The organism is Leptospira bourretii (assembly GCF_004770145.1).
In the GTDB taxonomy this organism is placed as follows: domain Bacteria; phylum Spirochaetota; class Leptospiria; order Leptospirales; family Leptospiraceae; genus Leptospira_A; species Leptospira_A bourretii.
Window position 1 is genome coordinate 172205 of record NZ_RQFW01000012.1, and the last position, 57671, is coordinate 229875.

Below are 57671 nucleotides of genomic sequence, written 5' to 3' on the forward strand. Positions count from 1 at the left end.
AAAAATCGTGCAAGTGGTTTCTTTACCAAATTCTTGGCACCCAAAACCTCTAGAAACTTACTCATACTCTATTCCCTCATAGCAATTCCCTTTTTCATTTACCATGAATCTCATTTGCCTTGGCATTACATCTTTGTCCTTTGCCTAATTTCACTGATTGTCGGACTTTTTATTACTTACGGAAGTTTATACGTGATTCAGCGATATTGGGCTGATACATTTCACCCCTTAATTGAGTTAGGTGTCGTTGTATTATTTATTTTTTCTCTTTGGTTTGCGGAGGTTTTGGTTTTTGAAGCCGGAACGGTATTTTTATTTTTATTAGTAGCTCTTGCTTTCCTCATTCGTGTGTTACGTCTCGAAGAATATGCACGACTATTGGTGGCAGCATGCCTCATCGCAAGCAATGCACTCATCGCCTTCAAAGCTTTACAAGGTGCGGAAGTTTTATCAGCTTATCTTCTTTTTAAGAACAAATACCAAATTGAAGAAAAAGATCTAAATGATTGGGTCGTCACAGACAACAATCAATATTGGAATGAAGAACTTCAGTTTGGATTCACTCTACCCCAAGGTTTTTATTTTTTTAAACCAGAAGACTTATCAATGGAAAATAAAACAGGAGCTGGGCAAATTGCGGGACTACTTGCTTTTAGTGACCAAGATGCGGAAAGATATCCTTTTGTAAGAATCTTTTATTTTCCTGACTACTTAGGTTTTCAAGAAAATCAAGCCATTGCCGAATTCTCTGAATTTCTCAAAATACAGGTGAGCAAAGGGGATATTGAAGACATTCAAGAAATCCAACAAAAAGAATTAGAACCTTCGATTGTCACTTCCAAGTTTTGGACTTTTTTTGATCTCTTAAGACCTCGTTATGCGAAAACAGGTTTCATCCTAGTGGAAACATCCAATCATGATAAACTATTGTTTCACATCACAGAAAATTTAGAAAAAGGTGAAATTCACGAACAAGGCATTCGTGAATTTTTATCTTCAATGCGATTCGGAAATCGACTGCAAAGCAATTAAAGAAAGTGGATCCACTAAGGTATCATTTACCTTAGCACCCAAGTGAAGATGAGGGCCCGTAGACATTCCTGTGGATCCAACAGTTCCAATTTCTTGTCCCTGCTTCACAACATCTCCCACCTTCACCTTAATTTCATCTTGGTGCATATAAAATGAGAATATTTTATTACCATGGTCAACGATTGTGAAATTTCCTTCATAATAAGTTTTTCTAGCAAGTACAACAATCCCATCTTGGATCGCAAAAATTGGAGTACCTGTTTTTCCACGAAAGTCTACACCACCATGAGGTCTGCCTTGTTTGTTATTATAATCTCGCCTAACATAAAATTTACTGGTAATAAATATTTTATCCAAAGGATTTTTGAAATTATTGATAAATTGTAATTGGCTTTGTTTGGCAAATGCTGCTTCTTTTGCTGTTTTACATTCTTGAATAAAATCTAAAGTTTCTTTCGGCAATTCTTTCGTAACAAATTTTTCATCCACTTTGATCTGCTGATTTTTTTTGATCACTTGGAATTTGGTGGGTTCTAAAATGATTTGGTATTGTTTTTGTCCACGTTTGACAAAAAATATTTTTGATACAATTTCCAAGGTCATTGCGCCGGCAGGGGTGTCGGGAGAGACCGGTAAAAAAGCAATCATACTCTTTTCTTTTTTGGTAAGGATCACATCCTTTCCCAACCAACTAACCTTATACGATTCGTTGATCCACTTTTTATCTTTAGGAGTCAAACGAAGGAAGATAACTTCTCCTCTTCCAAATCGTCTCGCTTCCATTAGCAGCGAAAAATTTTTTTCTTCTTTTTTTACAAAGTAATTGGTAGGAATTGCACGAGAGGCTGGTTTTTTTTTGACCTCGCGAGATTCGGCTGGAACAGCACGCACAAAAGATAAAATAAGAACTAATAAAGACAAAACACGTATCATCACTTACAATTTCGGCTATTTTGTTTGAGCAGATTCGTTAAATTTTTTAACGAATTCCACAAATTCAAGAGCAGGCAGCGGTTTGCTATATAGATATCCTTGGATCATATGACAGCCTAAATCATGGAGTAAATCCCTTTGCGCATGATTTTCAACACCTTCCGCAATCACTTCCATCCCCAAGGAATGCGCCATATTGATAATTGCCTTACAGATGGCTCGGTCGTCTTCATTGAGTTCCAAATCGATCACAAAAGACCTATCAATTTTTAAAACATCTGCATTGATTTTTTTAAGATAACTTAAAGAGCTATAACCAGTTCCAAAATCATCAATTGAAACTTTAATCCCAAGTCCGGATAAATATTCAAATGCTTCTATACTTTTTTCAGGATTTTCCATGATAGAACTTTCTGTTAATTCTAACTCGATTTCTTCTGGATTGATATCGTATTGTAGGATGGTTGATTGTACACGATGAGACCAATTAGCGCGCGCTAGTTGTTTTCCGCTAACATTAATACTAACCGGAAATGTTGGAAGATTTTCTTCTTTCCAGGCTTTTTTTAGTCGGCAAGCTTCTTCTAATACCCAATCTCCAATCCTTTCGATAATGCCTGAATCCTCCGCGACAGGAATAAATTCTACTGGAGGAACCCATCCTCGCTCTGGATGTTTCCAACGAATGAGTGCCTCTGCCCCACAAACTTGATTTGTCATAGTAGAAATTTTCGGTTGGAAAAAAAGTAATAACTCTTCGTTTTGAATGGCCTTTCGCAAAGAATTTTCAATGTACAAACGTTTTTCAGAACGAAGGATGAGTTCGTTTGTGTAGAATTTATAATTGTTTCGGCCCAATTCTTTGGCTTTGTACATTGCCATATCAGAATTTTTTAAAAGTTCAGAAGAAGAAATTCCATCATTGGGAGAAAGTGCAATTCCCATACTGATCGTTGTAAATAAATCTCGACCCATAATATGAAATGGTTGGCTGAGAATATCTAAAATCTTTTGTGCAAATTCAGCGGCCGCACTTTTATTGGGAACATCAACCTTTAAAATGGCAAATTCATCTCCACCAAATCGTGCAACAGTATCAACTTCAGTCATAACTCGTTTGAGTCTTGCGCCGACCATTTGCAAAAGAATATCTCCTTTTGTATGACCCAAACTATCGTTGATAAACTTAAAATTGTCTATGTCGAAAAAATAGAAGGCCAGTAAAGTTTCTGTAGATTTATGATTTTTTAAAGCTTGGTTTGCATGATCAATGAATAATGTACGATTTGAAAGACCTGTAAGTGCGTCATAATAAGCTAAGTAAGTAATTCGTTCTTCGGATAATTTTCGTTCGGTGATATCAACACCAAAACTAATGATTCTTTTTTGATCCGTCTCTGTATCATCAATAGGGATGTATTTTCTTAAAAGATATGTGACCTTATCGTTACTATCTTGAATGAGTTCTTCAAATTGAACAATTTCGTTTTCTTTAGTAGCAATTTCTAAATACTTTTTTCGTTTTTCATGAAAATCATTTGGTAAATCCAATCGTGCAGCCAGTTCTTCATCTGTTTTTTTGAAGATCCATTTGCGAATATCTTTGTTGGACAAAAATACGGGATTTGTATATTCATATTGAAAATTTGAATTCAACACAGCAATATCAGAATCAAGATTGTCTAGAATGAATTCATAAAATGCTTTTTGATTTTTGACTTGTTCTTGTGAACGTTTTCGTTCCGTGATATCGCGAAACGTTGCCCAAATCGCCATTTTACCATTCACGGGAAACAATCGGAACGAAGATTCTGTAGGAATCAAATGCCCTGATTTTGTTTTTAAAGCAGTACTTTCTATCAAATTCCCTTGAAACTCTTCATCTTCATCCACCTCCACAGGAGGCATAAAGAAAGAAAATTCTTTCCCTACGATTTCTTCCAAGGGATATTCCAAAACTACAACAGCTTGTTTGTTTGCATTGATGATCTGTTTCGTGCCTGGATCAATTTGCATTAGAATGTCCAATGACTCTTCGAAAACATTCTGAAGGACAATTACCTTTTCTCTAATTTTGTCATAAGCAATTGATCGATTCATATCTTCTATCAATCGCTCCGCAAAATTTAGTACTAAATCTAAGATACTCACTGTATACGATGGCTCGGATAAATGTAAAAACGTTGGATGTGCTGCTCTTGCTAATTCAGAAGGGGATAAAGGTGCAATGGAAAGTAAGATGTAAGGTGATTCGGGAAATTGTTCAAAAATAAATTTTTGTTTTTCTAAAACTGTTGCATCGTTCCAAAAAAGAAAAACAGCCGATTCTTGGATTGTACCTGGTTTGATATCTAAAATCGAATGAAAGCTATGTACATTGCAGGTTTCAATGTTTGTTATGTCGCGTAGTATGCGATTATAAAAATCATGATCAAACTCTTCTATATAGATGGTAATTTGTTTGAGTGACATGACCTTGGCATAGTAGACGAAAAATCGTTTTCCTTACAATTGATTTTTTTGAAGGTAGGTTTCTATCGTTTACTCTCATGCGAACGATTAGAATGAAAGTAAAAAGACCAGAATTCTTCCCTTTCCCGGACATCTGTCACCATTTTGTCAGAGTTCGAAAAAAAAGGGAAAACTATAAAATGAATTTGATTCTCATTTCCAGTACATAAGTTTGGATAAAAAAGACCGAGGTTCTATGAAATCCTTTCAAAATAAGACAAAATTACTGATCGTTTTGAGTTTAGTAGCTGGATTTAGCTTCCAGTGTGAGAAGAAAGAAGAGGACAACTCTGACCTTCTTGCTTTAGCCGCTGTTGGTTCTCTATTTAGTTCAGCAGGTGACTGTAACGTTTCAGCACCTCCAAGATCAAGCATCAATACTTGGAGTAGCTCCATAACTGCAAACGGAACTGCCACTGTTAGTAAAATTGGCTCTGTACCGGTTGTTGGTCATCAAACAGCAGCTCTCAAAATCACTGCAAAAAACGGAACAAACGTCGCTATTAGTGGAAATACTTTTGTTATTGTATACCAAACTTCAGCTTGCCCACTTGCAAGTTCTACACGAACTGGTTTTACAACGACAAGTCTATCTGATACTACTGCTGAGTTTACTAACTCTTATACAGTTTCTGGATCTGGAAGTATAAATTTTACAGTAGCTAATGATTATTATATTTTCCTTTATGCAATTCCATCTCGTGGACAAGCCGCTAGCGTTACATATACTGTCACAGGGTTATAAAGAAATTTGAAGTTTTTTATCTTTGGGATTTTACTCCTATTGAGTTTCTGTGCAAGGCAGGAATCTGCCTTGTCAGATCAGGAACTTTTTGTAAACCAGTTGGTCACGAATTTGATCAATGCCGGGAATCCCAATGCCTTGGATAAAATTGTTTATACACGAGCCAATGGTGATGGAAGTTACACAACTAGGTTCAATGCGACAAATTTAGATTTTTACATTTATTTTCAATTCGAAGGGAGTAAACAAATTCCCTTTTCAGAAAAAGATTCACTTACTTGGGACATTGCATTTAACAGATACAAGGTGGCTACAAATTCAGGTGAAACTAACCGGTTTGGACTCGGGGGTGCTTGTAAAAGTAACACAACCGATTTTGGAGTTGCGTCATCTACCTCTGCTTCTTCCCAAGGATGTAACTCATTCACAATCGATGCAGCCACCACCACTCAAGGCATTGGCGGAGCTGGTGCCGTTTACGTGGGGAACCCAACCGTTACTGAGTGGTATTTTTATACGATTGGATATTTGACCCCAAAACCGGATATCTATCTTATCCGTTCTGGAACGGGTCTTGTTACTTACGCCATTCATTTCGAAAATTATTATAGTGATGCAGGAACTTCTGGTTATCCGACCATCCGATGGAAAAAACTTCCCTAATGTATTTTTTTTATCCGTTTCTATTGCCAATCCTTTGCTTATTTTTATTATTCATTGGCGAGGTCCATTCTCAAACACGTCCACGCGAAAACGGAAAAAATTCAAAAACCGTAGAAAAAACACCTAACACACCAACGGTGCCTGTACCAACAGAAACAACTCCCACTGATCCAAACCAAACAACACAAAATCCTGCTCCCGTTCCAGAAGAGGGAAACAAAGAAGAAACTCCAACGGAAGAAGCTGACCGTTTCAAAGATTTGGACAATAAAAATGGGATTGTGGTTACAGGATCACGCGGAGAACGAAGACTCAAAGATTCTGCTGTGGCTACAGAAGTTATTTCTAGAAAACGAATTGAACAAACTGGTGCGCGTAACCTAGGTGAGGTGCTAGATACTCAAACGGGAATCAATGTAACGCCGTTTTTTGGTGGGTCACAGGTCCAAATGTTGGGCCTTGATTCCAAGTATGTATTGTTTCTTGTAGATGGACAACGGATTGCTGGCCGATTGAACAATACAATTGACCTCACTCGATTCAAAGTTCAAAATATCGAACGAGTTGAAATTGTAAAAGGCAGTTCTTCTTCTTTGTATGGGGCCGATGCCATTGGCGGTGTCATCAATATCATTACCAAACAAGCAGAAAAACCAGAACACTACCAATTCCGAACTACTTATGGAAACGGAAGACAAACTAACTTTGGAACCCAAGGTGAAAAAAACTTAATCGCTGATGTCGGATTTAAAAATGAATTTGTGGCTTCCAATTTTTTTGGAGGATTCAACCAATCAGCTGCTTACGATTTAGATCCAAAAACCCCAGCCACAACTGGAAACGCATTTCAAGATAACAACGTCGGTGGGAATATGACCTTCAATCCCGATGGAAAATTCAAGGTCAAAACTGGAATCAATTATCTAAACCGTAATCAGGCCGGTGTCGACTCCAGAAGCAATGGTGGTGTTTTTGATAGAACCAATCTCACGAACGACTTTCTTGGTTTAGGTGCCCTTGAGTATGCTTATGGAAAACGAAATATGGTTTCCTTACGCGGAAATTTCTCTCGTTGGGAAAACCACTATAAATTAGACCAAAGAAATTCGAACGAATTGGACGTAAAAGAACTCACAAATGAGTTCTCATCGCAAGGTGTCGCCCAAATTGATCATGAAATTAACAATGATCATATGATCACTGCTGGGGTTGAATCTTACTCAGAAGAATTACAATCGGACAGACTACAAAGAAGAAATGCCTTCCGAACTAGAAGAGCAGCCTTCATTCAAGATGAATGGGTAGTTTGGCGACAAGGTTTTGTTTGGCGACTAGTTCCAGGGGTTCGCCATGATGTGGATTCCCAATTTGGTGGACAAACAACTCCGAAAATTGCAACCAAAGTAGATATTACAAGCAATCTAGTGTTCCGAGCCAGTTACGGAAAAGGATTCCGGCCTCCTTCGTTCCGAGAACTTTATTTACGATTCGAAAATCCAGGTGTGGGTTATGTGGTTGATGGAAATGACAAACTAAGACCTGAAAGATCCACAACTGTAAATGCTGATATTGAATATACCCCCTTTAAATTTTGGACCTTGTCTCTCAGTGTATTTCGCAATGACATTACCGATCTCATCCAATATAGTTTTGGAACGAGAACCAGTGAATTTGCCAACTTCCAACTAAAAAATATCCAACGTGCCTATACACGAGGGGTGGAAGCTGGATCTCGGGTTCGATTTCTCAAATACTTTGCATTGGAGCTGGGTTACAACCAAACCGACACGAGGGACCTAACAACAGATAGACCCCTAGAAGGAAGGGCTCTCCACCAAGGAACAATGAACTTTTTTGTAAATGCTCCTGGCGGTTGGGAATTTGCCCTCCGTGCCAAACGTCTAGACAAACGGCCGTTTTATAGTACAACCAATGAATTCACTGCCGGTTCTAGCACTGCCCTCATCGACCAACAAACCAAAAGCGTTGAAGAAAATAACAAAGTTGTCTATGGGAAACCGTTTACGTTACTGAACGTACGGATGGAGAAAAAATTCTTCGATGGAAGGATGTCTTTATTTTTAGGAGTAGACAACGTCCTGGACCAATACGAGCTTACTTACAATCCTATTCGGCCCAGGTTTTACTATGGTGGACTCCAAGCCACTTTTTGAACTCAATTCGTATAAAGCAGTTTTTATTGTTTTTGTTCTTTATTGGTTATCGGGGTATCCTTTGTACTCCGACGAATCAAAGTTAAATGCAAAACAATCTAAAATTTTAAAAGAATCTTATTCTTATTTAGAGTCTCTCGAACCTAAACGAATCAAAATCGATAAATCTACTTACAATCATTTTACACAATTCGAATCTATTTTTAAATTTGGATTCTCAGGAAAAAAACTTTCTCGTTGGATCCAATCAAGGATCAAAAAATATTCTTATGGATCCACAGGTGACTATGTTGCCATGTACCATGACGGTGATGTTTTGCTTGGCCGTAGTTTCTTTAATTTAAATCGATTGGATCGAGTTCTTGTATTATTACATGAAGCAAGACATGCTGATGGAAAAAATTATAGTCATGTGGTTTGCCCAGAAAATTTCCAATTTTTGAACCCTCGTGATTGGAAGATTCATCCTGCGGGAAAAAAAGGCTGTGACTCTGTCTCTGATGGTGGTTACGGAATCACTGCTGCATTTTTATTTGAATTAGGTGCATATGGTTATCTCAACCAAACAGAAGCTGCTCATCGTTACAATTCCGAAATATCTCGGGTGTTACGCGATTAGTACAAACAAGCTTGTTTTAATCCAGAATCTTCTGCAATTTTTGCCTTTAATCTAGATAAAATAATTTTGGATCGAACACTCGATTCTGTGTCTTTTGAATGATCAAAAATAAAGGAATGTTTTTCTTTCATTAACTTCCCTAACTCATTGCTATGAGTCGGACAACCTAACAAAGAAGCGATGGCCTGAATCCTTTCCCCATTTCCACGAGTAGTTTCTAATTCCAAAGGACCTTCATTATAAGTAACAAAAACTTCTTGGGCACGGTCAGCCCTTACAATTCCATCAGTTGTACAATTGGATGTACCGGAAGTAATTCCAAATGTTTGCGACGAAAGACTCCCGTTCGTTGTAGCAGCAAGAACTTGCCCAATATCATTTTTCCAAACTGGGACCATGGACCCAAGCCCACAACCAGCCATCCCATACGGTTCTGAGAAAAGGCCTACAGGCGCTGAAATCAGCAAACCAAACAAACTAACAACTACAAGTTGGACTTTAAAAAAGGAATGGAAACTTCGGGTGAACATAGAACCCTCCGTAATTAAATTGAAAATAAAGAATCTGAATTGCGATCTACTTGTGGCAACCGATGGCCCTGTGCTAAAATTTCTCCGGACATCGAAAGAACGGCCCAAGATCTTTCCTCTTTCGATTTAGTCTGTAGAGATTGGATCATCGTATTTGTGAATGATTCCAATTTATGATGAAGAACGGTATTTGGAAATGAAGATGGTTTCTTTTCTTGTGCTTCAGTCGATCTCATGCAGTTTGTTTTCCCGGTTGTCTTTAGGATCGGCGAGGGGGCCGGAATGACTAAAGTTTAAAAACTCCAAAAAAGGAGTCAAGAAGAGACATAATTCCGAGGAGGAAAAATGAAAACTCTAACTTCTCCTTTTCCCGAACCATCGGAATGCCAAACTTGACCAAAAACCACCTGTTACGAGGACGACCTTGCTTACCCCTCAAATCAATCTTTTTAAAAAATCCAATCCCATCCTAGCCCAAGTCATTGCCAACTCCCGTTTGACCCCCGAACCAGGAAAAGGAAAACGCCCGGCAAAGGAAGGAGATTCTGCCGTACACCGAATCACCATTGCCGTCGATCACAATACTTATCCCTATATGATTGGGCAAAGTGCAGGGATCATTCCCCCAGGAGTGGATCCAGAAAAACAAGCGAAAGGCTCGGCTGATCCTTCGTATACGATCCGTTTGTATTCCATCGCCTCACCATCGTTCAGTTTTGGACAAACAAAGGACAATATTGAATTCGTTGTAAAAAGGGACAATGTGTACGATGAAAATGGAAATCTCCTCCACAAAGGAGTCTGTTCCAATTATCTTTGTGATTTGAAACCAGGCGATACAGTAACAATGACTGGACCTGCCGGGAAAAAATTCTTACTTCCCCAAACTGACTTTTCTGGTGATATTTTCTTTTTTGCAACAGGGACAGGAATCAGTCCTTTTTTTGGAATGGTGGAAGAACTCCTCGTTCAGAAGTTAATTTCCTTCCAAGGAAATGTTTGGTTGGTTTACGGAGCACCTTATTCTGACGAAATTGTACTCCGCGATTATTTTGAAGATATGGCAAAAATCCATCCTAATTTTCATTTTATAACAGCGATTAGCCGGGAAGAAAAAAATTCTTTCGATGGTGGGAAAATGTACATCACTCACCGTGCAAAAGAAAATGCAGAAGCAATTAAAAATGCTGTCAATGGAAACGGTAAGTTTTATATTTGTGGCGGTCCGAAGGGAATGGAAAAAGGAGTGATACAAGAGATCATGTCAGCTTGCGCAACTGGTCTTTCGTATGATGAATTTAAAAAAGACCTGGAAGAAAAAGAACAACTTTTTGTAGAGACGTACTAAAATGGCAAAAACAGGAATCATTCGAGACATTGACAAAGGACGGGGAGAAGTCATCCGTGTAGAAATCTCCGAATACAAAGGCCAAACTTTTTTTAACATTCGAGTTTGGTATACCGATCCAAATGGAGAATTAAAACCCACTCAAAAAGGTATCGCCATTGCTCCAGCACTTGTTGGTGATTTGAAAGAGGCAATCGAAGAAGCAGAACGTTGGTTGGCATAAACTAACTAGGTTTTTTATCTCCTTCATTTGCATAAATGATCCTCTGTAAAATTTCTTTGGCAGAGGAAAGACTTTCTGCGACACGAATGTGGTTGTACAACCGAGTGATTTCGAAAATTTTTTTCACAGAATCATGGATGTTGGCAACCACGAGTTCACCACCTCGCCTTCTGAGCCAACCCACAATCTGAATCACCATTCCAATGGCTGATGAGTCAATATGAGAAGTATTGGCAAAATCAAAAACTACATAGCGAAATCCTTCTGACATTTTTTGCTCTAAAAGAAGTTTGATTTCAGGGCATTTGTACAAATCAATATCACCCGTTGTATGATATTCAAAAATTTCATCATGTAGGATGACATCCTTTAGATCCAATTTTTCTGGTCCCTTCATCATAATCTGTGAATTCATAAATAAATGTTTGTTTAAATCATCTGACTTGGTAGTGATTTTTGTTTCCAAAATTTGAAGACGGCCAAGGACTGAACCAAGTGCATTTGGTGCAAAGTGTAAGTTATTTTTAATATCTTGAATGAGGCCAAATAACAAAGCTTTGGCGTCTTCTACATGACCTCGTTTGATAAAATCGGTAATTTCTTTGATCCCTGTCGTTGCATTGGCAATCAATATCTCAACCAAAACATCTGGATCTTGTTTTCCTTTGTGATTTCCTTTGGGAAACTGAAAGTTTTCTTTTACAGATTCTAAAGCATTTTGTTGTAATAAATTATAATAAGATACGTTTACTTCACAAAAAGGAGATTCAGTTTGGTTCACCCGATCATCAATTTCCAACCGTAACACTAAGTTGCGGATGTCATCGGCTCTCAGATCACCTAACTGGAGATTGATTTTTTGTCTCGATATAGTTTTGGAATCACCGAGAAACTCATCAAATTCTTCCAATATCTGATGAGATGTTTCTGACAAAACTTGTTTCAATCGAACTCCAGGAGCCAGTTGTAATTCGACATCAATGGCTTGTGCATACAAAGCCCCAATATCGCCAAATTCATCAAAGAAAATATCAGAAGCCTTTTCTGGGTTATCGATATAATGAAAATTTCCCCCACCAGCTTTCGCAATTTCAACTAAAATCTCTTCATTAAAATCGTTTCCAACGCCAATGGTTGTAGTTGAGATTCCCATCGCCAAATGATCTTCTGCAATTTTTACCAATGCTTCTTTTTCTTTGATTCCAGAAGTGGGATTGCCATCGGTGAGTAATAACACTCGTTTGTAAGCATTGGGAATTTTTGACTGGGTCAGGCTTTTTAATGCAGACAACCATCCACCACTCAAGTTTGTAGAAGTGGCTACTTGGATGTTTCTAATTTTATCCGTAACAGAAACTTTTTCTGTTAGCTGGGTGACTGGTTGGATGATTTGTACATCTGCTGAATAGGCAATGATAGCAACGGCATCATGCCTTGTGAGCCAATTGACAAGAGCGCAAGAAGCATCAATGACTGCTTCCATTTTTTCTCCTTTCATGGACCAACTTTTATCAATCGTAAGACCAATGACCAAAGGTTTACGTTCCTCAATCTTTGGGTTTGCCGGAGTTCGAAACCGTAACAAAAGATGGGTTTCCTGAATCTCTTTTTCTTGGATGATTGGGTATTCCAATTTAGCATCTACGAACATGACCATCAAAAGCAAATTCTGAATAAATGTTTTCGCAAGAACAATTTAAAGGATTCTGACATAGAAGGAAACATCACAATGTTTGGAAAAATTCATGAAGTCTATTCTTCCATTTCTGGCGAAGGAATTTCACAAGGAATCCCTACAGTTTTTATTCGTTTTGCTGGATGTTCCTTACGTTGTGGCAAAACAGATTCAAGAGCATTATGGTGTGACACAGCTTATGCCCTAGGACCAAACCAAGGTACAGAAAAAAGTTTAGATTCCCTTTGGTCAGAGTTAGAAAGTTTAGATCCCAATCATGGATACCAAGTTTTACTTACTGGTGGCGAACCTTTAGAAGGAAAAAATAGAGATCTATCCCTCTCAATCGCAGAGAAAATTTACCAACATAGAACCAGTATTGGTTTGCCCTACCCTGCTTCCCGAGTGGAAACCAATGGAAGCGAACGAATCACCGAAGATGCTTTTTTTATTTTCACTATGGACTACAAACTGCCTGGATCGGGGATGGAAGACAGGATGGATGAGGAAAATTTCCAGATTCTAGAAAAGAGACATAATTCACTTGACGAAATCAAGTTCGTTGTGCGAGATAGAATCGACTTTGAAAGAAGTATCGAAGTCATTCGCGAAAAAAAAATACACACAAATATATTGTATTCGCCCGTCCACGGTGAAGTGGATGCCAAAGAACTGGTCGAATGGATCAAAGTAGACAACCCACCTAAGTGTCGTTTGTCGCTTCAAATTCACAAAGTGCTTTGGGGAAATCAGAAAGGAGTTTGATGGAAGTCCCTACTCAATTAAGTTTAGATTTTGAAACAACGGTTGAACCAAAACAAACAAATGAGTATGGGTTTCTCATCGACGAACCTGAGTTAGGTCTTGCAAAAGTAACAAAAGAATCTCCCACTTCTGTGGACCTATTCTTTGAATCCAAAGAAATTTTTCGAACAGTCAACAAATCAAATAAAAACTTACAGTTTTTAAACCAATACCCTGATTCTCTCCGTGTTTGGGAAGAATTTCCGAAAGCAATGGACTTAGCATTAGATGCAAGCCAACTCAAACTCACTTATAATTTTAATAAATTATCCTCTCTCTCTAATTCTAGAACTCGTTTGCTCCCTCATCAAATTGAGTCCACCTTCATTGTAGCCAATAGTTTAAAACCAAGGTTTATTTTGGCAGATGAAGTGGGTCTTGGGAAAACCATTGAAGCTGGTCTGGCCGTAAAAGAACTTATGTTTCGTCGTGGCCTCAAACGTGTGCTTGTGGTAGCACCTTCTCCTCTTCTTGTCCAATGGCAGCAGGAGATGAAAAACAAATTCAATGAAGAGTTTGCGATTGTTCGCAGAAGAAATTTTGTTACAAATGGACCCGATCATTGGAGAAACTTTAACAAAATCATTACCTCCATCGATTTTATCAAAAATCCAAGGTATGCGGAAGAAATTCTTGGAACCAAATGGGACATCGTGGTATTTGATGAGGCACATAGGCTTCGTCGCGATTATTCGAAAATCACTCGTGGGTATTTGTTTGCCGAAAAAATTGCTAGAAAAACCGAATGCCTTCTCCTTCTCACGGCAACACCATTTCGAGGAAAACTAGAAGAACTTTTTTATCTCCTGCACTTAGTTGATCCGAATATCCTTGGGCCGTATCATACATTCGTAAATGATTATGTGGTGGGTCAAAAAGGTGACTTAAAGGAAAAAATCTCCAAAGTATTACTTCGTCGTCGGAAAGTAGAAGTTGGTGGATTTACAAAACGTTTTGCAAAGACAGTTCGGATCGATTTATCTCCCATTGAACGTGCGTTTTATGATGAAACCACAGATTATGTAAAAAGAGAATACAATATGGCAATGGGGACGAAAAACCGTGCCATTGGTTTTGTAATGGTTGTTTTCCAAAAACTTTTGGATTCTTCCGTCATTGCCCTTCTTTCTGCCTTACAAAAAAGAAAGTTTATGTTGGAATCCAAATTCCATTACATGAAAGAACATGAAACCACTCTGGATGATTGGGATTTAGATGAAACAGAAGGTGTCGAAGACTTCATCACCGAATTAGAAGATGAAGAAATGTCTAGTTTCCAAAGGATCAAACGAGAGCTATTCACTCTGAACCGCCTCATCCATTTGGGAAAACAAATCAAAGAAGATAAAAAAACTCAAAAACTAAAAGAAACTCTCTATCGTTTAAAGAAAGAAGGTCATAAAAAATTTATCATCTTCACACAATTCAGAACCACACAAGACCATTTACAATCAGTTTTAGAACCAGACTTCAAGGTTTCTCCATTCCACGGCTCTTTGAGTATGGATGAAAAAGAAGTCGCTATCCAAAAATTCAAAGAAGACTATGAGATCTTAATTTGTACAGAAGCTGGTGGCGAAGGTCGTAACCTACAATTTGCTAACATACTTTTTAACTATGACTTACCATGGAGTCCACTCAAGATCGAACAACGTATCGGAAGGATCCATCGATTTGGACAAAAAGATAATGTTTATATCTTTAACTTTGCTTCCAAAGATACAGTAGCGGAAAGAATTTTAGAAGTACTCACAAATAAAATCCGGCTGTTTGAAGAATCCATTGGTGCTTCTGATGATTTACTCGGAACTATCGAAGAGGAACTTGATTTCAACTCAAGTCTTATGAAATTCGTAACCGGAACAAAAACCAAAGAAGAATTAGAAACTGAATTTGACCTTCGCATCCAAGTCGCCCAAAAAGGATTTGAAAAACTCAACGCCCTTGTGACTCCAAAAGTTTTAGATTTTAATTTAAAAGATTATTACGACCATACATTAGAAGAAAGAGAATGGAATAACAGCCATCTCGAAGAAGTAGTCGCCCAAGGTTCAAAATTTTTCCAATCTCACCTACCAGGAACTCTGACTTCCGTTGGGAAAGGATCCTATGAATACAAAAACACCGAAGGAAAAATCAAAAAAGCTACTTTTGATTCCGATTTAGCACTTACCAATGATTCTCTCGAATTTATGGCCTTTGGTCATCCCTTTGTCGAAAAAGTAACGGAATTACTCACACAAAGTGACGTTGGGCGTAAAAAGAAATACCTACTCTCCAGTGCCTTAGGTCAAAAAATTCTTTTTGTTTTCCAAGTTGAATTTGATTTTTCACTAAAACGAAAAGATCTCTTTTTCGTTGAATTTGATTTAAAGAAAAAAAGAACTTCAGTACTTACGGAAAAACCAACGGAATGGGCAGAAGCCAAAACATATGTCCCTGAAAAAGAATTACCACTTTCAAAACTAGAAGAAGCATTTATTCATTGTTATCCGGTTGTAGAAACGGAAGCCGAAACTAAAAAAGAAATTCTAAGAAAGGAAACCTTGTCAATTTTTCAAAAAGAAGAATACAAAGTAGAACTTTCTCACCAAAAAACCATCCGTCAGTTAGAAGAAAAATTGATGCGCCAAGAAGCAGCTTATAAATGGGACAATCGTCCTGAAAAAAAAGCAGTCCTTCATAAAACAATGAAAGAAATCCAACGAGCAAAAGACGAATACACAGTAGAAATTCGAAAAATCAAAAATGGTGCAAAAATTTTCCATAAAATTCGACTTTTCCAAACTTACATAAGCATTTAATTTCATTTACATAGAATTTCCAAAGGATAGAATTTGGGAATGTCATTTCCCAAAATTCCTTTTTGGATCCAGATTCTCGTCTCTTTAATGTTAGGTTTATTTTTCGGTATCATTTTGAATCCGGATTCTGGGTTTGTATCTGCCCTTAGTTTAAAACCTTACCTACCATGGATGAAACTACCTGGAGATATTTTTTTAAACCTATTACAAATGATTATGATTCCACTAGTAATTGTTTCAATTGCGCTTGGAGTCTCTAGTTTAAGAAACCTAAAAGATCTTTGGAATTTAGGAAGTAAAACCTTATTATACTTTATTTTTACAACTGTAGTGTCTGTAAGCATTGGAATTTCCCTCACCCTCATCATCAAACCAGGAAATCACATCCAGAACCAAACAATATCTTCAAACCAAAGTAGTCCTCCTACAAATTTGGATACAAAACAAGAATCCATACCGGAGATCATTGCCAATATCGTACCAAAAAATTTAGTAAACGTTTGGTCAAAACAACAAATGTTATCTGTCGTTTTTTTCGGAATGATATTAGGAATTTTTTTTCTGACTTCCCGTGACTCTGGAGCTGCCTTAAAAGCATTTTGTCATTCTCTTGAAAGTTTTTGTCTTTGGGTGGTTAAGGTGACAATGAACTTAGCCCCCTTAGCAGTTTTGGGACTTATGAGTTATGCCATGGTCCAAATTGGTTTTTCACTTGTGACAGGCTTAGTTTCTTATATAGGAACCGTTCTCATAGGTCTTCTTTGTGTTTTATTTTTTTATGGGATCTTGGTGTTTCTTTTTACGAGGAAAAATCCCTTACGTTTTCTGAACCAAGTTCGTGAAATCCCCTTACTTGGTTTTTCTACTTCTAGTTCCAGCTCCGTCCTTCCTTATTCCTTAAAGGTGGCAAAAGAAAAATTAAAATTAAAGGAAACAGTCGCTGACTTTGTTCTACCCCTTGGTGCTACAATTAATATGGATGGTACTGCTTTGTACCAAGCCGTAGCCACAGTATTCCTCAGCCAAGTATATCAAGTTGATTTGACTGCTTTAGACTTATTTTTGTTAGTTGGTACTGTAACAGCTGCCTCAATTGGAACGGCCGCTACCCCAGGAGTAGGCCTTGTGATCCTCGCATCCATCCTTTATACCTTTCAAATCCCGATCGAAGGGATCACTATTCTTTTTGGAGTTGACCGGTTTTTAGATATGTGTAGAACTTCAGTAAATCTGACCGGCGATCTATCTTGCGCATTTATCATGGACCATATCTGGAAGGAAACAAAACCAAATGAAAAAACTTAAATACACACTTTTGTTAGGAATGTCCGCATTCCTCATTCATTGTGATACAAAAAAGGATTATCTTGATAGTGTTGGATCTAATATACTTTGTACGTCATTTGCATTTTGTAAAGGCGAAGCGCCTGCCAAAACTGGTATCATTGGTGATAGTTGGACTGACATTCTACTTGGATTTCCATTTGTAGAGACATTAAGGCCACAATTGGAAAATCGATTTCAGTATAAATTTGTGGGTGCTACCCTCGGAGGACGAACCTTACAACATGTAGTCAGCCAAGGACTTCAATTTCAAGTTATCGATCAAGGTGGAGCTGACATGAAGGTTATCATTCTATCATTAGGAGGAAATGATATCCAGGCGAACCTCTCTGAATATATCGGAAAGATAGATAGTGTACAAGCGCAACGTTTGGCCACGTTAAAAGCAAACCTTAAACATTTGATCGTTACAGGAAATGCTTATAAAATTGCACGCTTTGGAGGTGCACCACTAAAATGGATCATCCATGGTTATGACTATCCAAATCCTTATATGTCAGCAGTAATTCCTGGATCCGATGAAGGGTGTAAATCTAAATTCGACAAAGTTGGTCTAATTGTCCCTGATGCGGCAGTATTTACAGCTGCTCAAGTAGACGGATATAACAATCTGCTTGCTGAGATCACACGAGAAGAACCATCTTTGATTTATGTCGACTTACGAAGCACATTAGGTGGGAGGCCAAACTCTCGCGCCGAATTCATGCTAGATTGCATCCACGCAAATAACATAGGTTTCACGATGTTAGCAGATAAATTAGCAAGAGCTATTTATCCGATTACAAATGTAGGATTTTAATAATGAAGAATACAATTATACTAATATTTTTTTTTCTGACTTTAGTTCCATCTCTCTTTTCGCAGCCTTCAAGCGCTGGATTTGCACATCCACTCCAAATTGAACCGATAGCTGTTTACACAAAAATTAGAGGGAATATCGGTTATTGGGACAAAGACTTCAATCAAGTTAAAGAAATTAACAAAGAAATAAATGTCGAAGGAGAATACAAATTTACTGAAACCTTCTCCGTTATCTCTTCAATTGGCCGGAATCAATATTCTCAAACGGATACTGCAAAGGAAATCACATGGGATCGTTGGAATGCTGGAATCAAATATGGCAAAATTTTTGAAAACGGTTCTTCTCAATTTTTAATTGGGGCCGGATTGCGACTTTATGATAAAAAAAGAAATGCTGAGTTTAGAGAACGAGAAAATCCTGATTTTTATTTAATCCGACCAAACTTTGGACTGGGTTATAAATACGGTATCTTTCAAATAATGTCGGAGTTTCGTTTTCAAACTGAAACGAACAGACATGGGAAAGAATCACAATTTGAAGAATTCAAACGATATTACCAAGTTGGAATTGCTCCATCTTTTGCGATTGCAGACTCTGTTCGAATTTTTACAGAACTTGAATATAGAGAACCTTTGGATAAAATCGCTGATAAAAACCTAAGATACTTTAATCTTTATCCAGGGGTATCAATGAATACAGAAAGTTTTGGAACTTTTAGTTTTTCGGTTTTATTGGGTGTTCTTCCAAAAGCAGACAACGCAATGGATCGGGGAATTCGCTTTTCCTATTTCTACTTCTTCGATACAAGTCAGTAGTATGAAACGTTTTTTGTTTTTCCCATTGGTTTTCCTCATACTGCAATGTTTGAGTATTCAAATTGGAAATCCTTCGATGACTTTGTTCAAAAACAAAGGCCAAGAAGGATGGTATTCCACGGGAAAAGTACCATCACCAACCGATACATTTGTTGAATCCTGTACAACAAATTACTTCGGTTTGGTGAGCATTGGAAATGCAAGTTTGGATTATGTACCTCGCCAATCTCGCCCAAAAGAAATCCATAGTTTAGATCATTATTACAAAAATCAGTATTTCTTTTTCCAAGAACTTTGTTTGCACATCGTAGGCCGATGAAACAGAATATTGACTCACTCAATGAATTCGCCAAAAAAATAAAAAGCGGATTAATCTACGAAGAAATAGAAACCAAATTAAAAGAATTCCATTCCAAAAAAAGCAATACTTCCAATAAATCATTGGATGCCCTTACAGACAAGATTCGAAAGAAAGAAGAACAAATTGAAAAACTATATGACGATATCATCCTCTTACAAAACAAACTCTCCAAAATTCTGGACCAAGAACTTAAAAAATAAAACCATCGGACAAAGGACCTTTGTTCTGATCCTCATCCTATGCTCTTTTTTTTCACTCACCTGTGCTAGTTCAGGATTTGGAACCCAAGGTCTCTTATATGAAAACCAAAGGATCGGGATGATGGAGACTGGCCTCTCCGGAACAAAAGAAGGAATCGCTTGTGCCAAGTCCTATCTTGGACTTCTGGCTCTCGGAGATGCCTCTGTGGAGGCGTCCCAAAAGAACGGAAATATTAGAGAAATTACGTCTATTGAACTGGAAACTTATAATTTCTTGGGGATTTACGCAAAACTCTGCGCAATTACCAGAGGAAATTAGTCGAAACTAAAACTAGAACCTATGTCCACTTGGAAGAAAATTCATATCCTAATTCTCGTTTTATTTTCTTCCCTGGCCTGTCTGCCAAAGCCAAAACCATCTCTTTTGGGTGTGTTGGTATTACCATTGGTCACACAGACCTCAGCCAATTTTACAATAGAATCTACCATTCCAGCCGATGGAGCTACAGGCGTTTCCTTAACTCCAACAATCACCATTGTGATGACCCAAGCCGTTGAGTCCACCTCACTCAATACCAATATCAGTTGTACCCCGTCTTGTCCGAGTCTTAGTGGGGGAGCATCCAACAGAACCATTACCCTTAACCCGGCAAGTGCTCTAATCACGGGAACAACTTATACCATCACTCTAAATCAAAACATCCAATCCATTTTTGGACTAACTCTCGGCACAAACACAAGTTTTAGTTTTACCACCCTATAAAAAAAGCCGACGAATCTCGCCGGCTCTTCCAAAGATCCAATCACTTTTTCAGAGATTGGATGATCTAAAAAACGGACCTTCTGATTTAGAAGGACAAAATCCTTTTGATCGTATTCATTATAGAAATTTCTTATTTAAAGAAATTTAATACGATTCCACCTTTTGTTACAAAAAACTCAGCAAACACAAGTGATGTGATCGCCATAAGTTTGATCAGAATGTTGATCGCGGGGCCAGAAGTATCTTTGAACGGATCTCCTACTGTATCACCCACAACCGCAGCTTTGTGTTTTTCAGAACCTTTTCCACCGGCAGTTTTTTCGATGTATTTTTTAGCGTTGTCCCAGGCTCCACCGGAGTTAGCAGAAGAAATTGCAAGAACCACACCAGAAACAAGTGCTCCCGCAAGTAGACCAGCAAGTGACTTCACACCAAACAAATACCCAACGACAATCGGGCTAAGAAGAACAAGAAGACCTGGAGGGATCATTTCTCGAAGAGCAGCAGAAGTAGAAATGTCTACACACTTAGCATACTCTGGTTTTGCAGTTCCTTCCATAAGACCAGGAATCTCTTTGAATTGGCGACGAACTTCTTTTACCATATCAAGAGCAGCCTTTCCTACCGACTTCATAGTCATTGCAGAAAAGATAAATGGAAGCATGGCACCAAAGAGAAGACCACCAAAAACGAGTGGATCAAGAAGTTCGATTGAAGTAAGATCAATCGCACCTTCACCCATTTCTTTGGAAGCATTTTGTGTTCTAGTGATAAAGGCTGCAAATAGAGCAAGCGATGTTAAAGCTGCAGATCCAATAGCAAATCCTTTTCCTACTGCCGCAGTTGTGTTTCCCGCTGCATCCAAAGTGTCTGTTCTATCACGAACTTCTTTTCCGAGTTCCGCCATCTCAGCAATTCCACCCGCGTTATCAGAAACAGGGCCGTAAGCATCAATCGTCAGACCAATCGCAATGGTAGAAATCATACCAATAGCAGCGATGGCAATTCCATACATACCCGCAAGGATATTGGAAACTACAATCACTATCACAAGTAAAATCACAGGAACCACAGTGGATTTGTATCCAAGTGCCAAACCATAAATGATGTTTGTGGCAGCGCCAGTTTCACAAGCGTCTGCGACTTCACGCACTGGTTTGTAAGAATGAGAAGTGTAAATCTCTGTGATCCAACCAATGAACATACCAGCAAACAAACCTAATGCGACTGATGTAAATACATTCCACTTAGTGATGGTTTTGTCTCCAATTTGGAAACTATCGATCATAAAGATATCAGTGACAAAGTAAAGTGCAATGGCTACGATGAATGTAGAAATCCAAAGTTGGAGTTTGAGAGCTTTTTCTACGTTTCCACCTTCTTTCACTCGAGCAAAGAAAGTAGTTACAAGAGAAGCTGGGATTCCAATGGCAGAAATTAAAAGTGGATAAAGCAGAGCAGAGTTATTGTCAGCAAGAGCTGATGCTGTGGCACCAATCACAAGAGCCGCACAAGTTGCTTCTGCTGCCGAACCAAAAAGGTCAGCACCCATACCAGCGATATCACCCACGTTGTCTCCTACGTTATCAGCAATGGTTGCAGGGTTACGAGGATCATCTTCTGGAATTCCTTTTTCTACCTTACCTACAAGGTCAGCACCAACGTCAGCGGCTTTTGTATAAATACCACCACCCACACGACCAAAGAGTGCTACGGAAGATCCACCAAGACCAAAGCCAGCAAGTGATTCCATAAGGATGTGTTTGGCAACACCTACGTTTGTTCCTGTGAAAAGAAGGAAAAGTCCGATCATACCAAGGACAGCAAGACCAATGAGACCAAAACCCATAACGGCTCCAGAGTCATAAGCCACTCGGAAGGCACGAGATAGAGAAGTTTTTGCGGCTTCTGCAGTACGAACGTTACCAGCAGTCGCAATTTTCATTCCAATAAAACCAGAAAGGCAAGAAATGAGGGCACCGGAAACAAAAGCAACGGCAGTATAAATTCCTTCGTTGAATTCAGTTTTTGGGTTATCCAAAAGTAAATAGATGAGAACCGTCATGAAACTGATAAATAGCAAAATGACTCGGTATTCTCTGAGAAGGAAGGCCATAGCCCCTTCTGCGATTGCTGCGGAGATTTCTTTCAATTTAGCGGTTTCTTTTTCGCTACCGCCGCCTGCGCCCACTTGGATGCGAACCACCCGAGCCGCGTAGAATATCGCCGTGGCAATGGAAACTAGTGCCATGACGATGATGATTAACTCTACATTCATGAGATCCTCTTTGAGATTGTTTATTTGAATTTCTAAGATTATTTAGAAGATGACCGATGAGAATCCATAGATGATACTTCGGTCTAGGAGAATATGGCAATTTAGTGTTCTGGTAACAAGTCTATTTCTGGTTTCCAGGCCAAATTTAGCGCAGTCAGAGGTTCTGAACCCTGTTAAAGTTTTTTATGGATACGAAGATCTTTTGCGGATGGCAGAAGACAAAATTGTCCAAGAAACCCCTGCAAAAGCCTTCGATTTTCTTATCAAAGCCAAAGAATTAAATCCAGATCCGGACTTTCGGTACTATAATTTAGCAGCCCGCGCCCACATGAAACTTGGGCAAGTCTTCGATGGAATTCATGCCTATGAAGAATCCATTAAAAAGAAAAAAGACCAACTCGATTTGATTTTGTATGTCGCTGATTTTTACGAAAAAGAAAGAAAACAAAAAGAGGCTTTGTTCTATACAAAATTATATTTAGAACAAAAACCCAATGCAAAGTACAGATTGTATACAGCAGCAATTTTATCCAGACAACTTGGTTTGGAATCGGATTACGAATCCTATATGCAATTTTTAGAATCAGACAAAACCTTTGTTTCTGAAAAAGATGCCTTACAAGCGAGTCTTTTGAAAAATATCAAAAACAAAAAATGGAAAGAAGCAGATGATTTGAGTTTGCGGTACTTGGTTTATTTTCCCCGGGAAGAGACAATGTATGAAACCTTAATCCTTGCCCGTAGAGGAAGAGAATCCGAACTTTTAGAACAAGCTTACCAATGGACAACTACCATTTTTTTGAATGAAACCAGATACTTCACTCGCTACGGAGTCTATCTCCAAGAAAAACAAAGATACCTAGAAGCCTTGTCTTTATTTCGAAGAGGATTTTACAATTTACTGAAATTTCATTCAGATTCGGATGCAGGAGAGATTTTATTTCTCATTCGTCAAAGTTATGCGAATCTTGGAAAAGATAGAGACACCCTTGCCATCGATTCTTTGGTTAAAGATTATAAAAACCAAAACAAACTCACGGCTACCGAACTCGAAAACCACCAAAACACGTATCGTAAAAATAGAGAGTATTTGTTATTTTGTATCCATTGGTTTTCCAAACGTGATGGGGCAAAAGCAAACGAGTATCGTCAAAAATTAAAAGATAGAGATATGGAATTTGAAGAAACAGAATTCCTGCGAGTGATGGGAGTTTTTTCCGCTCTCCCCCAGGATCTTTAAAAAAAATTTAGAAACAGCGTAAAATCGAAAATGAAAATTAGGATTTCAGAATCATCCTCTTCCATCAGTTCTACCGAAGGAAGAAGAAGTAAGTTTACCACCAAGATCCTAACTATGAAATTTTTTCTTATCGTCAATTAACGACTGCACTACGGACGGATCTGCTAAAGTGCTGATATCTCCCAAAGTATCAAATTCGTTATTGGCAATTTTTCTTAAAATTCGGCGCATGATTTTTCCCGACCTTGTTTTCGGAAGTCCCGGAGCCCAGTGAATCACTTCTGGTCTTGCAATTTTACCAATTACCTTTTCGACCATCGCAATCAGTTCTTTCTTTAAGGCATCGTTGGTAGTCACGCCATGTTTCACAGTCACATAGGCATAAATCCCTTGGCCTTTGATATCATGTGGAAATCCAACTACTGCTGCTTCAGCGACTGATTTATGTTCGACGAGTGCACTCTCCACCTCGGCTGATCCAATGCGATGACCAGAAACATTGAGTACATCATCGACTCTTCCTGTAATGCGAAAATAACCATCTTTGTCTTTGTTGGCACCATCGCCTGTGAAGTAATACCCTTTGAATTGAGAGAAGTAAGTATCAAAGAATCGTTTTGGATCGCCATATACCCCTCGCATCATGGAAGGCCAAGGTTTGGCAATACATAGATTTCCAGAGATTTCTCCTTTGTCTTTGATCTCCACACCTTCATTATCCACAAGGACTGGTTGGATTCCATAAAATGGCCAACTCGCCGAACCTGGTTTTTGCGGAATGGCTCCAGGAACTCCAGAGATCATAATGGATCCTGTTTCTGTTTGCCACCAAGTATCTACAATCGGGCATTTTGACTTTCCAATATTGGTATGATACCATTCCCAAGCTTCCGGATTGATGGGTTCACCCACAGAACCAAGAAGGCGTAACGATGCCAATGATCTCTTTTTGATAGGTTCAATTCCTTCTCGCATAAGAGCTCGGATGGCCGTCGGTGCTGTATAGAATACAGTCACCTTGTATTTATCAATCACATCCCAAAATCGGCCAGCATCTGGATAACTAGGAACCCCTTCAAACATCAGCGACGTGGCCCCATTGGATAATGGTCCATAGAGAATATAACTGTGTCCCGTAATCCAACCAATGTCAGCTGTACACCAATAGGTATCTGTATCCTTATAATCAAAGATGGTGGCAAAGGTGAGATTGGCGCCAAGAAGATACCCGGCCGTTGTATGGAGGACACCTTTTGGTTTTCCCGTCGAACCAGAGGTATAAAGAATAAAAAGCGGATCTTCTGAATCCATCTGGACAGGTGGACATTCTTTTTTGATATCGGATTCTTTCATGAGGTAATGATACCAGTGGTCTCGCCCCTCTTTCCAATTTAAGTTTCCTTCATCCCCTGTTCGCTTAACAACAATTACGTCTTTAACCTTGTATTTACTTTCTTCTAAGGCAACATCGACATTTTTTTTAAGTTCGACTGGTTTGCCACCACGATACCCACCATCTGCCGTAATCACTAGTGTCGGTTTACAATCTTCAATTCGACCAAGAAGTGCTTCTGGAGAAAATCCACCAAAGACAACAGAATGTACTGCTCCAATGCGAGTACAAGCCAGTGTCGCAATGGCAAGCTCTGGAATCATAGGAAGGTAAATGAGAACACGGTCTCCTTTTTTTACATGGAATTTTTTCAGAACGTTTGCAAAGTGATTTACCTCGCGGTGGAGGTCATGATACGTAAGGACTCTGGATTCATCAGGGTTGTCTCCTTCCCAAATCAGAGCGGCTTTATTTTTTAGAGAAGAATCTAAATGTCTATCTAAACAGTTATAGGAAACATTGAGTTTCCCACCGACAAACCATTCCACCTTGGCCTTAGCAAAATCGTGTTTGAGAACCTTGGTCCATTTTTTAAACCAAGTTAGGCGCTTTGCTTGTTCGGCCCAAAATTTTTCCGGTTTTTCAATGGATTCTTTATATTTTGTTTTGTATTCTTTTAAACTAACGTTCGCTAACTTTGCGAAGTCTTTGGACGGTGCCACGATTCTTTCTTTCGGCATAGATTCCCTCTAGAGAAAGAATGCTGAACTTTTTTTTAAAAAAGTCCAGCATGAATCTGAAAATTTGAATTTAAAAATTGAACCTAATGGGAACCGGTTCGGATCAAATCCAAAAACTCACTGCGAGTGGTGGGATCTGTTTTGAATAGGCCAAGTAGGCTAGAAGTAAAGAGTTCTGAGTTTTGTTTTTCCACTCCACGCATCATCATACATAAATGTTTGGCTTTGATGACAACACCCACACCAAGCGGATCTAAGGTTTCTTGGATGGCTTGTGCAATTTGGTCTGTCAGACGTTCCTGTACTTGGAGACGACGGGCAAACACATCAACAATCCTTGGAATTTTACTGATTCCTATGATTTTTTTATTCGGAATGTAAGCTACATGAGCTCTTCCATAAAACGGAAGTAAGTGGTGTTCGCATAAAGAATACATCTCGATATCTCGCACTAAAACCATACCAGTAGTGCTCTCTTCGAAGATCGCTCCGTTCACAAGTTGGTTCAAATCAGCCTTATACCCACTGGTCAAAAAGTCATAGGCTTTTTTCACACGGTTGGGCGTTTTTACAAGACCCTCTCTTGAAGGATCTTCACCAATTTGTTTTAGGATTTCTTCGATTAAGTTTTCCATTCGATTCCTTTTGACAGATATGTTCCTGGTATCGTGATCCTACATCCCAAATTATGAATGCAGAATAATTACTACTAATTTGACTAGACTTGACTTCTTGGGAAAAGATACATTTCCTTTTTTTAAATTAATTCTAAAGGACATAATCAATAACGAATGCGGCTGAAAATTGGATACGATGCAAGGATGATCGAAAATTCTGGGATTGGGATTCGGATCCAACATATTTTGAAGTTTTGGCCCATTTCCCATCAGCTTGCCGATTTGTTTATCTTTGGTGATCCTAGAATTCTAAAAAAATACAATCTTCCTAAGCACGCAAGTATCATTGAATACAAAACAAGTATCTATTCTCCAAAAGAATTTTTAGGTCATCCCAAAATGGCCGAAATGGATTTTTTAGACATCCCTCATTTTAACATTCCCTTTCCGTACATTCATAAGTGCATTGTTACCATTCACGATCTCATTCCATATCATTTCAAAGCGGCTCATAGTTCTCTCGTCAAACGTGTGTATATGCAAATTGTCTTTCGTTGGATCAAATGGTTTGCTCGCAAAATCATTGCCGTTTCGGAATACACGAAAGAGGATTTAGTAAAAAGTTTTGGATATTCGGAAGAAAAAACTTCTGTAGTCTACAATGGAATTGATTTGAAAAATTTTTCCAAACAACCATCTACAAAACTTTCACAATTTCTTAAAAAAAACAAACTTCCAAAATCATATTTGTTTACGGTTGGAATTGGAAAAACTCATAAAAATTTTCCATTTTTATTATCCAATTTAGAAACACTTTGGGAAAAAAAGAAACTTTCCTTTCCATTGGTGGTAGGTGGTCTTAAGGAAGAAATCCCAGAAGAATTTTTAGAAATCCAAAAAAGATATCCCAACCAAATTTATTTTTTATCTCATCTGCCATATGCAGAACTCCCACTTGCTTACCAAGGTGCAAAAGTATTTCTTTATCCTTCATTGTTTGAAGGGTTCGGATTCCCCGTTTTGGAAGCCCAAAGTGTAGGCACTCCTGTTTTTTCTTCCAACGCCAGCGTTTTACCAGAAGTTTTAGGCAATGGTTACGAATCCTTTGATCCAAAAGATTCCCATTCCTTCCAATCCAAACTACTCGCATTACTGAAAGATTCAAAACGATTGAATGCACTCAAAAGTTTAGGGGAAAAAAATGCGGCTAGGTTCCAGTGGAAGTCTGCCATCCAAAACTTGGAACGGGTGTACGAACCAATCCTCAAAGGAAAAAAAGATTAAACCCTAATTCACATTTTCCGAATTTCCGCAAAATTTGCTAAAATCATTCAAAAAAAATTCTTGTCGTACCATTTGCTAGCTTAGAGACTGATTCTCAGAACCATGATCAAGTGTCACTGTGCAGAAGTTTTCTTTGAATCTATCTTAAATGTTGTCAAAGATACGAATCGCCCTATACTAGAAGTCGCCCGCGAGATGGGAGCGGCTGATACTTGTACGGCTTGTGTTCCGGATATGTTAGCCTTCATCGAGCAGGAATTGGAAGGTCAACTTGCAGGAAATACAAGTCATTGATTCCGACTTAATCGGAACTCTCGTTAAAAAAGCCCAAAACGCAGAAAGAAAACGTACCAATTTTAACTTCCACGAACAAAAGGAAGTGTACCAAAGATTCTTAAACGTTCTTTCAAAAGATACCTACATTCCACCTCACAGACATTTGTCGGATCCAAAACCCGAAACCTTCATCATCCTCGAAGGGGAAATTGGTTTTTTGATTTTTGATGAAAACGGCGAAGTAAAAGAAGCTCATAAACTTTCGGCCAATGGTCCGAAACGTGGGATTGATTTACAACCAGGTGTTTGGCATAGTTTGGTTTGTTTGTCTGAAACAGCAGTTTGTTTTGAAGGAAAGTCTGGTCCTTATGATCCCACAGTTGATAAAGAATTTCATCCAAAGTATCCACTAGAAGGTGATCCAAAGTTTAAAGAAACCATCCGATCATTTGAATCTTTATTTGTATGAAGTGGATTTTTGTTCAGATTCAGTTGCACCTACTTTTGATCATGGTTTCTTTTTCTTTTTTTTGTAAATCCCTGCCATCCATTGTTCCGGTCAAAGAACACAAACTACAATCAATCTCATCTGATGGAATCTTACGTTCCTTTCGGTATTACATCCCCAAACAAATAAATGAAAACAAATTGCCGGTGGTATTTCTATTACATGGTGGCGGTGGAACTGGGGAAGGGATGATTTATCTCACTCGCATGTCTGAAAAAGCAGAGGAATATGGATTCATTGCAGTGTATCCAGATGGTTATGCAAACCGATGGAATGATGGAAGAAAAATTCCACATTCTTTAACGGACAAAAGAAACACAAAGGACGTTATTTTTTTCCGTGATATGATTCGTCATTTGGATGCTGAACATTCCATTGATTACAATCGAATCCATGCGGTAGGAATTTCCAATGGTGGATTTATGACGCAACGTTTGTTATGTGAAGCTCCTGACTTGTTTAGTTCAGGTTATTCTGTGGCAGCAGTGACATCCAGAGGATTAAAGGAAATTTGTGAACATCCCCCGCAAAAATCATTGGGTTTCATTATGGGAATGTCTGATGATGTAGTTCCCTACCAAGGAGGAACCGTTTCCATTCCTGCTGATCCCAATCACCAATCGCAAAGAATTGCTGCAGGAGATGTTCTTTCCTATTTAGAATCATTAGAATATTGGACATCGAGTTTCTCCTGCAAAGAGGAAACAAAATCCAAAAAAAGACATATGAACAAATTTTGGAAGAGGGACATCCAATACACTAAATTCACGGATTGTTCGTCTGACCAAATTGTAGAAGGGTATTTGATCCCTGGTGGCGGTCATATTTGGCCTAACGGTTTTTATTACCAAAATGAAAAACAATACGGATACTTAAGTAAGGACTTGGATACAAGAGAGATTGTGTTACAATTCTTTCGGACTACGTATAAAAAAGAGAAGTTGGTAAATAACAATGCACCATTCGGAAATTAGAAATTCATCCACTGTATTTACCACTTTAGAAACAGGAAAAGGAGAACCTGTTCTTTTCCTTCATGGATTTCCTGATAACCATAAAACATTTGCACCGATTATGGAAGTGATTGGAAAAAAGGGTTTTCAATGCATTGCTCCTGTTATGCGAGGTTATGAACCGTCGACAATTTCTCATGCACATAAATTACATGTCGTCGATTTAGTTGATGATATTTTAGGATGGATGGAGGATAGACTTTGGGACCGAGTTCATCTCGTTGGTCACAACTGGGGTGCAGTCATTGCCTATGCGGCAGGGATGTATTATCCGAATCGTATCAAATCCATCACAAGTCTTGGAGTCCCTTTACTTCGAACCTACCAAGATTCCTTTCTTTGGGCACCCCAACAAACAATTCATTCCTGGTACGTTTTGTTATTCCAAATTCCTTTTTTAGCAGAACTTACGATTCGGACCAATGATTTTGCTTTAGTTGATTTTTTATGGAAAGATTGGTCACCAGGATATACTCCGAACCAAGACCATCTAGCAGAGATTAAAGCTAATTTCCAAAATCCAGGAATCTTATCTTCAGCACTTTCTTATTATAGAAACTTAAATGACCTTTTCACTGAATCCGGTCGGGAAAGTATTTTAGGAATTTTGGATTCAAAAATTACAGTACCCACACAAATTCTCTATGGACTAAACGATGGATGTTTTCATAAGAATCTATTTGAACACCTGCTCGACGAAACAGACTTTCCCTGTGGGTTTCGTAAAATTGGTTTCGATCACGCAGGACATTTCTTACATTGGGAAAAAAGAGATGAAGTGACAAAATTGATTTTAGAATGGTTACAAAAAAATAATTAAGAATCCATTCACTTTCTTTCGTCAAACGTTCTTTAAGGAGATTGGATATGTTTCAAAATATGGGTCTTTATGACAGAATCATTCGAGTGGTCGTTGGCTTGGTATTAGGTGGTCTTTATTTAGGTGGAGTCGTAGAAGGAACAACAGCAATCGTTTTGTTTGTTATCGGCCTTGTAATGATCGCAACTTCTGCTATCGGATTTTGCCCAGCTTACCTTCCTTTCAAAATCACAACAAAAGAAAAATAACAGAAATTGGATTCATCCAACTCACAAATTTAGGTTTGTGAGTTGTTGGTTATTTTTTTAAACTCACGAGAACTTCATAATGTTGAGTTCTTGGAAAAAAATCAAACAACCCCACATAGTGCAATCGATAACCTATCTTTTCTAGTCTTGTAATATCTCTTTTCAGTGTGCTTGGATTACAGCTAGAATATACAATTTGTTTTGGTAAAAACAAAGAAGCGGATTCCACAATTCCTTCGGAAAGTCCGGCCCTTGGTGGATTCACAATCCATATCGGAAACTTTGCAGCATGTTTTGGTAGATGTTTTTGATACAAATCACTGACTTCATATTCAAACTGCAATGCATTGTTTGTTTTCGCATTTTCCTTTGCATATCGAATGCTTTTTTCATGAGATTCCATCCCAAACAGAGAGACGATTTTTTCCCGTATCGATATTCCAATTGTACCACAACCGCAAAAAAGCTCTAAAATTTGAGCCGAATCTGGTAATAAGGATTTGATTTTTTCTAACCATGGTTCTAAAAGAAACCTGTTGATTTGAAAGAATCCACGTTCGGGCACTTTTAGTTTTGTATTAAAAAAAACAATTTCGGTTTGGTCTCTCTCATAATTAACAACGGATTTGGAAGAAAGTCTAAGTTGGATCGATTTTTGTTTCGATACTGACTTTTTAATCCCTTGGGGAATTTCAGCCCATAACAAACGTTTATCGATAGTTTTACACACAAATTGAGATTCATTGACTACTCGGTGGCTATTCTTTGCAAAATATCCAATTTCTTTTCCATCGGATTGCCATTGCACATTGTTTCGGTATTCGTTTTCTGGGCCGGTGACCAGTTCCACTTTCCCTTTCCATTCAGGAAACATAGCTTCGAGTAGTGATGTTTTGATTTGGATTTCATCTTGGTAGGAGATATGGCGGTAACTACAACCACCACATTCCAGAAAAACCGAACAATCTGATGTGATCCTCATTTCTGCCGGTTCAATCACTTCCGAAACAGTTCCAAACCATTCTTTGTTTCCGGTCTTATAAAGACTTATGTCTACCAATTCTCCCGGGATTCCACCCTCAACAAAGACAGCATGACCCTCGTGGTGCGCTAAACAGAAACCACCATTTACCCACTTTTCTAGTTTTATTCGCAACTTTTCCATTCTCTAGAACCATTCATTGAATATTCATTTGACACTGCACTCGCATTTAACATAACGGATAGGTACTCTTGGAGAAGTGGCTGAGTGGTCTAAAGCAGCGGTCTTGAAAACCGTCGTGGTAATCCCACCGTGGGTTCGAATCCTACCTTCTCCGAGTCGCTGGAGACGTGCCTGAGTGGCCGAAAGGAGCGGTTTGCTAAACCGTCGTACGAGCAATCGTACCCAGGGTTCGAATCCCTGCGTCTCCGTTGTTACCGCCATGAATACCGCCCAAATCAAAGAAAAAATCCAGACTCTCAAGGCCTACTTACTGACCGATGAAGCGGCAAAAATTTCGGCTGTTCTACCACTTTATTTTTCTTGGGTTCCCGTATTTACTTGGAAACGAAATGTTCCGGAATTTGTGACTGTTTGTTTGTATTCTGCAGTTAATACTTGTTTGTTCTTACTGGTCCTTCTCTTTGCACAAGTTGTTTCCGTTTTGCCTTTCGTTGGTCTATATTTGGCTGCAACCATTCACTTACTTTCTGTACTACTTTATCTAGGAATTTCTGGATTTTTGATTTACTCCATCCGCTTAAAAAAAAGCATAGAGATACCCGTTCTTTTGGACTGGGTAAAAATGCTTCAAGCATTCATTGCGCCCATAGCTCAACTGGATAGAGTATCTGACTACGGATCAGAAGGTTAGAGGTTCAAATCCTCTTGGGCGCGCGTGGAAGCATTCGAATCGTTTCTTGGCCGCTATACAGAAGCCATTTCTAACCACCCAGAAGAAATTCCCTCTTATTCAGAAATCATCACACGAGATGGAAAAGTAATTTCCTCTGCCTTTAATTCCGTCGAACAAACATTAAATCCTACAAAACACAGCGAAATTTTAGCAATCGAAGAGGCTCTTTCGAAAACGGAAGGTCGATATCTTAACGATCATATTTTGATTACGGCTCTCGAACCTTGTTTACTTTGTGCTGGTGCCATTTTGAGGGTAAAAATTCCAGAAGTGGTTTATTTTGTTCCGGCAAAACCAGGGGAAGGAATTTCTTCTTACACAACCGAATCTATTTATTTATTGAATCATTTTCCGAAGTGCACCCTCATCCCAAGATCCCACATAAAATTTGAATTTCTGAGTTTTTTCAAAGAGAAAAGGTAGAATTCTTTTGAGCGTTTCATTTTATGGAAGCCAGTAGAAACCATTGGAGAGATGTCAGAGTGGTCTATTGTGCATGCTTGGAAAGCATGTGTGCCAAAAGCACCCCGGGTTCGAATCCCGGTCTCTCCGCCAGGTTCTACACCAATTTCCTTCCATCTTAAGTTCGATTTCCACTCTGAATGGAACTAATGGAAAATCTCTCCCGGTTCTTACGTTAGCCTTTTCAAATCTGTTCCCCCAATTTCAGAAGAAAATATCCATAGCCTTCGTAAATATTTCATTGCCTCCAACATACGAACTTCCAAGATCAAAGTGATTCACCAATTTTTATCTCCTATCTTTTGAAATACGGACTTCCATGAGCGAAAACCACCAAGTACTCTTTCGAAAATACAGACCCCAATTCTTTCGCGATGTAATTTACCAAGACCTTGCTGTCGGTTCCTTACAAAACGCATTCAAATCAAAGAAGATTGGTCATGCCTATATTTTCATTGGCCCTCGTGGTGTTGGTAAAACAACCATCGCAAGAATTTTGGCCAAACGTCTCAACTGCGAACGCCCAGATGGAGTTGAGCCTTGTAACGAATGTACTTCTTGTTTAGAAATCACAAAAGGAAATTCGAATGACGTATTTGAAATTGATGCCGCATCCAATAGTGGGGTGGATAATATCCGAGAATTACGCGAGAATGTGAAATTCAATGCGATGGGTGGGAAGTATCGCGTTTATATTTTGGATGAGGTGCATATGCTGAGCGGAGCTGCTTTTAATGCTCTTCTCAAAACTTTAGAAGAACCGCCAGCCCATGTTGTTTTTATTTTAGCAACTACCGAATATCATAAAATTCCAGAAACCATTCTTTCTCGGTGCCAAGACTTTCATTTTAGAAAAGTACCTGTTACTGTTTTACAAAACTACATCGAAACTCTCTGCGAAAAAGAAAACTTAAAGTATGATTCGGAAGGTTTGTTCTGGATTGCTAAAAAAGGGGACGGTTCTGTTAGGGATACACTTTCCTTTATGGAACAAGCTGTCATTTTTACAGATGGCAATCTAACGGGTGTCAAACTAAGAAAAATGATTGGGTATCATGGAATTGATACCTTTACTGATTTTTTAAACCAATTATTAGATTCTTCCCAAAGTGCTCAAATTTTTGAAACACTGGAAAATCTTTTCCAAGCAGGCATTGATCTAGGAAAGTTTGTTTGGGACTTTATTGAATTTTTAAATTCTCTATTACTGATTAAAGACAATTTAGCAGATCGAGAATCCATCAATATCCCTCAGGAAGACCTACAAAAATTAAAACAAAACTATAGAGAATTGGATCGTGAAGTTTTGGTATTACTCGCTGAAAGAATTTTTGCCGTTCATGAAAAATTGAATCTGATGAAACTAAGAAGTTCTTACGAGATGAAAGTTTATTTGGAAATTCAATTTCGAAAATTGATTTTGGACAGAGAAAAACCAAGTGTATCGGGACTTTTAGCAAAAATATCGGAGCTCACTAAACTTGTCCAAGGTGATATTTCTCATATCCCTGACAATTTAGAGTCTGCAAAAAAAATGGTTACCCCCACTTCTTCCGTTGCGCAAAAACAAAATACGGCATCAAACATACAACCGGAACCAACAAAAACCGTTTCCGAAAAAACAATAGAGAGGGAACCAGAAACAAAGCAGGATTCGCAACCAAAACCGAATTTGGATCCAGAAATCAAACTAACTTCGGAACCTAAGTCCACTGCGCCAATACAAGAAGAGGCAGTGAAAACAAAACCAGCAGCCACAACGCCATCCAACCCAGAGGATATGGAAAAACTTTTGAAAGAAAAGTTCTCTGGGATGGAAGTTGATCCCAACCAATTTAAGAATTTATAAGTCCAAAGGTACGTATGGGAATTTTTGACCAAATGAAACAAATGCGAGAAGCTTTCTCGCAACTCGGTAATATCAAAGAAAAACAAGAAGAACTTTCAAAACGTCTCGCACAGATTCGAGTCACTGCCTCTGCAGGTGCCGGTATGGTAGAAGTAACAGCTTCTGCGGACGGTATACTCACTAACCTCAATATCAATCCCATCATGTTTAATGCTGATGATAAAAAAATGTTAGAAGATTTAATCCTCTCTGCCACGAACGAAGTGCAAAGAAAAGCAAAAGAAACTATGGCCCATGAGATGAAAAATGTTCTCGGTTTCAATCCTAGTGACTTTGAAGGTGTTTTCAACCAAATGCAAAAAGATGGAGGGTTTCCTCCTGTCTGATCCACAATTCCAAAAACTAATCCAATCCTTCTCTAGCCTTCCTGGAATAGGAAAAAAAAGTGCTACAAGAATCGGATTTCATATTTTACGAATGGATCCTTCAACTTTTCGTGCGTGGTTGTCTAATATTGAAGAGGCAAAAGCCAAACTACGATTTTGCGATGAATGCGGAGGACTTACAGAAGATCCAGTTTGTTCTATATGTTTGTCCGATAGAAGAGAAAACGGAATACTCTGCGTTGTCGAACAACCAGAAGATATTTTCTTTATTGAAAACACAAAAGAATACGTAGGTAAATACCATGTACTCAATGGTGCCATTTCTCCTTTAGATGGAATTGGACCTGACCAATTGCGGATTCGCCAGTTAATACAAAGATTAGAAGATGGCGAAGTGAAAGAGGTTTTGATCGCAACCAACCCAACACTCGAAGGTGACGCAACAGCTTCTTATCTATCGACTGTGATCAAACCAATGGACATTAAAATCACTAGGATTGCACATGGGATCACTATTGGTGGCACTTTGGAATATTCTGATCAATACACTTTGGGAAAAGCAATTAAATCAAGGTTAACACTTTAATTCTGATTCAAATCTTTACAAACATAAGATCAGCTAGTTTTTTAAGCTTCTGCCAGTTCTTTAATTTTTACTTTCGCTGTGTTTAACCATTCAACAGTACTATCATAGTAATCCTGCGAATTCGGAAGAGGGGAAAAATCGCCTATTTCAAATTTAAGGACAGTATCCTCATTCGTTGATAAAAAATATTTATAACTGACATCATATTCTGAAGGATCTAAATTAGCTTTTGGTAAATATAAGTTCAGTTTTAAAGTTTTCAGTTCATCAAATTCAGTCACTACCATCTTGGCGTACCCTTCCCATTCGATAACAGTATTCAATGTTAACGATCCGCCAGAATAATTTTCTGGAATATTGTCCCATTCTTTAATGAATTTTGGATTAGTCAGTATTTCCCAAACTTTATCTTTAGATGCATTAACAAAAATTTGATCTACTACTTTTAACATATCATCCCCCATTAATGAAAAATAGTATTAAAATTTTTAATTTTTACTATGCCAAACTAAAATCGATGTTCGAACACAATAAAAGCTTCTCGAAGCACTCGTCCATATTTGGAATCTAACAATACAAAAAGAGCATCGCCAGCTACAAAATAACCAGATCTAAAAATGATTTGGAAATCAGACGTTACGTTATACCGAATGTTAAAATTATATTCCATCCCCATATAAGTGGATGTTCTGTATCCATTGAGTTCGCTAAACTCTCGATTGATCCGAATCTCCGGTGATTTTGTCGCCCAAAGTTGATAGTAACCTAAAGTAAATTGGTAAGGACCGAAGGCGATGATATTAGAATAAAATCCATATTCATTCAAACCAGAAAAACTGGAACCATTGAACAATGCGTAACCACCGGTAAAGTCGGTTGCTATATTTGAAATAGAAAACCCTGGTGCTAAAGTACGATATCCATTGCCTTTTAGATTGGCCTCGTGGCCTTTTTCGTCATAACCTGGTCTACCAGTAGTGCCAAGAGCAATTAAGTTAAAGTTAAGCGATTCACTCCAGCGGTACGTAAATTGAAAATCGTACATACCACCTTTTATAAAATTCCTTTGTGTTGTATTGTATATTGTAACATCACTTGTATCTGTTACTGCTCGTAATTTTTTTACGGTTCCTGTATTCAAGATTCCATGAACGATAAAGGAAAACTTTTGAAAATTAAATTCGTTATGCATTCCATACCATGCAAGTCTTGCTGTTTCATTATCAGACTTATCGTTATCATCTAAGAAGTAGGCATAAACTTCATTACGGATATTTCGAAAGTATTCAAATTTTAATCGATTGTAATAGATATTCGAACTTTGGTAGTTTTTGTCCGCAAATCCATTTTTATCAACGTCCATAAAGCTTTGGTCGCGTGCTCGCAAAATTCCACCTTCCAAAGACAAACGTAAGAATTGGAAATTTTTAAGAATACTCACTCCTGTGCCGGTAGAAAATAAAACCCGTCCTTGTGCAGAACTAAAAAGTTGTTGGCCTACTTTGATAAAAAGTCCCGATTCAGGAATTCGAAAATTTAAATATAGAAAGTTTGTTTGGACATTTACCGCAGCAGTTCGACCTCTTTCTCCACCTGACCCTGGTCCTACCAAACCTGGGTCAAAGCCATCTGGACCAGTAGCTCTTAAGCCTTTCCCTCCAAATGGAATATCACCAACTTGCATCCCCCAAACTCCCTCTACATATTTGTTAGCAGAGAAACTCATATTGTATAAAAAACGAGAATCGTAATAACTAACGTCTTCTTTTCTAGGTGTGATTTGAGTTGGTAAACCTTGTTGTCTCCTTTCTAAATCTGATTGAATGGTTTGTTGTTCTGATTGGAGACGTTCTGTATTTTCCTTTTCTAAATTAGTGATTGGAGTCACTGGTGTTTTTCTTTCTAATAAAACATCTCTTCCAACGTTTGTTGCACGAACACGAAAAGATCCATTGAAATTCATAAAAGTTCTTTGTGATTCTTCCTCTTGTGCAATCAAAACACTGCAAGGAATCAAAAGAAAAATAGAATAAGATAAAAATAAATTTCGCAATGACATTCGTTGTTATTCTTTTTTAACCCATTGATTGGATTTAAAATATTTGTTTATCAATCCTTGAATTTTGCCGGTTCGCTTTAGTTCTTTGATAAAAAAATTTAAGTTATAAAGAAATTCTACATCTCGTCTGGCTGTAGCCATACTGATATGATCCTCTTGCACAACTCCGAGAATAGGCAAATAGTTTGCGCGAAGTGAAGAGTCTTTTTGTAATAGTGCTTGGATATAAAAGGAATCTGCCACGAAAGCGTTCACATTATTTTTTTTTAACTCATTTAGTGCGGCTTCATTTGTGAAATAAGAAAAGATTTGTGCTTTAGGAAAAGCATCTCGTAAAAATTGATGATTGGAACTATTCGCAAGTACAGAATAGGAAATTCCTGTAATATTTGTTAGGTCATTCAAATTACGAAATAATTGGACCGTGACGATTTGACCTACTGGCTCCGGTGGAAGTGCCGTTCGATTCACCAAAGCGGCCGGTGTCGAAATCAAATAGGGATCTGTAAAATAAACATCTCTAAAACGATTGATGGAAGAGGATATTCCAGCCATCGCAATTTGTGTATCACCTTTCTCTAACATTCTCGCATGTTGATCAAAAGTTCTAAGGGGAATAATTTTTAAATCTACATCTAAAAATTTTGCATACTCTTGGGCAAGTTCTACATCTAATCCGGGAAAATTCGGATTGGGATTTTCGATATAAAATGGATCATAAAATTCATTAACTGAAACCGTCAGAGTTTTGGTTTTTTTAATTTTTTCCAAAACCTGACTCGGCTCGCCTGAAATAGAAGCGGTGAAAAAAAATGCCCAAAGGGATACAAGCCCAATGTATTGGATCCTTAGAAGAGGTGACATCCCCATTACCTTTTCTTCGGAAATGGAAACGGCAAGGAAAAATTAAGGATCGATTAGGACAAATTCGGTTCGACGATTTTTTTTAGAGGAGGCCTCATCCGTGCCTTGGACCATTGGCTGGGTTGGGCCTTTTCCTTCTGTTAAAATTCGTTTTGGATCTACCCCTTTAGAGACTAAATATTGTTTAACGGAATCTGCCCTTTCTTTTGAAAGTGTCATATTATCTTCAAAAGTTCCTGTTAGATCTGTATGACCAATAACCTTCATTTTTTTATCTGAATTTTCATGGAGATAGTCAACAATTGCATCCAAAGGCACAGAAGATTCAGGTTTCAAAATAGAAGAGGCTCTTTCAAAGTAAACCGAATCCAAAGAGATTTTTTTCGTTTCTTCCAATTTCTTTTGTACTATCTTCTCTTGCTTCGGAACTGATGCAGTAAAAAGATCAAACGACCTTCCTTCCACTCGACGACAAAACAAAAATGTTTTTTTTACCTGTTGGAATACAATGTAAGCTTCATCTTCACTTGAGTTGATAGGAGCACCTAAATTCTCGACATCCTTAAACGAGTCGCCATCTATCTTTGCCATGTACAAATCAAAACCTCCATAACCACCTGGACGATTTGATGAAAAGAAAAGAATACTGCCATCGTCATTAAAGGCAGCAGCAATTGTCGCATAATTATCATTAATAGTTGATGGTAGCAGTTTTGGTGTAGTCCATTTCTCTCCTTTATATTGGCTAAAATATACTTTTGCCAAGTTTGGTTTTCCAAATGGATATCTTGTAAAAAGTAAAGTGTCTCCAAGTAAATGAGGATTCTCTTCTATTTCTTCTGTGTTGATAGGAGCGGGCAATGCCACAGGGCTACTCCAACTTTTTCCATCCCAATTGGAAACATACAAATCTCTTGAAATGCCTACCTTTCCATCAGGTAACGTCACTTCTATGGATCCGTCTCGGTTAGATGATAAAAGTAATGTTTTTCCATCTCGAGAGATAAATGGACTTTGGTCATCAAAAGGGGAATTCAAAACATCCACTTCCTCTGGAAAATCCCAAGTCCCATCTTTTTTTCGTTCCGATTTAAAAATCTCCGTATAACCACGATTAGAACGTTTGGAATAGAAATACAAAGTTTTGGCATCAGGTGTCATCGTTGGTCCGAATTCCTGAAATTCGGTATTGATCGGACCTTGGATGGGAGCTACAACGAGGTTTGGTTCACTAGGTTGCACCTGAGCTACAATCGGTAGGGCGAAAAAAAAACAAAAAGATAGAATGGTGAAAAATTTGGAAAAACTAAAATTCAATGGAGTTTGAGAATTCCAAGTCATTCCTTGGAATAAAATTTCGGAAATAGACGAATCACGCATATTACCCGGATAGTTGCTGATACGGGGAAAAAAGTGAGGATGGAGATATCCGATATTCGCATAACTGCCATTTATCGTGTTTTCTCCGTGGGCCGTATATTCCTCCAAACTCTGCGAGTATCTGTATTGCGTATAAACACCCCGCCTTACAAATACTGATTGACGTAAGTTTGATTTTTTATTCTCGAATGGTTGGGATAAAAGCGAATAGGGCATTTGACACCTCGGTCATCTGCCCTAAATTACTAACGAATGTAAGGTTTCAATACATCCGGAATTTGGAAGGTTCCATCCGCCGATTGGTAGTTTTCGATCACTGCAGCGAGTGTTCGACCGATCGCAAGACCGGAACCGTTCAGAGTATGGACGAGCAGGTTTTTTCCTTCCTTTGACTTGTATCGAATTTTTCCCCGTCTTGCTTGATAGTCTTTGAAGTTAGAAACAGAGGAAATCTCCATAAAACGGCCAAGTCCGGGCATCCAAACTTCAATATCGTAGGTTTTGGAAGAAGCGCTAGACATATCCTTACTGCAAAGTAACATCACACGGTAGGGAAGTTTCAACTTTTGCAGAATGGATTCGGCATCTTGGAGCATCTTTTCATGAGCTGCTTGGGAAGTTTCCGGTTCTACAAACTTCACAAGTTCCACTTTTTGAAATTGGTGAACTCGCACAAGACCGCGTGTATCTCGCCCGTAAGAACCCGCCTCTCTACGAAAACAGGAAGTATGTGCACAAACCGAAATGGGTAATTCTTTTTCTGAAATGATTTCATCCCGGTAATAGTTGGTCAGAGGAACTTCCGCTGTTGGAATCAAATTAAGTCCGTCTTTTTCGAGTCTGTAGAAATCCTCAGCAAATTTAGGAAGTTGGCCTGTGGCCGTCATGGACTCATCATTCACAAGAACCGGAACCCACATCTCTTCATACCCATTTTCAGAAGTATGGGTATCGAGCATTAGATTCATGAGTGCTCTTTCTAGTTTGGCACCAAGTCCACGGTATGTATAAAACCGAGCACCGGAAAGTTTGACTCCACGTTCAAAGTCAAAAATTCCCAAAACCTCACCAATATCAAAATGAGTTTTTGCTTCAAAGGAAAGTTTCGGAACATCTCCCCACTGCCGGACAAGTACATTATCTGCTTCTGATTTTCCTTCCGGGACAGATGGATCGAGTAAGTTAGGAAGGCCTAAATTCAAGTCATGCAAAGATTCTTCCTGTTTTGTCAGTTCTTCTTCAATTGCTTTGATTTGATCTCCAACTCCTTTCATCGAAGCTGAAATTTCAGTGATATCTTTCCCTTGTGACTTTTGAATTCCAATTTCTTTAGAAACTCGATTTCTCTCAGCGCGAAGGTCTTCTACTTCGAGTTTTAACTTTCTTTGTTTTTCAGAGATAGATTTAATTTTTGCTTCAATGTCTGTAGAGATAACACCTCTTTTTTGTAAGGTGGAAAGTAACTCTTCTGGGTTTTGAACAATACGGTTGATATCAAGCATGGTGATAAGCCTTTCTTTGTGTGAATTTTAGTGAATTTTGATAAATGCGATCTGCTACTTCAGCATTGGATTCTGTTCGTAAAGAAAACATTTTCTCAAGAACAAATGGTAAATGAGAAGAATCATTTCGTTTGCCTCTGTGCGGCATCGGTGATAAAAATGGAGCATCTGTTTCGATGAGAATGGTCTCCAAGGGAATCTTTCGTGCTGCTTCTTGGATATCGGTCGCTGACTTAAACGTAACGATTCCTGAAAAAGAAACATAGTAACCTAAATCAACAAACTGTTTGGCTGCTTCATAATCATAAGTAAAACAATGAATCACACCAAAGGCTTTTGATTTATATTCTTTCAATGCTTCATAAGTATCTTCAAAGGCATCACGAGAATGAATCACCACTGGTAAATTGTATTCAGAAGAAAATTCTAAAAACTTTCGTAACACTTCATTCTGCGCAAGTCGTGTGCTCGCATCATGATAGAGATCGACACCAATCTCACCGATTGCTGAAAATTTTGGATCTTCCATTCGGGATTTTGCTAAATCTAAAATTTGATCTGCATTAGGGAATTCATGAGTTTCCGTAGGATGACAACCAATCGAGTAAAAAATCTCTAAATCATCTTTCGAATGAGTTTCTGAAATACGAACAGCTTCGACTGAACTTGGCAGATCAATCCCAATTTGGACCATCCGGTCTACACCAGCTGTTCGGGATTTCGCCAGAGTTTCTTCAATCTCTTGGCCTTGCTCTCGAATTATGTCTAAGTGGCAATGAGTATCAATGGTTGAATATCCCATAAATAGCAAGATTTGTAATTTCCACTGGATGAAAATGAAAATTCAATCGAAAGATATAGTGGGTACGATAAGTTTTGTTTAAATAGTCGAAGGTCTAAAAAGAACGTGGAAGTAAAACAAAGACTACATCTAATTTTTTACCGATTACGGTATAAAGTCCAGGAATGGAAGCTTAAGTTATCCCAACGTTACGAGGACTTGGACAAAAAAGGTCGTGAACGTCTGACAATTATGGTCATTCCTCACACTGATCGTAGAACCATTAACTTTGTGATCTCTTACAAAGCGATTTCCATCTTCATTGGAATCATGGTGATTCTTCTTGTGATCAGCGCTGTGAATGTTTTATCTCATAGTGGATCCATCCACCAACTCACAGAACTCAATTTAACAAACAAAGACTTTATCAGACAATCTTCAAAGATGAAAGAAGAGGTTAACTCTCTTCACGAAACCATCCAATACTACTACGAAAGAATTTCTAACCTTTATATCAAACTCGGCGGAGATCCTTCTCGAGTTTCCAAAGGGATGGGTGGACAAGCTGGACAATTTCTCGCATTACAAGGAACACCACAGTCCGACATCACAGATGAATCCTTTCGCATCAAAGAAGACATTCATAATTTAAAATTATCCTCTGAACTTTCTGAAGAGATCATCAAACTCATCAAAAAAAGAAAGAGCATCATTCGTAACACTCCATCCATTTGGCCAACGAAAGGTTATGTATTATTTCCATTCGGAAAATACATTTCTCCAGTGACAGGAAAAGAAGAAATCAACCGAGGACTAGACATTGGATCCTTTCCTGGTGCCGAAGTCATTGCAACGGCTCCTGGAATTGTTTTCGATACTGGATACTCTCCAGCGACAGGTTACTACGTAAAATTATCACATCGATTTGGTTGGAAAACAATCTACTCCAACCTCGATAGAATTCGCGTTAAGAAAAACGAAAAACTCTCCAAGGGTGACATCTTAGGTTATGTTGGAAAATCACCAGAAAATCCGATTTACCATCTTCATTATGAAGTACATGTTGGTACCCAAGCGTTGAATCCGTTTTCGTTTCTCAACCAAATTCAAGAATAATGTCCAATCCATCTACAGAAGAAGAATTTTTAGTTAATAGTATCATAGGGGAAGGCGCCGAGTTCGTAGGCGAATTTAAGTTCCCAGGTCTCATTCGTATCGATGGAAAATTTCGAGGAGTCCTCGAAACTACCGGAAAGGTACTTATAGGAAAATCAGGAATCGTCGATACAGATATTAAAGCGCGAGTGGTGGTTGCCGGAGGAGAAATCCGCGGAAACATCTATGCAACAGAACGAGTTACATTACTTTCTAGCTGTCGATTGGAAGGTGACATTGTTACCCCTCGCCTCATCGTAGAAGAAGGGGTAGTGTTTCACGGAAAATGCACAATTAATCCCACTCGTCATTAGGCGGGTTTATGATCATCCAAAACAACAACCCTAAGTCGGTATCCACTCAGGCAAAAAAAGGATCCAAAGAAAAACTCTCAGGTTCTTTTGGCCCGGTTGATGAATCCAAACAAAGTTTTTTAGATATTTTAGAATCCATCGTCCCCGCAGGAAAAGAAGAAACCAGAGAACTGAACGAACTCTGGAAAGATTTACCTGATTTGGAAAAGGAACTGATCAAAGATCCCAATCACAGAAACCTAGAATCCTACAAAAAACATATTAAACAAATCGCAGAACTTATTCTTAAAAAAAACTACAAGGTCATGCAAGCGCCCCAACGAGGACGAAATGACCAAAAAGACGTACGTTATGTAAAGGTTGTGGATGAAAAGTTGGATCTACTCGCCAAAACCATGTTTTCTCCGAACAACAGTGCGTTCGTGATTTTGAAACAATTAGATGAAATTAGGGGTCTATTGATTGATCTAAAAGGATAAATCTTTGCAAACTAACGAACGCGCTAAGTCAAAAAATCTTCGTGTCCTCTCTAAAACCTTTTCCTATTTAAAACCCTATAGATTCCAAATGATCCTTTCCTCACTGGCTCTGCTTTTTACTGCCGGAGTGACTTTGGGACTCGGACAGGGTTTACGCCATTTGGTGGATGCAGGATTTTCAGCCAGATCCAAACAAGAATTAGGTTACTCTCTTGCCTTTATTATTTTAGTCGGAATCTTCCTTGCGATTGGAACTTACATTCGTCATTACGCAGTTTCATGGATTGGCGAACGAGTGGCTTCAGACATTCGAAGGGACGTATTCAAACATATCATCTTCATTCATCCCAGTTTTTTTGAACTCAATTCTCCGGGAGAAATCCAATCACGAATCACAACGGATACCACACTCATCCAAACGGTAATCGGGTCATCCGCATCCATTGCCCTTAGAAATGTTTTGATGTTTGTCGGTGGGATTATTTTTCTATTTATCACCAATGCAAAACTCACGATGATTGTTCTCTTCAGTGTACCTTTCATTGTGTTCCCGATTTTGTTCTATGGAAAAAAAGTAAGGAATTTATCTCGCACCACTCAGGACAAAATTGCAAGCATTGGAACATACGTCAGTGAATCCCTTCTCAATATCAAAATCCTACAATCCTTCCACCACCAAGAAGAAGACATTGAAAAGTTTTCACACACCGTTGAAGCAGCCTTTGATGTGGCAGTCGCTCGCATCAAACAAAGAGCTCTTCTCATTGCGGCTGTCATTCTCTTCATCCTTACAGGAATCAGTGTGATGTTATGGATTGGTGGAACTGATGTACTCGAAGGAAAGATTACCGGTGGAGAACTCATCGCATTTTCTTTTTATGCGATCATGGTTGCCAATAGTGTCGGTGCCGTTTCTGAAGTTCTCGGCGATTTGCAAAGGGCAGCCGGTGCTACAGAACGATTAATGGAACTTCTTTTATCGGAATCAGAAATCAAAGATCCTAAGTTTCCAAAACCAATTGCAGACGTATTGCATCCAACGGAAGGCAATGGATCTTTATCCCTCAATGGTTCTTCCACACAGAAAGGACTAAAAATTAATTTAGACCATTTGGAGTTTTCATACCCATCTCGTCCGGAACACAAAGCCATCCGGGGAATTCATTTAGAAATTCCTGCCAACAAAACCACAGCTCTTGTTGGTCCTTCCGGCGGGGGAAAGAGTACACTCTTTGAACTCATCCTCAGATTCTATGATCCCACTGCAGGAAAGATTCTTATTGAAGGTGTGGATCTGAAAGATTTAACTTTAAAAGATTTACGCTCCCTCATTGGCTTTGTACCACAACAACCCATTCTCTTTAGCGGAACTTTACGAGAGAACATTGCCTACGGAAAACCAGATGCAAGTTTTGAAGAAATAGAGAAGGCCGCTGCCAGTGCCTATGTCACAGAATTTTTAAATCAACTTCCTGATGGGTACGATACCAACTTAGGACATTTAGGAACAAGACTCTCTGGTGGACAAAAACAAAGGATCGCAATTGCAAGAGCCATTCTTCGCAACCCAAGAATTCTTTTATTGGATGAAGCCACTTCGGCCCTTGATTCAGAATCAGAACAAATGATCCAACGTGCTTTGGATTTTTTAGTGAAAGAAAGAACGACCATTATGATTGCTCACAGACTTTCCACAGTTGTGAAATCAGATCAAATCGTTGTGATTAAAGAAGGGGAGATTGAGTCCGTCGGAACGCATGACGAACTCATTCGAAAAAGTGAACTGTACGAGCGACTAGCGAAACTACAGTTTCACACCGAGCTGCTCTAAAATTCTTTCCATATCATTTAGATTAGCGTAAGAAAAAACGATCTTCCCTTTTCCATTAGTTTCATTGTGGGCCACTTCCACTTTGGAACTATATTTGTTTCTTAGTTTGGATTCTAATTTTACGATACTTGCATCTCGTTTGTCAGGACCCATAGAAGAGGACTTTGATTTTTTATCTGGGTGCAAAAGATTAGATACAAAGTTTTCTACCTCTCGAACATTCCATCCTTCTGCGATGACTTTCTGACCCACTTCCAATTGTTTTTTAGGATCGGGAATCGAGAGAAGGGGGCGTGCCTGTCCTTCCGAAAGTTTTCCTTCCTTCACTAAGTCTTGTAATAATTTAGGCAGAGAGAGAAGACGAATTAAGTTAGAAATGGTGGCTCGGTTTTTTCCCACGCGAGTCGCAAGGTCTGTCACCTTTAACCCTCGTTTGTCGATAATGGCTTGGTAAGCCAAAGCCTCATCCATAGGATTTAGATTTTCTCTTTGGATATTTTCAATGAGGGCAAGTTCCATCATGTCCGCTTCCGAAAGATCACGAACGATCGCAGGGATTTTTGCAAAGCCTGCAAGTTTGCAAGCGCGTAATCTTCTTTCTCCCGCCACCAAAAGAAATCCAGAACCCGAAGGATTTTTTTGTACAACGATGGGTTGGATCACTCCATGTTCCGTGATAGTATTGGATAACTCTTGGATGGAAGCATCGGAGAATTGTTTTCTTGGTTGGTGTGGGTTTGGTAAAATTTCTGTGACTTTAATTTCTCTTAGGCCAGTTTGTTCCTCTTTAGAAATCTCAACGTTGTTTTCATTTACAGGAATTAAATTCCCAAGTCCTCTTCCTAAAACTTTACCTTTGCCGAGTGCCATAACCTTATGCCTTCCCTACAATTTCTTCCGCTAAACTTTTATAACTTTTTGCACCCACACCATCTGGATCATAGTAGTTGATCGGTTTTCCAAAAGAAGGTGCTTCTGATAATTTTACATTTCTTGGAATGACGGTTTCATATACTTTCTCTTTGAAATAGTTTCGAACATCTTCCGCAACTTGGTTTGCTAAGTTAGTTCGTTTGTCATACATCGTGAGAAGTACTCCTTCGAGTGCGAGTGATGGATTCCATTGCGACTGCACGAGAGAAATAATTCGCATGAGCTGTGAGAGTCCTTCGAGAGCAAAGTATTCTGTTTGCAAAGTGATCATCACTGACTGAGAAGCACAGAGAGCATTGATGGTAAGAACACCGAGAGAAGGGGGACAATCGATTAGAATATAATCATAAGATTCTTTTACAGATGCCAAAGCATCTTTCAATTTGAATTCCTTTCTTTCCATTCCGAGGAAATCCACTTCCAAACCGGAGAGGTTGATGTTGGAAGGAATGATATCCAAATTGTTTACGAATGTTTTTTGAACCGCTTCTCTTGCAGAGAGTTCCCCGATCAAAACTTCATAAGTAGTTTTTTGTAAAGACTGCACTTCCAACCCAAGTCCAGAACCTGAGTTCCCTTGTGGATCGATATCAAGGAGCAAAACTTTCTTTCCCAAATCAACAAGATTGGATGCCAAGTTTATCGCTGTTGTCGTTTTACCGACTCCACCTTTTTGATTACTGATAGAAACAATTTTACCCATTCTTGCTTTTCGTCTCCTTTACGATTTCTTTCCAGTCGCGGGGGAATCCCTTTTTAGGAAGGGAATTCTTTTGTAGTATTTTTATATGTCTCTTTCCCACAAACTCTAATTCGGGAATGGGAATTTCTTTTTTCATAAAGAATCCATTGTTACTAAGAACCTCTGTTTCTTTTTCTAAATCTTGGTAAGGCTGTGCAAGGAAGGGACATAAGATTCCTTTTTGCTTCACCATTCTTGTTGTGACTTCCGCAATGTAGGGATAAGGAACCATTGCTCTTGAAGTGACTACATCAAAATTGGAACTAATCTCTTCTGTCCGTGCGTAGATAAAGTCCACTCGCTTTTTGACTTTGGAAAGGCTTCCAGTTTCAATTTCTGTTTCAAGAAGTGCGAGCTTTCGTTTTTGAGAATCCACGAGAAAAACATGCGGTGCTTTTTTTAAGAGAGCAAAAAGAAAACCGGGAAGACCTGGCCCAGTTCCTACATCGGCCACATTTGTTTCACGTGAAACAAATCCGGTGACTTTCAGTTTCCAAACAAAGACCAGCGATTCAATAATATGTCTCTCGAGAATCTTCTCTGAATCATTCCGAGAAAAGAATCCTCCTTTCTCATTGTCTCGTTTGAGAAACTCATAATAGTTCTTCACTAGTTCCCAATCAAACTCAGGTTCGAGTGTTGGGAAAAGATCGGGGATGATGGTTTGGATTTCTTCTTGGATGGTTTTTTCTGACATAATCGTATTATCGTTTTAAATGAATTCGCCGATGTCTCCTGTAGGAGAACTCTTTTCCATGATTCGAATCATTAGTTTTTTAATCATCCTTTCCTTTCCTATTTTAGGTTACACACCTGGCAAGTGGTCCCATAAAGATGCATACCTATTTAAAAAAGTTAAAAAAGTTCCAAACAAAGAAATCGTCCGAAACGGCGAGGGTCAGGTTGTTTATGTCGCAGAATATGAGTACAACAGTGACGGAAAACTAATTACCGAAACATATTCGGATAAAGAAGGGAAGGGTGATGGAAAAACATCTTTCCGTTATACAGATGGTTTACTTTCGAGCGAAGAAGTTTACGACAATGGTGGTCATCTAGTCGAACGAAAGGATTTTCAATTCAAAGGTCGCGCTTTGAAAAAGATGAATGTGAAGGATGGAGAAGGTAGACTATTGATTGTTTATTCCATCGAGAGTGATGGCGAAGGAAATATCTTTGCTGCTGAAGGTAAAAATTTAGAAACCAAAGACAATGAATCTTTCCGATTTCAAATCGATCCTAAACGTCCAAATGTTCAAATTCAATATCTGACTGATGACAAAAAGAAAGGTCTTGGTGAAATTCATTTTAAGTTTGATGCAAAGGGAAACCTGGTCGAAAGAGAATTCTTCCAAGGTGAAACCCGCCGTGTGCACAAACTCAAATACAAAGCCGATGGAAGTTTGGAGTCCCATTCGTTTCATGTGAAACAAGGGGACAACTGGATCTTGGAAAAGACCCACGTAATGGTTTACGAATAGAAAAAATTTCAGCAAGACAGCAGGAATCGATCTAGTAACCAAAAGTTCGAACACCGTGACTTCGAAACAAAGAACGTCTGAGTGTTGGAATTAAAATAATCTCAAAGCAAGAGAGCAAAAGGTTTATCTGAATTCAAAGTTTGATTTCAGAAAGTTAAAAGTGCAAATTAGATCTTTCAGAAATCTGTCTTAGTCTTTCAAAAATCTTCCTCTGGGATTCTGCAATACAACTCAAAAGGTTTTTAAATTGGGACAATCGATTCAAAGAAGACCAAAAATAAAAAAAGCCAAGAAGGAATATCCCTCTTGGCTTTTTGATTTTAAGGAAGATTCCTCGTTTGTTTTTTTAGTTATCGTCTATCCACCAAATGATATAGCAGAAGATCCACATCAGAAGGATCTACTCCTGAAATATGGAGAGCATTTTCTAAATTCATAGGACGGTGTTTTTCCAACTTCACCACAGCTTCTGTCTTCAAACCTTTCACACTTGCATAATCAAAATCATTTGGAATCTGAAAGTTCAAAAACTTCTTACGGTATTCGATGGTTTCCAATTCTCGTTTCAGATATCCTTCGTATTTAACTTCCATCTCCAGAACTGCTTTTTCATCTTCATTTAAATTTTGAAGTTCAGGCAGGAAGGACTCGATGTCTTCGATTTTGATATCAGATCGTTTCAGAAACGAAGCAACCGTGTGGCCAAACTTATAATTTTCAATCTTCTTCTCTTCTAAAACCTTTGTGAGTTCCTCTGTTGGCTTCATGGAAGTCACAAACATTTGCGTTTTGATTTTATCGATCCGAGCATAACGATCTTTCATATCTGTATAGAGAGACTCGTCAACAAGTCCCATCTCATATCCATACTGCATCAGTCTTTGGTCCGCATTGTCTTGGCGAAGGAGTAGGCGGTACTCGGCCCGGCTTGTGAACATTCGGTAAGGATCTTCTACACCTTTATAAACCAAATCATCTACAAGAACTCCGATGTAAGATTCACTTCGTTTGAAAAAAATCGGCTCTTCTTTTCTTACGGAACGAATCACATTATAAGCAGCAACAAGTCCTTGGGCTGCCGCTTCTTCGTAACCAGTCGTTCCGTTGATTTGGCCTGCATGATAAAGACCTTTTACTTTTTTAGTTTCGAGTGTGGGATTTAGTTCTGTAGGATCTACAAAATCATATTCGATGGCATAACCCGGACGCATGAGTTCCACTTCTTCCAAACCTTTGATGCTTCGAAGAAACTTCCATTGCACTTCCTCAGGCAAACTTGTGGAAACTCCATTGAGATACATCTCGTTGGTTTCGTATCCTTCCGGTTCGATAAAGATTTGATGGCGGTCTCTTTCCGCAAAGCGAACCACCTTATCTTCAATCGAAGGACAATACCTCGGCCCAACACTTTTGATCTGACCCGAATACATCGGTGAGTATTCTAAGTTTTGTTTGATGAGTTCATGAGTGGTGTCGTTGGTGTAAGTGATGTAACAAGGGATTTGTTTGCGATCAATCTTCTTTGTTGAAAAAGAAAACGGACGAGGATTCTCATCTCCATCTTGGATTTCTAGTCCCTCTAGGTTGATGGAATTTTTATGAACACGAGCAGGGGTTCCCGTCTTAAGTCTTCCGAGTCGCAATTCAAAACGAGCGAGTGTATGGGAAAGTCCTTTGGTTGTAGGTTCGCCAATCCGACCTGATTCTTTTTGGTAAGTTCCAATATGAATCACACTGGATAAAAATGTTCCGGTGGTTAGAATCACATGCTTCGTATAAAAAGTAAAACCTCGGCCAGTGATGACACCAGTCACTTGGTTTCCCTCAACAATCAAATCCTCAACTGTATCTTGTCTGATCGAGAGTGTTTGTAATTTTTCCAACTGGTGTTTGATCATGAGTTGGTATTGTTTTTTCTCAGCTTGTGCACGCGGGGCCCACACGGAAGGACCTTTGGATGTGTTTAACATCTTAAATTGAATTCCAGTTTGATCAATCACTCGACCCATCAGTCCACCGAGTGCATCCACTTCACGAACCATATGTCCTTTGGCAATCCCACCAATCGCAGGATTACAACTCATCTGCCCAATGGTATCCAAGTTCATTGTGATCAGTAAAGTTTTGAGTCCTGCTTTCGCAGAAATATAAGCAGCTTCTGTTCCGGCATGACCGGCACCAACAACGATACAATCAAATTGGTTGGGATAAAAGGATGGATTCATATTATGTCTTCTTAGTAATTCAGTTCTTAAAAAATGCGAGGGAGAGGGTTTCGAAAATCTACTCCTTAGAACGATATCAAAAGCATCGGCCTATGCTTCGAGAGAAAAAAAGATAAAATTCATTTTCTAATTTTGAAACTCCAGAAGATTGGAAGGATAGGAATCTCAATGGCTCAGAATTCATTCCCTTATACCTACTTCGAAGGAAAAATCGTTCCTTCCGAGGACGCAAAAGTTAGTGTCCAAACCCATGCCTTACAATATGGGACAGGTGTCTTCGGTGGAATCCGTGGATATTATAACGAAGCGAAAAAAAACCTTTATGTCTTCCGATTGCCAGAACATTGCAAACGACTTGTGAACTCCACAAAGATCATGCAGTTGCAAATCCAAATCACACCGGAAGAAATCCAATCCATCATTCTGGATCTCCTTCGAAAAAATGACGCTAAACAAAATGTATATTTACGTCCTTTCATTTATACTTCTGCCTTACAACTTTCTCCTCGCTTCCATGATGTGAAAGCAGACATCACAGTTTATGCATTGAAGTTGGACGACTACCTCGATACACAAAATGGACTGACTACCATTGTATCTTCTTGGCAGAGATTTTCTGATAACCAAATCCCCACTCTTTCAAAAGTGAGTGGTGGGTATGTGAACTCAGCTCTTGCAAAATCAGAAGCCGTTCAAAATGGAATGGATGAAGCTATCTTTTTAGATGCGAGAGGATTTGTATCAGAAGGTTCTGCAGAAAATCTTTTTATCGTTCGTGATGGAGTGATCCATACACCAACCATTCCATCTTCAATTTTAGAAGGGATCACTCGTCGTAGCATCATTCAAATTGCAAAAGACTTAGGGATCCAAGTTGTGGAAAGAGACATTGCTCGTTCTGAACTTTATATCGCTGATGAATTATTTTTTTCAGGCACAGGTGTGCAAGTGGCTTGGGTGAAAGAAGTGGATCGTCGTGTGATTGGAAATGGAAACATAGGACCCATCACCAAAAAAATCCAATCTATCTTTTTTGAAGCTGTTCGTGGTGAACAACCAAGTTATATGAATTGGCTGACTCCGGTATACTAAAGACCAATGGCTGATGCTTTGTTTTCATTCGACCAAGTGTCAGGCCAAGATGTTGCACTGACTTACTTAAAATCTTTTTTAAATGATAGGTCACGAATTCCCGGTTCCATTATTTTTTACGGACCCGATGGAGTGGGGAAGTGGACAGCCGCTGAAAGATTCTCAAGACAACTTCTTTGTTTGGAAGGAACTTCTTGTGGCGTTTGTGATTCCTGTCGCCAATTTATGAAAGGAGTCCATCCCGATTTCATTCAATTTCCCAGAAGAAAAAACATTGCGATTGGAAAAGAAAAAGATCCAGAAGACTTCACCATCCGTTGGTTGTTGTCAGCAAGGATTCCCTTCAAACCACATACATCAGATTACCGCGTTGTTTTATTTCCAGAAGCCAATCGTATTAACAATGAAGCAGAAACAACTCTTCTAAAAACTTTAGAAGAACCTCCAGCACATACAAAGTTCATCCTGATCGTTAACGATTTAAAAAACTTAAAACCAACCATTGTTTCTCGTTCGGTTTGTGTTCCTTTCAACTATCTCCCTCAAGACGAAATCAAAAAGATTCGAAGAAATGAAATGACCGAATCTAAACTCTACTATGGTGGATCCCTCAACCCCTTTGAAATCTCTGATGAGTTTTTGGAAGAGTGGCATGAGAATGTACGGGAACATTGTCACGATTCGATTTTACTTTTTAAATTGGAAAACTGGGTGCGTGACCAACTTGGAGAATTTCGTTCTAATAAAGAAGGGCTTACGGGAATTGATTTTTTAGAAATGATTTGTTTGTTACTTCTTTATGAATACCGACAAAAAAACTTTGAAGCCAATGTAGGAAGGATCGAAGCCATCCTAGATTTCAAAATGAAACTTCATTATGAAATTCCTGCGCTCGAGTACGTTCTTTTATCACAACTTTTTTTACGACTTGCGACTTAATCAAAAAAATAATTTTAAGCATCGATAAAATTTCGATTGAAATAAAGAACACCTAACAAGAATTATAACGTAAATTCTGTCAAATCAAATAAGGGACATAATTTTTTTATTCGGTTCGACTATTTTTTCTAGTTTGGATCGTTTTCCGATTTTTCATTTGAATTCTACCTACTTGCTAAAAGTATAGTACCCGATTTCACATTTAGGGCGGGGAAACTTGGACAGACGTTGGGAAGAAATTTTAGAAGAAATATCGAAACAGATACCTCCCAAGTACTTTTCCAATTTCATTGCACCACTCAAATTCGAAAAATGGGACAACCAGGTGGTTCACTTGACGGCTCCCTCCACGGGAATCAAACGCCACGTGGAAACCAAGTATACAAGTTTCATTGAAGAAGCCGTTTATCAAGTAGTAGGTGATCGTTTTCGAGTTTCTATTTTAGCGGAATCGGAAACTTCTACACAAATTTTAAAAGAAGTCATCCAATCTAAATTTGATGAATCTGATTCTGACCTAAATCCAGAGTTTATTTTTAGTAATTATATCACTTCTGATTCCAATCGGATTGCCTACACGGCCGCAAAAAGTGTAGCGGAACAACCAGGAAAATACAATCCACTGTATATCTTTGGGCCCGTGGGTGTGGGTAAAACGCACCTCCTCCATGCGATTGGAAACGAGATCAAAAAGAAAGATCCATGGAAAACGGTTCGGTACGTAAACAGCACTTCGTTTTTAAATGAATTTATTTTTACAGTTCGTCAGAATAACCGCGAATCACTTGAATCTTTTAAAATCAGATACCAGTCTTATAATGTTTTACTCTTTGATGACATTCAGTTTTTGAATGGGGGAGCTGAAAAAACCCAAGAGGAGTTTTTTGCCCTATTCAATTTTCTTTATGACAGAAAACGCCAGATTGTCATCGCCTCTGATAGACCGAGTTACGAACTTCCGTTACACGAAAGATTAAAATCTCGATTTGTGCATGGCCTCCAAGCGGATGTCAAATCCCACGACTTGGCACTTCGGGTTGAACTTTTACGGTCTAATTTTTCTGAATTCAACATTCCTGCGAGTGACAAACTCCTCCACTGGCTTGCCGAACGATTGGAAGGAGATTCACGAGCACTCATTGGAATCGTAAACGATTTGGTTTTGTACAAAAAGGCTTATGAATACTTTTTGCTTACGGAAGAGAAAATTCAGGAAATTGCGGAAGCTCGTTTTCTGACAAATAAAAAGCGAATTGGGTTCAGTCCGGATATGGTCATTGATCTTGTCTGTGAAAGAACAAACATAGCTCGCAAGGATTTGCTAGGAAAGAGTCGGAAAGCGGATTTTATCCCACCAAGACATCTTTGTATGCTCCTCCTTCACGATGTCCTACATGTTCCGAAAGCCCAAATTGGAAGAATTTTTTCGACCACGCATTCCACTGTCATCCACGGGATAGATAAATTCAAAGAGCGAATGAAAACAGAATCCCAGTGGGAAGATGTATTTCATTCCATCAAACACAAGATAAGTTTCCAATAACCTGTGATTAATCCGACCATTACCTGTCGGTAAACTGTCGATAGGACATAGTCAGTCCTTATTGTCCCTTAAATTTTCCATGTCCTGTTCAAAGTGACATAAATATTGACAGTTGCAAAAAGGAAAAAACCTGACATAATTCAATAAAAATTGATGTTTCCAGGCTTTATCGACATACTGACAGAACCAACGGAAACGACATAATATATATAAAGATATATAATATAAATAAGAAGAAGAGGAAAAATGAAATTCACTGTCAATACTACAGAATTCCTAAAAGCAATCAACTCAGTGGATGGAGTCATCTCAGTTCGAGAAATTAAATCAGCTCTTTCCAATCTCAAAATCCAAACTGGTGAAAATGAAGTCTATCTTTCTGCGACCGATCTTGAGATCGCCATCAAAACTTCAGTTCCTTCTACCATCGGAGAAAAGGGAATCGCATCGTTACCTGCGAAACAACTATCGAGTATTTTTAAAAACTTAAACTTTGATACAAGTTTACTCACAACCACTGACCAAGCCGAAAACTCAGAGACAACCATCACTGATGCTAGTGGTAAGATGGACACAAAGTTCAAAGTCAACGGAATCGATTCTGAAGATATCAAAACCATCCCGAAAGTGGATGAGGCAAGTGTGGTTGAATTTCCTTGCCAAACCATTCGTGAGATGTTTCGTAAAACTTCTTATGCGATGGCGATTGAAGAAACTCGTTTTGTTTTTAACGGTCTCTTTTTAAAACCCGACAATACAGATTTAATTGTTGTTGGAACGGATGGTCGTCGTCTTTCTAAAATTGTTCGTAAGTTTCCAAAACAATTCCCATTTAAAAATGGAGTGATCATTCCTCACAAAGCGGTTCGTGAAATGCTTAAGATGATGGAAGGAAAAGAAACAGCAAAGATTGGTTTTGTAGAAGAACAAATTTATGTTTCTTCTGGAAACGTAGAATTACTTTTCAAACTCATTGATGGAAACTTTCCTGATTATGAACAAGTGATTCCAAAACAAACTTCAGAATCGGTTCGAGTTGTGAAAGCTGACTTCTTAACATTTTTGAAACAAGCTTTGATTTCTGCAGAAGAACCTTCGAAACAAATTCGTTTGGCTTTTACTAAAGGAAATGTGAACATCAGTTCTTCCAATCCTGGAACAATGATGTTTGATCACAACATGCCAATTGAATACAATGGCGAAGCAATCACCATTGCTTTTAAAGGGGATTATTTAAGTGATGTAGTAAAAGCTGTGGATGATCCAGAAGTCATTTTAGAATTCACAACTTCTAGTGCTCCGGTTCTTTTTAAAGATCCTTCTGATAGCGACTTTGTTTCTGTCATTATGCCAATGAAACTTTAATGTTTCTAAAGAAAATTTACATAAAGAATTTTCGCAACCACGAAGAAACTCAGTTAACATTCAATTCACGTCTTATCTTTTTTATTGGAAACAATGGAGAAGGTAAGACAAACCTTCTCGAATCCATTTCACTACTTTCATACTTAAAAAGTTTTCGCGAATCAGACCAAAACCAACTGCTTCGTTGGGATACAAAAGATACTTTCATTCGTGCTGAATTTGAATCGGAAGAAAATGAGTATTTATTTGAATATGGAATTGAACATTCCTATTCCAAACGAAAGAAACTGAAAGTCAACGGGGAAGAGTTTAAAAAAATCTCTGACTATGTGGGATACTTTCGTTCCATTGTGATGAGTCCACCGGATATCCTCATCATCGAAGATGGGAATGTCGAACGTCGCCGTTTTTTAGATGCCTTTATTTCATCCACCAATCGATATTATTTAAAACAACTCATAGAATATGATCGTTTGATCAAACAAAGAAACGCGGCTCTTAAAAAAGAAAATTCTTCCGATCGGGAAATAGGAATTTGGGATGAACCCATCATCGAACATGATGCGGAAATTCGAGAAATTCGGATGAAGACAATTGAAACTTTAGCCGGTTACTTTCATAAAAATTTACAACAGTTAAGTTCTGGAAAAGATCCCTTCTTTTTAACTTACAAACCAAATATTTCTTCCAAAGAGGAACATAGACAAAAACTAACCGATAATCTACGAAAGGACAGAGCGATCGGTTATACGAGTTGCGGAAATCACCGCGACACACTCCCGATTGGATTTGATGATAAAGATTTGAGTGGGTTTGGTTCCCAAGGCCAAAAACGTAGTGCCGTGATTGCTCTGAAAACTGCCTGTTTCCAAATGATCCGTGATACCACAGGAGAAGCACCTGTCCTATTGATTGATGATATCATTCGGGAACTAGACGTCAAAAGAAGAGAATACTTTGTGAATTTGATTTCGGAATGTGGGCAGGCATTTTTTACCACCACAGATTTAGAAGGAATTCATGAATATGTCGGAAACCTAACACTTGATAAAGAAATCTACCAAGTGGAAGCGGGAAAAGTGAAGGTGTTTGTAGAGAAATG

58 protein-coding genes and 4 tRNA genes (2 of these 62 running past the window's edge) are annotated in these 57671 nt (G+C 38.6%); 42 read left to right on the forward strand and 20 right to left on the reverse strand.

Annotated features, from left to right (window positions below):
* The first annotated feature begins 192 nt into the window (after positions 1-192).
* Complete coding sequence (locus tag EHQ47_RS08190) at positions 193-1032, forward strand: hypothetical protein (RefSeq protein ID WP_244290263.1); 840 nt, start codon at positions 193-195, stop codon at positions 1030-1032.
* Here the strand turns inward: EHQ47_RS08190 and EHQ47_RS08195 are convergent.
* Together EHQ47_RS08195 and EHQ47_RS08200 are read right to left on the reverse strand one after the other, a co-directional pair.
* Positions 997-1965: a M23 family metallopeptidase gene (locus EHQ47_RS08195; protein ID WP_135746931.1), complete on the reverse strand. Its 969-nt coding sequence runs from the start codon at positions 1963-1965 to the stop codon at positions 997-999. The genes EHQ47_RS08190 and EHQ47_RS08195 overlap by 36 nt on opposite strands.
* Before the next feature lie 15 nt (positions 1966-1980).
* Positions 1981-4437, reverse strand: a complete 2457-nt coding sequence (locus tag EHQ47_RS08200; protein ID WP_135776948.1) for a sensor domain-containing protein — start codon at positions 4435-4437, stop codon at positions 1981-1983.
* 274 nt (positions 4438-4711) lie between these two features.
* Here EHQ47_RS08200 and EHQ47_RS08205 point away from each other — a divergent pair, with 274 nt between their 5' ends.
* The 4 genes from EHQ47_RS08205 to EHQ47_RS08220 are packed head-to-tail and all read left to right on the forward strand — an operon-like array spanning position 4712 to position 8677.
* Positions 4712-5221 (forward strand): LIC20153 family lipoprotein, encoded by a 510-nt coding sequence (locus EHQ47_RS08205; protein WP_244290264.1) that lies wholly within the window; start codon positions 4712-4714, stop codon positions 5219-5221.
* Between the two features lie 6 nt (positions 5222-5227).
* Positions 5228-5884 (forward strand): HmuY family protein, encoded by a 657-nt coding sequence (locus EHQ47_RS08210; protein ID WP_244290265.1) that lies wholly within the window; start codon positions 5228-5230, stop codon positions 5882-5884.
* The gene (locus tag EHQ47_RS08215) at positions 5884-8058 is read left to right on the forward strand and encodes a TonB-dependent receptor plug domain-containing protein (protein WP_135746934.1); all 2175 of its coding nucleotides are present in this window, start codon (positions 5884-5886) and stop codon (positions 8056-8058) included. Before EHQ47_RS08210 ends, EHQ47_RS08215 begins: the two co-directional genes overlap by 1 nt.
* A complete protein-coding gene (locus EHQ47_RS08220; RefSeq protein ID WP_135776949.1) occupies positions 8033-8677 on the forward strand; it encodes a hypothetical protein in 645 nt (214 codons plus the stop codon). Before EHQ47_RS08215 ends, EHQ47_RS08220 begins: the two co-directional genes overlap by 26 nt.
* On the opposite strand, the gene EHQ47_RS08225 is transcribed toward EHQ47_RS08220, so the two are convergent.
* Entirely contained in the window at positions 8674-9207 is a 534-nt protein-coding gene (locus EHQ47_RS08225; protein ID WP_135746936.1) for a DUF3015 domain-containing protein, read from the reverse strand. The two genes, EHQ47_RS08220 and EHQ47_RS08225, sit on opposite strands and share 4 nt — an antisense overlap.
* A gap of 14 nt (positions 9208-9221) precedes the next feature.
* Complete coding sequence (locus tag EHQ47_RS08230) at positions 9222-9443, reverse strand: hypothetical protein (protein WP_135746937.1); 222 nt, start codon at positions 9441-9443, stop codon at positions 9222-9224.
* A gap of 188 nt (positions 9444-9631) precedes the next feature.
* Here EHQ47_RS08230 and EHQ47_RS08240 point away from each other — a divergent pair, with 188 nt between their 5' ends.
* Positions 9632-10555 (forward strand): FAD-binding oxidoreductase, encoded by a 924-nt coding sequence (locus EHQ47_RS08240; RefSeq protein WP_135776950.1) that lies wholly within the window; start codon positions 9632-9634, stop codon positions 10553-10555.
* A 1-nt stretch (position 10556) separates the two neighbouring features.
* Entirely contained in the window at positions 10557-10778 is a 222-nt protein-coding gene (locus tag EHQ47_RS08245; protein WP_004785453.1) for a transcriptional coactivator p15/PC4 family protein, read from the forward strand.
* 1 nt (position 10779) lies between these two features.
* Here the strand turns inward: EHQ47_RS08245 and EHQ47_RS08250 are convergent, their stop codons facing one another.
* Positions 10780-12429, reverse strand: a complete 1650-nt coding sequence (locus EHQ47_RS08250; RefSeq protein WP_244290266.1) for a VWA domain-containing protein — start codon at positions 12427-12429, stop codon at positions 10780-10782.
* Between the two features lie 78 nt (positions 12430-12507).
* On the opposite strand from EHQ47_RS08250, the gene EHQ47_RS08255 reads away from it, so the two are divergent.
* From EHQ47_RS08255 to EHQ47_RS08295, 9 genes are all read left to right on the forward strand, one after another.
* Entirely contained in the window at positions 12508-13218 is a 711-nt protein-coding gene (locus tag EHQ47_RS08255; RefSeq protein WP_135776951.1) for a 7-carboxy-7-deazaguanine synthase QueE, read from the forward strand.
* A complete protein-coding gene (locus tag EHQ47_RS08260) occupies positions 13218-16061 on the forward strand; it encodes a DEAD/DEAH box helicase (RefSeq protein ID WP_135776952.1) in 2844 nt (947 codons plus the stop codon). Before EHQ47_RS08255 ends, EHQ47_RS08260 begins: the two co-directional genes overlap by 1 nt.
* Positions 16062-16100: 39 nt before the next feature.
* Entirely contained in the window at positions 16101-17366 is a 1266-nt protein-coding gene (locus tag EHQ47_RS08265; protein WP_135746940.1) for a dicarboxylate/amino acid:cation symporter, read from the forward strand.
* Positions 17353-18204, forward strand: a complete 852-nt coding sequence (locus EHQ47_RS08270; protein WP_135746941.1) for an SGNH/GDSL hydrolase family protein — start codon at positions 17353-17355, stop codon at positions 18202-18204. The genes EHQ47_RS08265 and EHQ47_RS08270 overlap by 14 nt, the downstream gene beginning before the upstream one ends.
* 2 nt (positions 18205-18206) lie before the next feature.
* A complete protein-coding gene (locus EHQ47_RS08275) occupies positions 18207-19022 on the forward strand; it encodes a hypothetical protein (RefSeq protein WP_135746942.1) in 816 nt (271 codons plus the stop codon).
* Positions 19023-19098: 76 nt separating this feature from the next.
* Positions 19099-19341, forward strand: a complete 243-nt coding sequence (locus tag EHQ47_RS08280; protein ID WP_244290267.1) for a TRL domain-containing protein — start codon at positions 19099-19101, stop codon at positions 19339-19341.
* Complete coding sequence (locus EHQ47_RS08285; protein ID WP_135746944.1) at positions 19338-19583, forward strand: YqaI family protein; 246 nt, start codon at positions 19338-19340, stop codon at positions 19581-19583. The genes EHQ47_RS08280 and EHQ47_RS08285 overlap by 4 nt, the downstream gene beginning before the upstream one ends.
* Complete coding sequence (locus EHQ47_RS08290) at positions 19519-19902, forward strand: TRL-like family protein (protein WP_244290268.1); 384 nt, start codon at positions 19519-19521, stop codon at positions 19900-19902. Before EHQ47_RS08285 ends, EHQ47_RS08290 begins: the two co-directional genes overlap by 65 nt.
* Before the next feature lie 21 nt (positions 19903-19923).
* Complete coding sequence (locus tag EHQ47_RS08295) at positions 19924-20346, forward strand: Ig-like domain-containing domain (protein ID WP_208727411.1); 423 nt, start codon at positions 19924-19926, stop codon at positions 20344-20346.
* Positions 20347-20476: 130 nt separating this feature from the next.
* On the opposite strand, the gene EHQ47_RS08300 is transcribed toward EHQ47_RS08295, so the two are convergent.
* Entirely contained in the window at positions 20477-22624 is a 2148-nt protein-coding gene (locus EHQ47_RS08300; RefSeq protein ID WP_135746946.1) for a sodium-translocating pyrophosphatase, read from the reverse strand.
* A gap of 70 nt (positions 22625-22694) precedes the next feature.
* Here EHQ47_RS08300 and EHQ47_RS08305 point away from each other — a divergent pair, with 70 nt between their 5' ends.
* Complete coding sequence (locus EHQ47_RS08305) at positions 22695-23864, forward strand: tetratricopeptide repeat protein (protein WP_135746947.1); 1170 nt, start codon at positions 22695-22697, stop codon at positions 23862-23864.
* 108 nt (positions 23865-23972) lie between these two features.
* On the opposite strand, the gene acs is transcribed toward EHQ47_RS08305, so the two are convergent.
* Both acs and folE read right to left on the reverse strand, forming a co-directional pair.
* Positions 23973-25937 (reverse strand): acetate--CoA ligase, encoded by a 1965-nt coding sequence (gene acs / locus EHQ47_RS08310; RefSeq protein WP_135776953.1) that lies wholly within the window; start codon positions 25935-25937, stop codon positions 23973-23975.
* A gap of 83 nt (positions 25938-26020) precedes the next feature.
* Complete coding sequence (folE, locus tag EHQ47_RS08315; protein WP_279638204.1) at positions 26021-26593, reverse strand: GTP cyclohydrolase I FolE; 573 nt, start codon at positions 26591-26593, stop codon at positions 26021-26023.
* Between the two features lie 165 nt (positions 26594-26758).
* Here folE and EHQ47_RS08320 point away from each other — a divergent pair, with 165 nt between their 5' ends.
* The 6 genes from EHQ47_RS08320 to EHQ47_RS08345 all read left to right on the forward strand — a co-directional run bounded on the left by EHQ47_RS08320 (position 26759) and on the right by EHQ47_RS08345 (position 30703).
* A complete protein-coding gene (locus EHQ47_RS08320; protein ID WP_135777075.1) occupies positions 26759-27838 on the forward strand; it encodes a glycosyltransferase family 4 protein in 1080 nt (359 codons plus the stop codon).
* 102 nt (positions 27839-27940) lie between these two features.
* Positions 27941-28132 (forward strand): (2Fe-2S)-binding protein, encoded by a 192-nt coding sequence (locus EHQ47_RS08325; protein ID WP_100743687.1) that lies wholly within the window; start codon positions 27941-27943, stop codon positions 28130-28132.
* Complete coding sequence (locus EHQ47_RS08330; RefSeq protein ID WP_135776954.1) at positions 28110-28583, forward strand: WbuC family cupin fold metalloprotein; 474 nt, start codon at positions 28110-28112, stop codon at positions 28581-28583. Before EHQ47_RS08325 ends, EHQ47_RS08330 begins: the two co-directional genes overlap by 23 nt.
* Positions 28580-29596 (forward strand): CE1 family esterase, encoded by a 1017-nt coding sequence (locus EHQ47_RS08335; RefSeq protein ID WP_135776955.1) that lies wholly within the window; start codon positions 28580-28582, stop codon positions 29594-29596. The genes EHQ47_RS08330 and EHQ47_RS08335 overlap by 4 nt, the downstream gene beginning before the upstream one ends.
* Positions 29577-30455 (forward strand): alpha/beta fold hydrolase, encoded by an 879-nt coding sequence (locus EHQ47_RS08340; RefSeq protein ID WP_135776956.1) that lies wholly within the window; start codon positions 29577-29579, stop codon positions 30453-30455. Before EHQ47_RS08335 ends, EHQ47_RS08340 begins: the two co-directional genes overlap by 20 nt.
* A 47-nt stretch (positions 30456-30502) precedes the next feature.
* Positions 30503-30703 (forward strand): YgaP family membrane protein, encoded by a 201-nt coding sequence (locus EHQ47_RS08345; RefSeq protein WP_135587986.1) that lies wholly within the window; start codon positions 30503-30505, stop codon positions 30701-30703.
* Positions 30704-30752: 49 nt separating this feature from the next.
* Here the strand turns inward: EHQ47_RS08345 and EHQ47_RS08350 are convergent, their stop codons facing one another.
* Positions 30753-31868, reverse strand: coding sequence for a class I SAM-dependent RNA methyltransferase (locus tag EHQ47_RS08350; protein ID WP_135746952.1), 1116 nt, complete (start codon positions 31866-31868; stop codon positions 30753-30755).
* A 70-nt stretch (positions 31869-31938) separates the two neighbouring features.
* On the opposite strand from EHQ47_RS08350, the gene EHQ47_RS08355 reads away from it, so the two are divergent.
* Both EHQ47_RS08355 and EHQ47_RS08360 read left to right on the forward strand, forming a co-directional pair.
* A tRNA-Ser gene (locus EHQ47_RS08355) sits at positions 31939-32022 on the forward strand.
* Positions 32023-32029: 7 nt separating this feature from the next.
* Positions 32030-32116, forward strand: a tRNA-Ser gene (locus EHQ47_RS08360).
* Between the two features lie 103 nt (positions 32117-32219).
* Here the strand turns inward: EHQ47_RS08360 and EHQ47_RS19685 are convergent.
* Positions 32220-32384 (reverse strand): hypothetical protein, encoded by a 165-nt coding sequence (locus EHQ47_RS19685; RefSeq protein ID WP_167483275.1) that lies wholly within the window; start codon positions 32382-32384, stop codon positions 32220-32222.
* 124 nt (positions 32385-32508) lie between these two features.
* Here EHQ47_RS19685 and EHQ47_RS08365 point away from each other — a divergent pair.
* The 6 genes from EHQ47_RS08365 (at position 32509) to recR (ending at position 35884) form a co-directional block, all read left to right on the forward strand.
* A tRNA-Arg gene (locus EHQ47_RS08365) sits at positions 32509-32582 on the forward strand.
* A 1-nt stretch (position 32583) separates the two neighbouring features.
* The gene (locus tag EHQ47_RS08370) at positions 32584-33024 is read left to right on the forward strand and encodes a nucleoside deaminase (RefSeq protein WP_135776957.1); all 441 of its coding nucleotides are present in this window, start codon (positions 32584-32586) and stop codon (positions 33022-33024) included.
* A 45-nt stretch (positions 33025-33069) separates the two neighbouring features.
* Positions 33070-33156: transfer RNA gene (locus tag EHQ47_RS08375), tRNA-Ser, on the forward strand.
* A 226-nt stretch (positions 33157-33382) separates the two neighbouring features.
* Complete coding sequence (dnaX, locus tag EHQ47_RS08380; RefSeq protein WP_135776958.1) at positions 33383-34912, forward strand: DNA polymerase III subunit gamma/tau; 1530 nt, start codon at positions 33383-33385, stop codon at positions 34910-34912.
* A gap of 20 nt (positions 34913-34932) precedes the next feature.
* Positions 34933-35298: a YbaB/EbfC family nucleoid-associated protein gene (locus EHQ47_RS08385; RefSeq protein ID WP_208727419.1), complete on the forward strand. Its 366-nt coding sequence runs from the start codon at positions 34933-34935 to the stop codon at positions 35296-35298.
* Positions 35276-35884, forward strand: coding sequence for a recombination mediator RecR (gene recR / locus EHQ47_RS08390; RefSeq protein ID WP_135747136.1), 609 nt, complete (start codon positions 35276-35278; stop codon positions 35882-35884). The genes EHQ47_RS08385 and recR overlap by 23 nt, the downstream gene beginning before the upstream one ends.
* 41 nt (positions 35885-35925) lie before the next feature.
* On the opposite strand, the gene EHQ47_RS08395 is transcribed toward recR, so the two are convergent.
* From EHQ47_RS08395 to EHQ47_RS08420, 6 genes are read right to left on the reverse strand one after another with little or no spacing between them, the layout of a single operon-like run.
* Positions 35926-36336, reverse strand: coding sequence for an SRPBCC family protein (locus tag EHQ47_RS08395; RefSeq protein ID WP_135776959.1), 411 nt, complete (start codon positions 36334-36336; stop codon positions 35926-35928).
* 56 nt (positions 36337-36392) lie between these two features.
* Positions 36393-37943, reverse strand: coding sequence for an alginate export family protein (locus EHQ47_RS08400; protein WP_135776960.1), 1551 nt, complete (start codon positions 37941-37943; stop codon positions 36393-36395).
* Positions 37944-37949: 6 nt separating this feature from the next.
* Positions 37950-38807, reverse strand: coding sequence for a substrate-binding periplasmic protein (locus EHQ47_RS08405; RefSeq protein ID WP_135776961.1), 858 nt, complete (start codon positions 38805-38807; stop codon positions 37950-37952).
* 42 nt (positions 38808-38849) lie between these two features.
* Entirely contained in the window at positions 38850-40403 is a 1554-nt protein-coding gene (locus EHQ47_RS08410; protein ID WP_135776962.1) for an OmpA family protein, read from the reverse strand.
* A 29-nt stretch (positions 40404-40432) separates the two neighbouring features.
* A complete protein-coding gene (serS, locus tag EHQ47_RS08415) occupies positions 40433-41689 on the reverse strand; it encodes a serine--tRNA ligase (RefSeq protein ID WP_135748319.1) in 1257 nt (418 codons plus the stop codon).
* A complete protein-coding gene (locus EHQ47_RS08420) occupies positions 41682-42491 on the reverse strand; it encodes a TatD family hydrolase (RefSeq protein WP_208727412.1) in 810 nt (269 codons plus the stop codon). The genes serS and EHQ47_RS08420 overlap by 8 nt, the downstream gene beginning before the upstream one ends.
* Before the next feature lie 105 nt (positions 42492-42596).
* Between EHQ47_RS08420 and EHQ47_RS08425 the strand changes: the two genes are divergently transcribed.
* From EHQ47_RS08425 to EHQ47_RS08440, 4 genes are read left to right on the forward strand one after another with little or no spacing between them, the layout of a single operon-like run.
* On the forward strand, positions 42597-43586 hold the full coding sequence (locus EHQ47_RS08425) for a M23 family metallopeptidase (protein ID WP_135748317.1): 990 nt from the start codon (positions 42597-42599) through the stop codon (positions 43584-43586).
* Complete coding sequence (locus EHQ47_RS08430; protein ID WP_002972551.1) at positions 43586-43939, forward strand: bactofilin family protein; 354 nt, start codon at positions 43586-43588, stop codon at positions 43937-43939. Before EHQ47_RS08425 ends, EHQ47_RS08430 begins: the two co-directional genes overlap by 1 nt.
* Before the next feature lie 8 nt (positions 43940-43947).
* Positions 43948-44418 carry a YaaR family protein gene (locus tag EHQ47_RS08435; RefSeq protein ID WP_135748316.1) on the forward strand — a complete coding sequence of 157 codons (471 nt, stop codon included), beginning with the start codon at positions 43948-43950 and terminating at the stop codon, positions 44416-44418.
* A 4-nt stretch (positions 44419-44422) separates the two neighbouring features.
* A complete protein-coding gene (locus EHQ47_RS08440) occupies positions 44423-46249 on the forward strand; it encodes an ABC transporter transmembrane domain-containing protein (RefSeq protein WP_135776964.1) in 1827 nt (608 codons plus the stop codon).
* On the opposite strand, the gene EHQ47_RS08445 is transcribed toward EHQ47_RS08440, so the two are convergent.
* The 3 genes from EHQ47_RS08445 to EHQ47_RS08455 are packed head-to-tail and all read right to left on the reverse strand — an operon-like array spanning position 46223 to position 48621.
* The gene (locus EHQ47_RS08445) at positions 46223-47119 is read right to left on the reverse strand and encodes a ParB/RepB/Spo0J family partition protein (RefSeq protein WP_135776965.1); all 897 of its coding nucleotides are present in this window, start codon (positions 47117-47119) and stop codon (positions 46223-46225) included. The two genes, EHQ47_RS08440 and EHQ47_RS08445, sit on opposite strands and share 27 nt — an antisense overlap.
* 4 nt (positions 47120-47123) lie before the next feature.
* A complete protein-coding gene (locus tag EHQ47_RS08450; protein WP_100743669.1) occupies positions 47124-47885 on the reverse strand; it encodes a ParA family protein in 762 nt (253 codons plus the stop codon).
* Positions 47878-48621 (reverse strand): RsmG family class I SAM-dependent methyltransferase, encoded by a 744-nt coding sequence (locus EHQ47_RS08455; RefSeq protein ID WP_135748313.1) that lies wholly within the window; start codon positions 48619-48621, stop codon positions 47878-47880. Before EHQ47_RS08455 ends, EHQ47_RS08450 begins: the two co-directional genes overlap by 8 nt.
* A gap of 58 nt (positions 48622-48679) precedes the next feature.
* On the opposite strand from EHQ47_RS08455, the gene EHQ47_RS08460 reads away from it, so the two are divergent.
* Positions 48680-49405: a hypothetical protein gene (locus EHQ47_RS08460; protein WP_135776966.1), complete on the forward strand. Its 726-nt coding sequence runs from the start codon at positions 48680-48682 to the stop codon at positions 49403-49405.
* Between the two features lie 350 nt (positions 49406-49755).
* Here EHQ47_RS08460 and mnmG read toward each other — a convergent pair whose 3' ends face one another.
* Positions 49756-51630, reverse strand: a complete 1875-nt coding sequence (gene mnmG, locus EHQ47_RS08465) for a tRNA uridine-5-carboxymethylaminomethyl(34) synthesis enzyme MnmG (RefSeq protein ID WP_135748311.1) — start codon at positions 51628-51630, stop codon at positions 49756-49758.
* A 168-nt stretch (positions 51631-51798) separates the two neighbouring features.
* Between mnmG and EHQ47_RS08470 the strand changes: the two genes are divergently transcribed.
* Entirely contained in the window at positions 51799-52722 is a 924-nt protein-coding gene (locus EHQ47_RS08470) for a branched-chain amino acid transaminase (RefSeq protein ID WP_135748310.1), read from the forward strand.
* 6 nt (positions 52723-52728) lie between these two features.
* Positions 52729-53661: a hypothetical protein gene (locus EHQ47_RS08475; protein WP_135748309.1), complete on the forward strand. Its 933-nt coding sequence runs from the start codon at positions 52729-52731 to the stop codon at positions 53659-53661.
* A gap of 217 nt (positions 53662-53878) precedes the next feature.
* The gene (dnaA, locus tag EHQ47_RS08480) at positions 53879-55204 is read left to right on the forward strand and encodes a chromosomal replication initiator protein DnaA (protein WP_135748308.1); all 1326 of its coding nucleotides are present in this window, start codon (positions 53879-53881) and stop codon (positions 55202-55204) included.
* Between the two features lie 246 nt (positions 55205-55450).
* Positions 55451-56569, forward strand: a complete 1119-nt coding sequence (dnaN, locus tag EHQ47_RS08485) for a DNA polymerase III subunit beta (protein WP_135748307.1) — start codon at positions 55451-55453, stop codon at positions 56567-56569.
* Positions 56569-57671 carry the 5' portion of a DNA replication/repair protein RecF gene (gene recF, locus EHQ47_RS08490; protein ID WP_135748306.1) on the forward strand. It continues 1 nt past the right edge of the window, so only the first 1103 of its 1104 coding nucleotides appear in the window; it begins with the start codon at positions 56569-56571; only part of the stop codon is in view: it crosses the right edge, with 2 bases visible at positions 57670-57671. Before dnaN ends, recF begins: the two co-directional genes overlap by 1 nt.
* Positions 57669-57671, forward strand: the beginning of a protein-coding gene (locus EHQ47_RS08495; protein ID WP_135748305.1) for a DciA family protein. Its footprint extends 321 nt past the window's final position; 3 of the gene's 324 nt are visible here — the first part of the coding sequence; it begins with the start codon at positions 57669-57671; its stop codon lies beyond the right edge, outside the window. The genes recF and EHQ47_RS08495 overlap by 4 nt, the downstream gene beginning before the upstream one ends.

What these genes read in the sequence shown, in the direction of transcription:
- EHQ47_RS08435 (WP_135748316.1), top strand. Translation starts at nt 43,948, where the DNA reads ATGATCATCCAAAACAACAACCCTAAGTCGGTATCCACTCAGGCAAAA.
- EHQ47_RS08195 (WP_135746931.1), bottom strand. Translation starts at nt 1,965, where the DNA reads ATGATACGTGTTTTGTCTTTATTAGTTCTTATTTTATCTTTTGTGCGT.
- EHQ47_RS08225 (WP_135746936.1), bottom strand. Translation starts at nt 9,207, where the DNA reads ATGTTCACCCGAAGTTTCCATTCCTTTTTTAAAGTCCAACTTGTAGTT.
- EHQ47_RS08345 (WP_135587986.1), top strand. Translation starts at nt 30,503, where the DNA reads ATGTTTCAAAATATGGGTCTTTATGACAGAATCATTCGAGTGGTCGTT.
- EHQ47_RS08260 (WP_135776952.1), top strand. Translation starts at nt 13,218, where the DNA reads ATGGAAGTCCCTACTCAATTAAGTTTAGATTTTGAAACAACGGTTGAA.
- mnmG (WP_135748311.1), bottom strand. Translation starts at nt 51,630, where the DNA reads ATGAATCCATCCTTTTATCCCAACCAATTTGATTGTATCGTTGTTGGT.
- EHQ47_RS08275 (WP_135746942.1), top strand. Translation starts at nt 18,207, where the DNA reads ATGAAGAATACAATTATACTAATATTTTTTTTTCTGACTTTAGTTCCA.
- EHQ47_RS08405 (WP_135776961.1), bottom strand. Translation starts at nt 38,807, where the DNA reads ATGTCACCTCTTCTAAGGATCCAATACATTGGGCTTGTATCCCTTTGG.
- EHQ47_RS08290 (WP_244290268.1), top strand. Translation starts at nt 19,519, where the DNA reads ATGACGATATCATCCTCTTACAAAACAAACTCTCCAAAATTCTGGACC.
- EHQ47_RS08475 (WP_135748309.1), top strand. Translation starts at nt 52,729, where the DNA reads ATGGCTGATGCTTTGTTTTCATTCGACCAAGTGTCAGGCCAAGATGTT.
- EHQ47_RS08230 (WP_135746937.1), bottom strand. Translation starts at nt 9,443, where the DNA reads ATGAGATCGACTGAAGCACAAGAAAAGAAACCATCTTCATTTCCAAAT.
- EHQ47_RS08300 (WP_135746946.1), bottom strand. Translation starts at nt 22,624, where the DNA reads ATGAATGTAGAGTTAATCATCATCGTCATGGCACTAGTTTCCATTGCC.
- recR (WP_135747136.1), top strand. Translation starts at nt 35,276, where the DNA reads ATGGAGGGTTTCCTCCTGTCTGATCCACAATTCCAAAAACTAATCCAA.
- EHQ47_RS08285 (WP_135746944.1), top strand. Translation starts at nt 19,338, where the DNA reads ATGAAACAGAATATTGACTCACTCAATGAATTCGCCAAAAAAATAAAA.
- EHQ47_RS08450 (WP_100743669.1), bottom strand. Translation starts at nt 47,885, where the DNA reads ATGGGTAAAATTGTTTCTATCAGTAATCAAAAAGGTGGAGTCGGTAAA.
- acs (WP_135776953.1), bottom strand. Translation starts at nt 25,937, where the DNA reads ATGCCGAAAGAAAGAATCGTGGCACCGTCCAAAGACTTCGCAAAGTTA.
- EHQ47_RS08215 (WP_135746934.1), top strand. Translation starts at nt 5,884, where the DNA reads ATGTATTTTTTTTATCCGTTTCTATTGCCAATCCTTTGCTTATTTTTA.
- EHQ47_RS08410 (WP_135776962.1), bottom strand. Translation starts at nt 40,403, where the DNA reads ATGCCCTATTCGCTTTTATCCCAACCATTCGAGAATAAAAAATCAAAC.
- EHQ47_RS08305 (WP_135746947.1), top strand. Translation starts at nt 22,695, where the DNA reads ATGATACTTCGGTCTAGGAGAATATGGCAATTTAGTGTTCTGGTAACA.
- EHQ47_RS19685 (WP_167483275.1), bottom strand. Translation starts at nt 32,384, where the DNA reads ATGGTTGCAGCCAAATATAGACCAACGAAAGGCAAAACGGAAACAACT.
- EHQ47_RS08400 (WP_135776960.1), bottom strand. Translation starts at nt 37,943, where the DNA reads ATGTCATTGCGAAATTTATTTTTATCTTATTCTATTTTTCTTTTGATT.
- serS (WP_135748319.1), bottom strand. Translation starts at nt 41,689, where the DNA reads ATGCTTGATATCAACCGTATTGTTCAAAACCCAGAAGAGTTACTTTCC.
- EHQ47_RS08270 (WP_135746941.1), top strand. Translation starts at nt 17,353, where the DNA reads ATGAAAAAACTTAAATACACACTTTTGTTAGGAATGTCCGCATTCCTC.
- EHQ47_RS08245 (WP_004785453.1), top strand. Translation starts at nt 10,557, where the DNA reads ATGGCAAAAACAGGAATCATTCGAGACATTGACAAAGGACGGGGAGAA.
- EHQ47_RS08220 (WP_135776949.1), top strand. Translation starts at nt 8,033, where the DNA reads ATGGTGGACTCCAAGCCACTTTTTGAACTCAATTCGTATAAAGCAGTT.
- dnaN (WP_135748307.1), top strand. Translation starts at nt 55,451, where the DNA reads ATGAAATTCACTGTCAATACTACAGAATTCCTAAAAGCAATCAACTCA.
- EHQ47_RS08280 (WP_244290267.1), top strand. Translation starts at nt 19,099, where the DNA reads ATGACTTTGTTCAAAAACAAAGGCCAAGAAGGATGGTATTCCACGGGA.
- EHQ47_RS08265 (WP_135746940.1), top strand. Translation starts at nt 16,101, where the DNA reads ATGTCATTTCCCAAAATTCCTTTTTGGATCCAGATTCTCGTCTCTTTA.
- dnaX (WP_135776958.1), top strand. Translation starts at nt 33,383, where the DNA reads ATGAGCGAAAACCACCAAGTACTCTTTCGAAAATACAGACCCCAATTC.
- EHQ47_RS08395 (WP_135776959.1), bottom strand. Translation starts at nt 36,336, where the DNA reads ATGTTAAAAGTAGTAGATCAAATTTTTGTTAATGCATCTAAAGATAAA.
- EHQ47_RS08295 (WP_208727411.1), top strand. Translation starts at nt 19,924, where the DNA reads ATGTCCACTTGGAAGAAAATTCATATCCTAATTCTCGTTTTATTTTCT.
- EHQ47_RS08430 (WP_002972551.1), top strand. Translation starts at nt 43,586, where the DNA reads ATGTCCAATCCATCTACAGAAGAAGAATTTTTAGTTAATAGTATCATA.
- EHQ47_RS08335 (WP_135776955.1), top strand. Translation starts at nt 28,580, where the DNA reads ATGAAGTGGATTTTTGTTCAGATTCAGTTGCACCTACTTTTGATCATG.
- EHQ47_RS08350 (WP_135746952.1), bottom strand. Translation starts at nt 31,868, where the DNA reads ATGGAAAAGTTGCGAATAAAACTAGAAAAGTGGGTAAATGGTGGTTTC.
- EHQ47_RS08325 (WP_100743687.1), top strand. Translation starts at nt 27,941, where the DNA reads ATGATCAAGTGTCACTGTGCAGAAGTTTTCTTTGAATCTATCTTAAAT.
- EHQ47_RS08250 (WP_244290266.1), bottom strand. Translation starts at nt 12,429, where the DNA reads ATGTTCGTAGATGCTAAATTGGAATACCCAATCATCCAAGAAAAAGAG.
- EHQ47_RS08445 (WP_135776965.1), bottom strand. Translation starts at nt 47,119, where the DNA reads ATGGCACTCGGCAAAGGTAAAGTTTTAGGAAGAGGACTTGGGAATTTA.
- EHQ47_RS08470 (WP_135748310.1), top strand. Translation starts at nt 51,799, where the DNA reads ATGGCTCAGAATTCATTCCCTTATACCTACTTCGAAGGAAAAATCGTT.
- EHQ47_RS08340 (WP_135776956.1), top strand. Translation starts at nt 29,577, where the DNA reads ATGCACCATTCGGAAATTAGAAATTCATCCACTGTATTTACCACTTTA.
- EHQ47_RS08200 (WP_135776948.1), bottom strand. Translation starts at nt 4,437, where the DNA reads ATGTCACTCAAACAAATTACCATCTATATAGAAGAGTTTGATCATGAT.
- EHQ47_RS08455 (WP_135748313.1), bottom strand. Translation starts at nt 48,621, where the DNA reads ATGTCAGAAAAAACCATCCAAGAAGAAATCCAAACCATCATCCCCGAT.
- EHQ47_RS08460 (WP_135776966.1), top strand. Translation starts at nt 48,680, where the DNA reads ATGATTCGAATCATTAGTTTTTTAATCATCCTTTCCTTTCCTATTTTA.
- EHQ47_RS08320 (WP_135777075.1), top strand. Translation starts at nt 26,759, where the DNA reads ATGATCGAAAATTCTGGGATTGGGATTCGGATCCAACATATTTTGAAG.
- EHQ47_RS08420 (WP_208727412.1), bottom strand. Translation starts at nt 42,491, where the DNA reads ATGGGATATTCAACCATTGATACTCATTGCCACTTAGACATAATTCGA.
- EHQ47_RS08255 (WP_135776951.1), top strand. Translation starts at nt 12,508, where the DNA reads ATGTTTGGAAAAATTCATGAAGTCTATTCTTCCATTTCTGGCGAAGGA.